Source organism: Stenotrophomonas sp. 78350_Sma (assembly GCF_056482105.1).
Map to the genome: position 1 here is coordinate 4730001 of NZ_CM151182.1, position 57671 is coordinate 4787671.

The window sequence follows — 57671 nt, forward strand, 5'->3', positions numbered from 1 at the left end:
CGTCAACACCTTTTTTCAAGGCCGTCTCACCGGAGTGGACGTTGTTGCCGATGCTGCTTCGTCGTTGGACCCGAAGGTCTTTCGTCGTTGCGAGCCGCCTATTATGCCGGACTTTTCGAGTCCGTCAACACCTTCGTTCGATCATCTCGTTCGTCGGTGATGGCGTCGCTGTTCGCGTGCCGTTTCCGAAGAAGCGATGCGCTGCAGCAAGGGAGCGAATTCTAGAGATCCTGCAGATTTCGTCAAGCGCTTTTTTGCATGCTGATGACAGAAGCACCACGACATCAGGCATGGCGTACGCTCGAAGATCGCTGCGGCGTTGCCCGCGCATTGCGCGGTCAACGCCGCAACCGCTATCAATGCATGGATGCACACAGGAGAGACGGCAATGAACACGCAGGTGCGGCAAGCATGGTGGCGCGACCTTTCGGTGCCGGCCCTCGTTGCCGGCTTCATTACCGTGCTGGTCGGCTTCGCCAGTTCCGCAGTGATCGTGTTCCAGGCCGCGCAAGCCGTCGGTGCCAGCCAGGCGCAGATCGCCTCCTGGATGTGGGCATTGGGACTGGGCATGGGCGTCACCTGCATCGGGTTGTCGCTGCGCTACCGCGTGCCGGTGGTGACTGCGTGGTCGACGCCGGGCGCGGCGATGCTGGTGGTCGGTGCCGGCGGTGCCTCGCTCTCTGAAGCGACCGGCGCCTTCCTGCTTGCTGCGGTGCTGGGCATGTTGGCCGGGTTCTCCGGCATCTTCGCCCGGTTGATGCAGCGGGTGCCGATGGCACTGGCCGCCGGCATGCTGGCCGGGGTGCTGCTGCGCTTCGGTCTGGACGTGTTCGTGGCCATGAACACCCAGCTGGTGCTGGCGCTGGCGATGTTCGCCACCTGGCTGGCTGGACGCCGCCTGTTCCCGCGCTATGCGGTCATCGCCACCCTGCTGGTCGGCATCGCGGTCGCGGCCAGCCGCGGCCTGCTGCACGCACAGCAGGTGCAGCTGCAACTGGCGGTACCGCAATGGGTGACCCCATCCCTGTCCTGGACTGCGGTGGCCGGCATCGCCCTGCCCCTGTTCGTGGTCACCATGGCCTCGCAGAACATTCCGGGCGTGGCGGTGATGCGGGCATCCGGCTACGACGCCCCGGTGTCGCCGCTGATCGGCTGGATCGGCGTGGTCAATACACTACTGGCGCCGTTCGGTGCGTACGCGCTGAACCTGGCGGCAATCACCGCCGCGATCTGCATGGGCCGTGATGCGCACGAAGATCCGGCACGGCGCTATACCGCCGCCATGGCCGCCGGGGCCTTCTACATTGTCATCGGGCTGTTCGGTGCCACCGTGGCCGCACTGTTCGCCGCCTTCCCGAAGGAGCTGGTGGCCTGCGTGGCCGGTATCGCGCTGTTCGGCACCATCGCCAACAGCCTGGCCAGTGCGCTGGCAGTAGAAGGGGACCGCGAGGCGGCACTGGTCACCTTCCTGGTCACCGCCTCCGGTGTCACGCTGGCCGGCATCGGCTCGGCGTTCTGGGGCCTGGTGGCCGGTGCGGTGTGCCTGCTGGTGCTGCGGCCCCGTCAGAGCCGCTGACCTGCCCTACCCCGCCAGTGTGGCGCCAACGGTACTCAGCACCACCGCGATGACGATGGCGATCAGTGTGGCAACCACGCTGGTGCCGCCACGCGCGGCCAGCTCGCTGCGCAGCCGTGCATCATCGTCGCCGGTGACGGCACGGGCCTGGGCAATCAGGCGCTGGCAGTGTGCCAGGTACCAGCTGTTGCCAAAGATGCCGGTGGTGATGCCGAGCGCGAAGGTGATGACCAGCGACAGGCCATCCGGCACATCCAGCAAGGTCTCCACCACGCTGATCAGCAGCAGCAGGCCGGCCCACATCGCCGCCAGGCGGTACATCTTGCGGTACATCATCCAGATCAGGCCGAGCAGGAATGCCGGCCAATGCCAGGTGCCACTGCCCGTGGCAATGCCCTGATCCAGCCGCCAGCGCTGGCGATAGATCGGGAAGTTGCCGCCGACCACGCTGGCGTACAAGGCCATCTCACCCTCCAGCCCGGCAGCCGCAGCCATCTCCGGTGCAGCGGCAGGCGCACGATACGGATCGGACGGGTCGCCGGCACTTGGCGCGATGCTCTCAACCGCCGGGACCGCGTCGATATCCGGGAGCGGAGCCACCTCGATGGGGGGTGGAAGCCTGTTCCAGTTCCGCCAACGGCCGCCACGAGGGCATGCCTTCGCACCACAGCAGCGTGCGTGCAGTCACCGTCCCGTCCTGCTGCAGGCGACGCAAACCGGCCAGGTCCACCGGTCCTTCGCTCTGCCTGCCGTTGGCATACCACCACTGTGCTTCCTGCATGTTTTCCATCCTTGCTATCCACATCGACAAACTGGAACTGCTGCCAGCGCTTACAGCATGGAACTGGCCAGGGTCTGCACCAGCTGATGGCGCGCGCCTGGCACAAGGGTAATCTGCTCTGGCCCGGCGTTGGCCACTTCCAGGCACACATAGTCACGCCAGCCTTCACCCACATCGGCCATTTCCGCCGCGGCTTCGGCGCCCGGATTCCAGACAACCAGGGTCTGGCTGCCTTCACTACGGATCTCGATGCGTCGCTGCAGGACAGGATCACGCAGCACGTAATGGCCGCCGGCACCGGTATAGATTCGATCGCTGCGACCGGGATCACGTGGATCGCGCAATGACCACGGTCCCTGTTGCAGGCGCAGCTGCGCAGGGTCCTCGTACTTGTCCAGGTACTGCAGGCCATCAAGGCCCTCGACCTCGACCCGCTTGGCATCGCCCACCCGGAAATAGCTGTGCAGGGCCTGGGTGAAGGTCACCGGCGAGGTTCCGGTGTTCTCGGTGACCAGCTGCTGGCACAGCTGGCGGCCGATGCGCAGCTGCATCTGCAGGCGCAGGCCGGGATCGGCGCTGGGCGCAGGCGCCAACTGCAGCTCGACCTCGCCATCATCGCGCTGGCTGGCCTGCAGAAGCTCCCAGCGCGCGGTACGCACCAGGCCATGCGCCGGTACATCGGCGCTCTGGCCCTGCCGACCGAACCACGGCCAGCACACCGGGACGCCACCGCGGATGGGCGTGGGCAGCTCGGCGCGCGTGGGCGAAAGCCACAGCAGATCGGGCTGCCCATCGGGAATGAACGACAGCAGCTGGCCACCAAACACACTGACGACCGCCGTGGCGTTGGCGGTTCGCACCTGCCAGGCCTCCAGGCCGTGATACAGGCCGGTGCTGATGTCCGGATTCGACTGCATGCGATGACGCTCCTTCAAGACCGCGGCGATGATGTCGCGGTCAACGTGCCGCCGGCAAGGCCTTCTGCCCAGCGGGTGCGATAGCGGCCGCCTCTTCCTGCAGCGCGCGCAGGATGCGTTGTCCGGCGCGCCCATCCGTATTGGCCCATCCAAGGCGTTGCTGCTCGGCCTGGATCGCGCGACGCGTGGCGGTGCCGATCATGCCGTCGGCGGCACCGATGTCGTGACCACGGGCCAGCAGCAGGGTCTGCAGCTGGCGGCGCTCATCGCGGCCCAGGCCCGGGTCATCGGTCGGCCAGGCGGTGGCCAACCCGTTGCCGCCACGCAGCTGGTCGGCCAGCGTCGCGATCGCCAGCGCATAGCTTTCGGCGGCGTTGTAGCTGTAGATCGCGTCGTAGTTGCGGAACACCAGCAATGCCGGGCCCTTGTTGCCGGCCGGCAGCAGCAGGGCGGCGCGCGCATCCGCCGGCAGGTTGGCCGGAGCCAACACGCTGCCATCCAGCGCGGTCACGCCCTGCGCACGCCAGTCGGCCAGGGAGCGACGCTGGGTACGCCCCGCCTGGCTGGCATTGAAACCCGCCGGGATCCGCACTTCCATGCCCCACGGCTCGCCGCTGCGCCAGCCGGCGCGCTTGAGGTAGTTGGCGGTGGACGCCAGCGCATCGGGAATGCTGCCGACCAGATCGCGGCGGCCATCGCCATCACCGTCCACGGCGATGCGTGCATAGGTGCTGGGCATGAACTGCGTATGCCCGAAGGCACCGGCCCAGGAACCGGTGAGCCCCTGGGCCTGCAGGTCCCCGCGGTCGATCAGCTTGAGCAGGGCCAGCAGTTCACCGCGGAAGAAGGGTTGGCGACGGCCGGCGCAGGACAGCGTGGCCAGTGACTGCAACAACGGGCGCTTGCCGAACACGCGGCCGTAGTCGCTCTCCACGCCCCAGACCGAGACGATGGTGGCCGGATCGACGCCGTACTGCGCCGACACCCGATCGAGCAGGGCGCGGTGCAGCAGCAGCAGGGCGCGCCCATCGTCAACGCGCTGGCGATCGACCAGCGCGGCGAGGTAGTCCCAGATCGGCGTAGTGAATTCGGGCTGTGCATCAAGCAGGCCGAGCACGCTGGGGTCGGGTGTGAGGCCGACGGTGATCTCGTTGAAACGGTCGGGACTGATGCCTTGTGTCGCAGCGGTGGCCTGCAGGCCCGACAGGCAGCGGCTGAAGGCCGGATCGATGCCGGCGGCAGGAACGGCAGGCGCTGTCGGTGCCGAGGCAAGAGCGGCCGCCAGGCCGAGCGTGGTCAGAATGGGCATGGCGTCCTCCGTGTTGCCGTTGCAGGGTCATCTTAGGCGCAGCGTCGCCGTCGAACCTGAAGCGGCGCCGGCTGCCGGCGGCTATATGCCGCGCAACAGGCGCAGGCCATAGGCCGGGCCTTCAGCATCCCAGCGCTGCATGACCTGCAGGCCAGCCGGCTGCAGCAGTGCTTCGAAGCTGTCGTCGGTGTACTTGTGGCTGTATTCGACGCGGATCGGTTCGTCGGCCTCGAAATGGAAGGTGCGGCCATCCAGATGGACGTCCTGTGCCCGCTGGCTGACCAGATCGGTCTCGATGCGCAGCCGCGCGACGCTGTAGCGGGCACGATGGCGGAAGCCATCCAGATCGAAATCGCTGCCGATCTCGCGGTTGAGGCGGGCCAGCAGATTGAGGGTAAAGGCGGCGGTGACACCCTGTGCATCGTTGTAGGCCGCCTCGATCAACGCTGGCTCCTTGTGCAGGTCGATGCCGACCAGGGCCAGGCCATCACGGCCCATGGTCTGGCGCATCGCGCGCAGCAGGGCGACCGCGTCCTCGCCTTCAAAGTTGCCCAACGTAGACCCGGGGAAGAACAGCAACCGCCGCGCGGGTTCGCGTTCGGGCATGGGCACGGCAACGGGACGGGTGAAGTCTGCACAGACCGGCAGCATCTCGACCTCCGGCAGCGCCGGGGCGAGATGGTCGATGCTGGACAGCAGCGCGGCGCGCGAGATCTCGATGGGTGTATAGGCCACCGGTTCACGCAGCGCGGCCAGCAGCAGCGCGGTCTTGCGGCCGCTGCCACTCCCCAGTTCCACCACGTGCAGGTGCGGGCCGACGCTGCGGGCGATGTCTGGCAGTACCCGCGAAAGCAGGGCCAGCTCGGTACGCGTGGGGTAGTACTCGCGGGTCTGGGTGATCTGTTCGAACAGGCGCGAGCCACGTGCATCGTAGAAGTACTTGGACGGCAGCTGGCGCGGTGTGCGCGACAACCCGGCCACCACGTCGGTGAGGATCTGCTGGCGGCCGGGGGTGAGATCGGTCAATGCCTGCAGCGCGTCGTGCACCGTACTCATGCGAGGTCCCTGGCCAGGCGCAGGCCGGAGAACTGCCAACGCGCCGGTGGCATGAAGAAGTTGCGGTAGCTGGCGCGCACATGGCCACGGGGCGTGGCGCAGCTACCGCCGCGCAGCACCCATTGGCCACACATGAATTTGCCGTTGTATTCGCCGAGGTTGCCGGCAAAGGGCTGGAAGCCCGGATAGGCGCCATAGGCGCTGTGGGTCCATTCCCATACATCGCCGAACAGCTGGCGCAGTCCACCGCCCTGCCCGGCCTGTGGGTGCAGGTGATCGTCATCGGCGAAGTGGCCCCGCACCGGCTGAGACGCGGCCGCAGCCTCCCACTCGAACTCGCTGGGCAGGCGCGCCCCGGCCCAGCGGGCACAGGCGTCGGCCTCGAAGTAGCTGAGATGGCAGACCGGCGCATGCGGGTCCAGCTCGCGCCAACCGCCCAGGGTGTATTCGCGCTGCAGGCTGTCGTCCCAGTACAGCGGGTGCTGCCAGTCTTCGGTTTCACGCAGTGCCCAGCCTTCGCTGAGCCACCAGCGTGGCTCGCGGTAGCCTCCGGCCTCGATGAAGGCGCGGTACTCGGCGTTGCTGAGCGGGCGCTCGGCCAGGGCATGGGAGGGCAGCAGCACGCGATGCGGCGGCGATTCGTTGTCATAGGCGAACGCGGCATGCCGTGGCCAGGCTGCGGCACCGATGGTGATGATGCGTTCGGGCGATTCGATCCAGCCCTGTGCACTGGCAGTGCCGGGGACGGTTGGCAGGTCGTCGCGGTAGGCCGGCTGCAATGGATTGCACCAGAACGCGTGCTTGATGTCGGTGAGCAGCAGCTCCTGGTGCTGCTGTTCGTGCTGCAGGCCCAGCTGCAGGTGCTGCAGCGCCTGATCGTCGAGATCACCCGCGTCCAGCCGTGACTGTACCTGCGCATCGATCTGGCGGCGGTAGTCCTGCACCTGCTGCAGCGAGGGCCGTGACAGCAGCCCGCGCTGCGGCCGCGCATGGGCCGGGCCGAGGCTCTTGTAGTAGCTGTTGAACAGGTAGTCCCAGGCAGGGTCATGCGCCGGTGCAGGTGGGAAGCCGGCCAGCACGAAGCGTTCGAAGAACCAGGTGGTGTGGGCCAGGTGCCATTTACTCGGGCTGGCATCGGCCATGCTCTGCAGCATGGCGTCTTCGGCGCTGAGGGGGGCCGCCAACTGCATGCTGCGGTCCCGCACACGTGCGTACTGGCGGGCGAGATCGCGCTGCGGGGCAGCGACGGCGGTGGCTGCGCTGTCCATCCGGGCAGCATCTGCGCAACAGGGTGAGTGCGATGTCATGGTTCGACGTCAACCCGTTCACATGCGTGACCATCCCGCATTCAAGAAGCCGGTGCAGAGGCCGCTAACGGCAATGCTGCGGCCGCGTCGTCACCGCGCTGGAATTCCTGCTTGCCCCTGCATCCGCTCCGCCAGCCTGCGCATTACCTGTTCGTGCTGCCCGCCGTGCTGGTTGCCGTGGTGCTGTGGGCGGCACTGGGCAACGAAGACGTGGCCAATCCGGCCCAACGCATCCTGCCCTGGCTGCTGGCCTGCCTCGGCGCCGGCCTTGCGCTGCTCTACCACCAGGTGCGTACGCTCTGCCTGATGCTGGTGGTGGCCGTGATGTTCGCCCTGCTGCACCTGGACGTGGGTGGCTATTTGCGCAACGGCCATGTCACGACGCTGACACCGCTGCGCTTCCATGCCATTTCGGCCTGGCTGCCCTTGCTGTTCGCGGGCCTGGCGTTGTGGCCCGAGCGCGGCCGCCGCCGCCGCGACCTGCTGCTGCGGGGTGTTGCCAGTGGCACCGCGCTGATGATCTTCCTGCTGCTGGCCACGCAGCAACCGCGGGGCATGCACGATCTGCTGTCCAACCGCCACTGGAGCTGGATTCCGGCCGACTGGAACGCGCTGGCACAGCTGCCAGCCCTGCTGTTCCTCCTGGCAACCGCCGCGCTGGGCTGGCAGGCCTGGCGGCATCCGCGGCCGCTGCACACGGCAATGCTGCTGGCCCTGCTGTGCCTGTGGTGGATGCTGCCGCGGGTGTTCCTGCAGCCGGTGCTGCTGCCGGCGCTGGCCAGCGCGGCCTTGCTGCTGATGCTGGGCGCGATGCTGCAGGAGTCCTTCCATATGGCCTTCCGCGATGAACTGACCGGCCTGCCGGGGCGCCGCGCCTTCAATGAGACCCTGCAACGGGCGCGCGGCACCTACAGCATCGCGATGGTGGACGTGGACCACTTCAAATCGTTCAACGACACCCACGGCCACGACACCGGCGACGATGTGCTGCGCCTGGTGGCCTCGCGGCTGGCGAGGGTGGGAGATGGTGGCCGTGCGTTCCGCTATGGCGGCGAGGAGTTCGCGGTGGTGTTCCTGGATCGTCCCGCAGCGGCCTGCGTGGATGCGGTCGAGGCGCTGCGGCAGACCATCGAGGACACCCGCATGCAGCTGCGCGACCGCAGCACCCGCAGCCGCGACGATGAAACGGGACGCCAGCAACGCGGACGCGGCGGGAGCGGGCAGACGGTGCAGGTGACGGTGAGCATCGGCCTGGCGGACAGCCGCGTGGATGAGCGGCCAGCAGCGGTGATCAAGGCTGCCGACCAGGCGCTGTATGCAGCCAAGGACGGCGGCCGCAACCAGGTCCGCGCGCATGCCGGCCAGCGCGTGCTGGCGGTGCGCGGCGGCTGAGGCTCACACGGCGTCGAGGTAGTACCAGCGGCCGTCGACACGCAGGAAGCGGCTGTGCTCTGTCATCTTCACCGCGCTGCCGCCACCCACGCGGTAGCGGGCGGTGAAGCGCACTTCGGCGCTGTCGGCACCGGTGGCCGTGTGTTCGTGCACGGTCAGGCCCAGCCAGTGCGTACGCTGGCCCGGCGCATCATCCAACGCCAGCTCGGCCGGACGGGTGTCCGGGTGCCAGCTCTGGCGCAGGTAGTCCGCCAGCCCCCGCACATAGGCGCTGTAGCGCGATCGCATCAGGCGCTCGGCATCGGGTGCTGCCTCACCGGCATGGAAACGGCCACAGCAGGCGGCGTAATCGGCGGGAAGGCCGCAGGGGCAGGGGTCGGTGGATTTTCGGCTCATGCAGGCATTGTCGCCGGGTTGTGCGGATTGATCCACGCGGGGCACGGGTCAGCCGGTGCAGGACAGGCGTATGCTGTCGCGCCCCCACATCGATTGATCGCCGTGCTGGAACTGGTTCCCCCTGAGTTGTGGTGGCTGGTGGTGATCGCCTTCATCGCCGGCCTGGTCGATGCCGCCGTCGGTGGCGGTGGGCTGGTGCAGTTACCCGGCCTGTTCACCGTGCTGCCGCAGCAGACGCCGGCAATGCTGTTCGGTACCAACAAATTCAGCTCGATGTTCGGCACCGGAGCAGCCGCCTGGCGCTATGCGCGCAACGTGCGCTTCCCGTGGAAGCCGGTGCTGTTCGCGGCAGGCACGGCCTTCATCTTCTCCTTCGCCGGCGCCACCGCGGTAAGCCTGCTGCCCAAGGACGCGGTACGCCCACTGGTGCTGGTGCTGCTGATCGCGATGCTGGCCTACACGCTGTGGAAGAAGGATTTCGGCGCGCTGCACCGGCCGCAGGACATCGGCCGGCGTGAGCTGGCGATCGCGCTGGCCATCGGTGCGGCGATCGGCTTCTACGACGGCTTCTTCGGGCCGGGCACCGGCAGCTTCCTGATCTTCCTGTTCGTGCGCTTCTTCGGCCTGGATTTCCTGCGCGCCTCGGCGGCATCGAAGGTGGTGAACCTGGCCACCAACGTAGCGGCGATCTCGTTCTTCGTGCCGACCGGCAACCTCCTGTGGCTGTTCGCGCTGCCGATGGCGGCGGCCAACATCATCGGCTCGGTGGTGGGCACGCGGTTGGCGCTGAAGGGCGGTACGCCGTTCATCCGCAAGCTGTTCGTGGGGCTGGTGGTGGTGCTGATCGCGCGGATGGCGTGGGATACGTTCCGCGGTGCGTGAATGAGCTTGATGACCAGGTAGGTGCCAACCTTGGTTGGCACGCTGAGTCCGGCCGCGAAGAGCAGCCGAGCATGGCTCGGCTCTACAGGTAGATGGACCGAGGCGCTCAGGCCTCGGCTTCTTCCGGTTCGTTGGCCTGCTGACGGCTGCGCTCCGGCAGCTTCAGGCGCTTGCCCTCTTCGTCGTACTCGATCAGCAGCACGCCCGAGTCGTGGCGGCCGCTGATCTCGACGAAGCAGGCGCCGCCGATGAACGGTTCCAGCGTCATCACCGACTTCAGCGGGGTGGCAACCACCATCTGGAAGCCGAAGTTGTCGAAGATGTTCATCGCCAGTGCGGTGAACTCGTTGTCGGCCTTGTCGAAGGCTTCGTCGAGCACAACCGCGGCGTAGCTGGGCAGCTGGCTGTCGGCACCGCCGAGCTGGTAGCGCAGCGCGGCCGCCAGGCAGGTGGTGGCCAGCTTCTGGCGCTGGCCACCGGACTTGCCGGCGCCGCTGCGGTAGATCTCGACCTGCTGGCGCGTTTCCGCATCCAGCTCGACGCCGATGAACTCCACGTGCATGCGCACGTCCAGCACCAGCTCGCGCCAGCGCTTGTCCTCGCCTTCCTGCGAGCCCAGGCGGTTGACCAGCTGCCGCAGCACAGTGAATTGCGATTCAGCCAGCTCACGCTGCTCGGTCTGCTGCTGCGACAGCACTTCGCGCAGCTGCAGGTGGAACTCGCCGACTTCCGGCAGGCGTCGGTCGTTCAGTTCGATGGTCAGCAACGTGCCGCGGTTGAACGGCACCTGTTCCAGGCTGGCGTTCACTTCGTCCAGGCGCTGGCCGATCGACTTGCGGGCCTCGGCGCTGTGGCGCTGCAGGGCCAGCAGGTTGTTCTTGCTCTGGTTCTGCAGCAGATCGAAGAAGCGCTCTTCGTGCTGCGGCAGGCCATCGCGCTCCAGGCGTTCGAGGCGAGCGAGGAAGTCCTCGGCCGAGGCCACCGAGACGGTGAAGTCGCCCGATTCCTCTGGCCACTGCTGGATGAAGCGACGGAAGCAACCGATCAGCTGGTTTTCGATGCGGTTGAGGTCCTGCTGCGAGGACGACAGCTGCTCGTTCAACGCGTTGCTGACCTGGCGCATGTGCGCTTCCAGCGTTTCCAGGCTGAGCGGGCCCTGCTCCTGCAGGCGCTCGGCAAGACCGGCTTCCTGCTCCTGGGCCAGGCTCGGCAGCACCAGCGCACGGCTCTGCTGGCGTGCGCGGTCGAGGCGATCACGTTCCTTGACCAGCTGGCCACGCTCGACGCGGACGTCTTCATAGGTGCGGCGCGACTGCTCGATGTCGGCGCGCACGGCGTCGATCTGCTTGGCCAGCTTGGCCAGGTCGGCATTGCCTTCGCGCAGATCGCGCAGGGTGGCCTCGATATCGCCCAGGCGCTGCTGCGGGGCGGCGATGTCGATCTCGTTCCAGCTGATGCTGACCAGCTCATGGCAGGCCAGGCGGCGTTCGTTGTCGCGATCACGCTGGCCGCGTAGGCGCGCGATATCGGTCTCGCAGCCGGCGATGCGCTTGGCCAGCTCCTGTGCTTCACGCTCGAAGGCGCCCACCTTGTCGTGGTTGTTGAAGCCGAGGATCCAGCGACGGCGGTCGCCCACCGCACTGCGGTCGTCCTTCTCGAAACGGTCGCCCGGATGCTTGACCTGGCCTTCGCGGGTGATGCCACGGTCGACGTTGCGCAGCTGCTTGGCGTCCACGCACTCGTAGTCGAAGCGCTTGCCGAGCTCGCGCCGCAGCCAGCTTTCGAACACATGCTCGCGAAGTTCCAGCTTGTGCAGCAGCGACTTCGCCGACGGCTCACGGGCGAATGCATCATCGTTGCGGCGCACGCGGTAGTAGGTGAAGCGCATGCCCAGGTGGGTACGGTTCACCCACTCGGCGACGTCGTTGTAATGCTTGTCGTCGACCAGCAGTGACAGCGCGAAGCCACCCAGCACACGCTCGATGGCGCCTTGCCAGCCCTGCTCTTCCGAGCGGACCTGGATCAGCTCGCCGACGAACGGCAGCGCCGCTTCGGCGATGCCGGTTTCCTCGGCCAGGCGCGCGCGCAGCTTCTGCATCGGCGCCGGGATGTTGGAGGGCGTGCGCTGCATCGCTTCGAGTTCCGCACGGACTTCGCCGAAGCGGCGCTCGTCATCGCGCTTGCCACCCAGGCGATCGCTGATCGCATCGTCCAGCGCCGAAGAGGCGCGCTGGCGGTCCTGCAGCTCGTTCTGTGCGCGCTCAACCAGTTCGGCGAAGCCGTGTGCGTCGTCCGGCAGTTCGGCCCCCAGCTGCTGCGCGGCCAGGCTTGCCTGCTCGCGCTTGGCCTGGCGCCGGTCGCGCTCGGCTTCGGCGCGGCCCTGCTCGCGTTCCAGTTCCTCGATGCGCTCACCGCCCTGCTGGCGGCGCTGCAGTTCCAGTTCGGCCAGGCGCTCGGTGTGATTGTCCAGTGCGGCACGGCGCTGGGCTTCTTCGCCAAGCAGGCCACGGTCACGCACGTCCATCTCGCGCAGGCGCGCTTCGATCAGCGCCTGGCGGCGGCTTTCGCGGAAGCTGTCGACGCCGAGCTTCAGTGCTTCGTCGTCACCGCGCTGGCGGTGCATTTCCTTCAGGTCGTTGTAGTAGGCGCGTGCCGGCAGCAGGGTTTCCACCTGGCGGCGGGCAGTGACCACCGCCTGGTGCGCGCCATCAAGCTCGGCGAAGTCGCTGACCAGGCGCTCGGCGGCGTCGAAGGTCTTCGGCGTGTCGAGCATGAAGTCGCGCAGGAAGACGTTGAGGTCGCCCAGGTTCTTCGCCGACTGCGTCTTGTGCAGCAGGCGCAGCGCCATCTCGTTGTCGATGCCGAGCAGGTCGCGGAAGCGCTCGGCGTAGCCGGAGAAAGCGTCGAAGTGGTGCAGATCGGACAGCTTCTGCTTGAGCTTGCGCAGGTCCAGGTCGAAGCCGCCGAGATCCTTGGCGATGTCGAACGGACGCTCGGCGATCATGTAGTGCTTGCGCACGTCACCGGCCGAAGTGCCGTTGCCGGAGATCCACAGCAGGCGCACCAGGCTGACCACGCGGCCGTCGCCGGCGCGGTATTCCAGCACCAGTGCGGTCCAGGTCGCGCCCTTGCGCAGGTACTGGGTGGCGATTTCGCCAGTGCCGCTGTCCTGCTGGTCAGCCCAGGCGCCACGCACATAGGACACCAGGTTGCGGTCGCGGCCACTGCGCTCGGCTTCACGCGCGGCGGCGTTGAAGTCGACGATGGCCGGCGGCGTCAGCAGCGCGGACATGGCATCGAGCAGGGTCGACTTGCCCGAGCCGGAACGGCCGACGAACAGGAAACCGCGCTCGGCGATCGGCACTTCGGTCAGGCCGTTGAAGGTGCCCCAGTTGTGCACCTGCAGGCGGCGCATGCGGAACTGCTGCAGGCGCGGGTCCGGCAGGCCTTCGTTGAACAGGGCGGGGGTGTGCTTGGAGATAGCCATGCGATGGTCGGGTCTCTCAGGCCTCGGCGGCCGGGGTTTCGCGCAGCTGGCGGTAGACCGCCGAAAGCTGGGACACGTCTTCGGCGGAGAACAGCAGCTTCAGCGCCGGCGAGACTTCGTGGCGGTCTTCCTGGCCGCTGAGGCGGGTCAGGATGTGGTTGTCCTTCATCTTCTGCACCGCCGAGGCGACACGGCGGTTGAAGCCGGCGCGGTCGGTGGACAGGTTCTTTTCGTAGATGGCCAGCGCTTCGGCCATCTCGGCGTCAGCCACCACCGCGCGGTTGCCGCGCGCATCGGCCTCGGCCAGCTGCTGGCGCAGGTACAGCAACAGCACCGAATCGATGAAGGTCAGCGGCGAGGTGCGCAGCAGCACCGGCGCATCGACGTCTTCGGTATCGGCCTGGCGGGTGAAGGCCACGCCGCTGTCACGGTCGAGCACCAGTTCCAGGAACAGGTCCGCCAGCGACGAGCGGATGGCCGCTTCGCTGCGGATCAGCGCCGGCCACAGCTTGGCGTGGCGCAGCTGGTCGATGCTGGGGCCGATCAGCAGCTGGCACAGCGCACGGCGCGCATCCAGCGGCAGGCGACCGGTATCGCCGAGGTAGTACACGTCGTTGCCACGGCGGGGCTGCGCCACGGTCGCCACCGGCTCGGCCTCGTAGGCGTCTTCCGCCACGTCGGCCTGCGGTGCGTCGATGGGATCTTCATGCCAGCTCATGGCGTCTCTCCTGGGTGAACCAAACCAGCGGGATGCGGGCGCGACGGATCTGGCCGTCGCCACCACGCCATTGCGCAAGCTCCTGCTCGCCGGCGACCACGTTGCCGAAGCGCGTGCCCAGCGACAGGTAGCCGATGACGCTGCCAAGACCCTGCGGCGCCTCGCGCTGCGACAGGGCCTGGGCGATGCTGAGCCGCGGCTGTGCATCAAGCAGGTCGTGCAGGTCGCGGCGCAGGGTGCGGAAGTCGATTTCGGACGAAGCGACCAGATCGCCGACGCTTTCCAGGCTGATCGCGGCCGCATCGTTGTACTCGACGTTGCCATCGACCTGGGCGCTGCGCGGATCGTGCAGCCTCCACTGCGACCACGAGCGCAGGCGGCTGGTGGTCAGCTGCAGGTCACGGCCGATGCCACGCTGTGCGGGGAACTCGTCGCGCAGGGCCAGCGCTTCGGACTGTGCCTGCTTCAGCAGCTGGTTGAGGCGGCGCTGTTCAAGATAGCCACGGCTCTGCACGAAGCCGCGCAGGCTGCGTGCGAAGTTCTGCAGCACATCGTGCACCTGGCCACCGCGTTCGAGCATGGTGCTGGTGAAGCCGCGCAGGAAGTTGCGTTCGTTGCGGTCCAGGCGGCGGGCAAAGCCACGCGCCAGCACCGCTTCCAGCGCGGCATCGAGCTGGGCACTCTGCTCGGCGTCGTTGAGCAGCCGCCAGAAGGCCTGGAAGCTGCGGCCGGCATCGCTCTCGCCGATCACGTCCACGCCTTCGAACAGCTGCGACAGCACGTCGCCACGTTCGCCCTCGTCGTCAATGATGCGTTCGCGGAAATCGCGGTTGAGCTGCTCGAAGTCATCACGCACGCGGCGGAAGTCCTCGGTCAGCTCGTCGGCCAGGCCGATGATCTGGCGCGCACGTTCCAGCGCGCGCTTGCCATCCAGCGCGATCACGCGGCCGGCACCGACGCGGGCGATCTCGGCGTCGATGCGGTCACGCTCGTCGCGCAGTGCCGACAGGCGTGCGTCCGGATCGGACTCGGTCTGCGCGGCCAGCTGCGAGAGCTGCTCGATGACCAGTGCCAGCCGGCTTTCGGTGGCCGCCACGCGGGCCTGCTCGAGGCCGTCGGCGAAGCGGATGGCCTGCAGCGCCGCGGTCGACAGCTCGTACTGTTCCTGGTCGGCACCATCGGGCAGACGGCGTTCCAGCCAGCCCTGGGCCAACCAGTGCGCGATGTAGGCCTGCGCGGTACGCGGCAGGTCGCGCGACAGTTCGTCGCCGTTGAGCTGGTCCAGCGCACGCTGCAGGCGCTCGTTGAGCACCGACGAAGGCAACGTGCGCTCGCCGTCCATCAGCAGGCCCTGCAGCAGGCCGATGATTTCCGGAGCGTGGTCGGCGGCGAGCAGCTTCCACTGGGGCTGTTCGCGCAGATGGCGGTAACGGGAGATGCGTTCGCGGTGCTTCATGCAGCGAAAGGAGTCATGAGGGCTGGCGGGGACGAGCAGCCGCCCACGGCGGCCGCGCAGGCAGCCGTGGGCATGCCGGCCACCAGGGGCCGGCGGGGTGCGGGCAAGCGGCTCAGCGCTTGCCGCCCACTTCGATGAAGCGCAGGAACTCGGCGCGGGTACGCGCGTCGTCGCGGAAGCTGCCCAGCATCTTGGAGGTGACCATGCTGACGCCGCGCTTGTGGATGCCGCGGGTGGTCATGCATTCGTGGGCGCCTTCGACGACCACGCCGACGCCGATCGGCTGCAGCACATCCTGGATGCACTGGGCGATCTGCGCGGTCATCTTCTCCTGCACCTGGAAACGGCGGGCATAGGCTTCGACGACGCGGGCCAGCTTGCTGATGCCCACCACCTTGCCGGCCGGCAGGTAGCCGACGTGCACGCGGCCGATGATCGGCGCCATGTGGTGTTCGCAGTGGCTTTCGTACTCGATGTCGCGCAGGACGATCAGTTCGTCATAGCCGGCCACTTCCTCGAAGGTCCGCTCCATGTAGGCGCGCGGGTCATCGCGGTAGCCGCTGAACCAGTCGCCATAGGCTTCGGCGACACGGCGGGGGGTATCCAGCAGGCCTTCACGGGACGGGTCCTCACCGGCCCAGCGCAGCAGGGTGCGCACGGCATCCTCGGCCTGGTCCTGGGTCACGTCGCCCTGCGGGGCGGCCTTTTCGTTGTTCTTGCTCATTGCGTACAGCGTCCCGAACGGGGGGCGAGCATCGTACCCGACCGGGGGGTGGGTCGTCCTGTTGGGACGGTTCATCGGGGGGTTCTTGCGGCGCCTCGTTGCTATCGGTTTGGAGGGGGAGAGGGGGCTGCGCAGGACACGCCGTGAACCCCCCTCCGGGGTCCGGCCCAGCCGCTGGCGGCTGTGCGTTCGGTCGCTTGCGAGGCATGCCTCGCAAGCAAAGCGCCCTCCCCCCTGAGGGCTCGATGGCGCCATCCATGGCGCCAACGGTCCTGCGCAGCCCCCTCTCCCCCTCCCTGACGGTTTCCCGCGGGCGCGGCCGGACCGCCCGAAAGCGGGGTCAAAAGCGGGGGTTCATGGCTTCGGAAGCAGCGCGCCGCTGCTGTGGTCTCTTCTGCCTTGGTGGGTGCGGACCGTTGGTCCGCACTGCTTCTGCTCTTGCTTCTAAGAGCCAACCCACCGCGCTCGGGGGATGTGGGGTGGGTGGCGGAGGGCCGGGCGGGACAGGGCCGTGAGGCGCATGGATGCGCCGATCGAGCTTACATGGACGTACTTGCAGCGTGCCCTGCCCCGTCCGGCCCTCCGCCACCCCAACCGATAGCCAACAGGCGCAACGCTTTCCTCACTACACCCCACCCATTCATAAAAACCTATTGATAGGAATGAAATTAGTAGTATCCTATCTATCTCTTATGGACCGACCCCTCGACGAGCGCACCGTGCTGCAGATGCAGCTCAGCTCCGGCCTGCTGTACGCAGGGCGGCAGTGGCAGCGCCTGGCCGACAGCCGGCTCGGCAGCTACGGCATCTCCACCGCCTGCACCATGCCGCTGCTGATGATCGGCCGCTCCGGCGGTGGCATCCGCCAGGTGGCGCTGGCCCAGCAGCTGGGCATGGAAGGCCCTTCCCTGGTGCGCCTGCTGGACAAGCTGTGCGCCAGCGACCTGGTCCGCCGCGAGAGCGACGCCAGCGACCGCCGCGCCAACCTGCTGTGGCTGACCGACGCAGGCCATGCGCTGGTCAGCGAACTTGAAGACCAGTTGATCGGCTTGCGCCAGGACGTGTTCGGCGAGCTTTCCATGGATGAACTGCACGCCGTGCTGAAGGCATGGCGCCTGCTGGCCGAGGCCGCCGACCGCATCACGTAAGACCGCTGCCCCCGAACACCGCCGCTGCCGTGCACACGCCAGCGGCTTTTGCCCGTTGCCGTTGTTCTGTTGTCCCTCCCCTCCCCCTCCTCGCCCCCGCCCCTACCGATGCCTGGTGAATTCAGTCTCCACGGAGTGTTTGTCCCGACCCTGCTCGGGTTGATGTTGTTGGCCTATCTGGTCAACAGCGGCCTGCACGCGCTGCTGCAGCGTGCCGGTGCCTATCGCCATATCTGGCACCCGCCACTGTTCAACCTGGCGCTGTACGGGATCGTGCTTGGCCTGCTGTTCCACCTCCTGCGTTGGATGCAATCGTGAACAAGATCGTGAAGAAGACCCTTCCCATACTGCTGACCAGCGCGGCGGTGATCGTCGCCCTGCTGGTGCTGCGCCAGCTGTGGGTCTATTACATGGATGAGCCGTGGACCCGCGATGCGCATGTTGGCGCCGACGTGGTGCAGGTGGCGCCGGACGTGTCCGGGCTGGTGGAAACGGTGCAGGTGGCCGACAACCAGGCGGTGAAGAAGGGCGACCTGCTGTTCGTGGTCGACCGCGCCCGCTACCGCATCGCGCTGGAGCAGGCCCGCGCCAGCCTGGGCGAGCGCCAGGCCTCGGTGGCACAGCTGCGCCGCGAGATCGGCCGTGACCGCAGCCTGCAGGACCTGGTCGCCGCCGAGGACGCCGAAGTGCGCCGCGCCAAGCTGCAGGCCGCACAGGCCGCGCTGGCCACCGCACAGGCGGCGGTCGACCTGGCCGAGCTCAACCTGGGCCGCACCGAGGTGCGCGCACCGGCCGACGGCCGGGTCAACGACCGCACCATGCGCGTAGGCGACTACGTGGTGGCCGGCAAGCCGGTGCTGGCGCTGCTGGATACCGGCTCGTTCCGCATCGATGGCTACTTCGAGGAAACCCGCCTGCGCGGCGTGGCCCCGGGGCAGAGCGTGGACATCCGCCTGATGGGCGAATCGGCCCCGCTGCGCGGCCATGTCGAGAGCATCGCCGCCGGCATCGAGGACCGCTACCGCAGCAACGGCAGCACCCTGCTGCCGAACGTGACCCCGGCCTTTGACTGGGTGCGGCTGGCGCAGCGCATTCCGGTGCGCATCGCCATCGACGAAGTACCCAAGGGCGTGGAACTGATCGCCGGTCGCACCGCCACGGTGACCGTGGACACCGGCCGCCATCCGCACAACGACAAGGCCGGCACCGCGCCGACACAGGCGGGCCTGTGAACGCCGCCCTGCCCCGTCTCGGCCTGATCGTCGCGCTGGCCAGCCTGGCCGCGTGCAGGACCGTCGGCCCGGACTATGCATTGCCGGAAGGCTCGGCGTTCAAGCGCCCGCAGGCCAATGCGGCCTTCATCGATACCCAGAACCCGCAGATCGCCGCCAACCAGGCGCTGCCCGACCGCTGGTGGTCGCTGTACAACGACCCGGTGCTGGATGGCCTGATCACCCAGGCGCTGCGCGACAACGTGGAACTGAAGGCCGCCGATGCGCACCTGCGCCGTGCCGCAGCGGTGTACGAACAGGCGCTGGACGCCGGTGGCTTCGAGTACGAGGCCGAGGCCGGCGTCAGCCGCGCGCAGCTGTCGGCCGAATCGTTCCTGCAGGAGCACGAGCTGCCGGTGATCAACCTGGCCGATGGCAAGTTCGCGGTCAGCTACCAGTTCGACCTGTTCGGCAAGCTCAAGCGCGGCGCCGAAGCAGCGCGTGCCGACGAGCAGTCGGTCGCTGCGGCGCGCGACCTGGCCCAGGTCAGCGTGGTGGCACAGGTGGCCGACAGCTACCTGGAGATCTGCCATGCCAACCACGAACTGCACGTGGCCGAGCATTCGCTGCAACTGCAGCAGCGCAGCCGCACGGTCACCGAGCGCCTGATCGCGGCCGGTCGCGGCACGCCACCGGAACTGGCCCGCGCCAATGCCCAGGTGGCGCTGCTGGAAGCTGCACTGCCGCCGCTGCACGCGCAGCGTTCTGCAGCGGCGTATTCGCTGGCCGCACTGCTGGGCCAGACACCGGGCCAGCTGCCGGTCGGCGTGATCGACTGTGCACATGCCCCCCACCTGGCGCAGCCGTTGCCGGTCGGTGATGGCCGCGCACTGCTGCAGCGCCGCCCGGACGTGCGCCAGGCCGAGCGCAAGCTGGCCTCGGCCACGGCGCGGATTGGTGTGGCCACCGCCGAGCTGTACCCGGACATCCGCCTGGGGGCCTCGCTCGGTGCCGCCGGCCTGCTGGAGGACTTCGGCACGCCAATGACCCAGCAGTGGTCGATCGGCCCGCTGATCTCGTGGACGCTGCCGTCGTCCGGCACCCACGCACGCATCCACGCCGCCGAAGCCGGTGCCGACGCCGCCTTGGCCGAGTTCGACCACACCGTGCTGCAGGCGCTGCGTGAGACCCAGACCGCGCTGGACCGCTATGCGCAGGACCTGCGCCGGCTGCAGTCGCTGCGCATCGCGCAGGAGCAGGCCGCGCTGGCCGCCGAGCAGAACCGCCGGCTGTATCAGGGCGGCCGCACGCCGTACCTGTCGAGCCTGGATGCCGACCGCAGCCTGGCCACCAGCGACGCCACCCTGGCCGCCGCCGAAGCGCAGGTCTCGCGCGACCAGATCCACCTGTTCCTGGTGCTGGGTGGCGGCTGGCAGACCAGCGCCGCCGCGACCGGCACCCCGACCGCAGCGAAGTAAGCCATGAACGCGCTGACCGACCGCCAGGCCTGGCTGTTCTCGATCAAGACCTACCTGGCCGCGGTGGCCGCGCTGTACATCGCCATGGCCGGCAACCTGTCGCGCCCGTACTGGGCGATGGGCACGGTGTACATCGTCAGCCAGCCGCTGCTGGGCCCAACCCGGGCCAAGGGCGTGTACCGCATCGTTGGCACCCTGGTGGCCGGCCTGGCCACCCTGCTGGTGCTGCCGGCGCTGGTGGAAACGCCGCTGGTGCTGAGCGCGGCGATGTCGATCTGGCTGGCCGGCTGCCTGTTCATGGCCCTGCTCAACCGCGGGCCGCGCGGCTACGCGTTCCTGCTGGCCGGCTACACCACCGCCTTCATCGGCTTCCCGGCGGTAACCTCGCCGGAAACCATCTTCGACACGGTGGTGGCACGCAGCGAGGAGATCATCCTCGGCACGGTGGTGGCCGTGCTGTTTGCTTCGCTGCTGTTCCCGGCCTCGGTACGCCCGATGCTGCGCGCCCGCATCGGCAACTGGATGGAGGACGCCGCGCAGTGGTGCCGGCAGATCCTTGAACGTGGCCGCGCGCATGCGCCGCGCAACCGGCTCGCCGCCGACCTGGTGCAGTTCGAGGCGCTGATCGAGTTCCTGCGCCGCGATGATCCGCGCCATGCCGGTTCGGCGGTGTCGATGGAGCGCCTGCGCGAGCGCATGCTGCTGCTGTTGCCGGTGCTGTCCTCGATTGCCGATCGCCTGAGTGCGCTGCGCAGCGACGGCCAGGCCCTGCCCGAAGGGCTGCCGGCACTGGTCGACGATATCCATGACTGGCTGGATGGCCCGACCAACGCCAGCGAGTACGCCCGCCTGCGCGCGCGCATCAGCGCACTGAAGCCGCAGGTGGATCGCGACCTGCAGCACCTGCAGCTGGCCAGCCTGCTGCTGCGCCTGGAGGAACTGGTCGACCTGTGGCAGGACTGCCGCACCCTGCAGCACGCGATCGACCATGGCACCGCGCCGCTGGACCGCGCGCACTACCGCATCCGCACCGAGCGCGTGGCTGCCGACAAGCACGTCGACTACGGCATGGCGCTGTTCTCCGCGCTCAGTGCCGGCGTGGCACTGATGAGCTACTGCGTGCTGTGGATCGCGCTGGGTTGGGAAGGCGGTGGCAACGGCGCGATGATGGCCGCGGTGACCGCCGCGTTCTTCGCCGCACAGGACGATCCGGCACCGAGCATGGTGTCGTTCCTGGTGTGGGCGATGGTCGCCTCGGTGGTGGCCGGCGTGTACCTGTTCGGCGTGTTCCCGGCGGTGCACGACTTCGGCCTGCTGGCACTGGTGTTGGCGGTGGCGTTCCTGCCGCTGGGGCTGATGCTGCACCACCCCAAGAGCGCGCTGTTCGCGCTGCCGCTGACGGTGAACCTGGCCGCACTGTTGAGCCTGCAGAACACCTACAGCGCCAATATCCAGACCTTCCTCAATTCGTCGATCGCGATGTTCATCGGCATTGGCTTTGCGGTGGTGATGACGCGCCTGTTCCGTTCGGTGGGTGCCGAGTGGACCGCGCGCCGGCTGGTGCGGCAGGGCTGGACCACGCTGGCCGAAGCCGCCGAAGGTCGTGGCCAGCAGGACCGGCAGCGCTTCGCCGCACGCATGCTCGACCTGCTGGGCCTGCTCGCACCGCGCCTGGCGGCGACGCCGGAGGGCAGCGACATCGCTTCGGTGGACATGCTCAATGAAGCGCGCATTGGCCTGAACATCCTGCAGCTGCGCCGCGCCCGGCTGGAACTGCCCGAGCGCAGCCGCGAGGCGGTCGAGCACATCCTGGAGGAAATCGCGGCGCACTACCGCCGGCAGATCACCGCACGCAAGCCGATTGTGGCGGCCGAGGCGCTGCGCGAGCGGCTGGATACCTCGCTGGGACGGGTCGGCAGCGTTGCGGCCTGCAAGGCCCGCGATGAAGCCCTGATGGGCCTGATCGGCCTGCGCTTCGCGCTGTTCCCGGAGGCGAAGGCGCTGGCGCCGGGCCTGGCCATGAGTGCAGCCGAACAGCTCTAGCGCGATACCCTGTGCGTCCACAGGACCCATTGCCGGGGTCGGACCCTTCGCCGCGGGCGAAGGCTCTGCCCCCCCCCCCGCTCTGCACAGGAAGCTCCAATGAGTTACGACATGATGGTGTTCGAGGCCAGCGCCGCCCCACGTGAGGCGGCGGCTTTCATCGCCTGGTTCGAGAAGCAGACGCAGTGGAACGAGCGCCACGAGTACGACGACCCGGCGGTCAGCAGCCCGGCGCTGCAGGCGTGGTTCGCGGAGATGGCGCAGGAATTCCCGCCGTTGAACGGGCCGTTGAGCAACGATGATGACGACCGTGCCGAGGTGACCGAGTACAGCATCGGCCAGCAAGTGATCTACGGCGCGTTTTCCTATTCGGTAGCCGAACGTGCGCATGGCCTCGTGCAGGACCTGGCCGAGAAGCACGGCGTGGGCTTCTTCGACGTGAGTGCTGATGAAGCGGCGATCGTGTTCCCGGATGGGCTGGTACTGATCGCTGAATGACGGGGGCGGCAGGGCTGCGCCCTGCACCTGCCGAGGCAACGTCAAATTCAAAAGCAGGCTATCCGTGGGATGGCGGGGTGGGTCCGGTTGAGGGGGACGCTGCAAGTACGTCCATGTAAGCTCGGTCGCCGCATCCATGCGGCTCACGCCCCCTCAACCGGACCCACCCCGCCTTCGACAGTTTCCTGCGATCTGTCGGCACGGCGTTCTGCTCTGGTGGGTGTCGACCTTGGTCGACACGGTAGATCCACGGCATGCGTGGATGAACGTCGGAATGATCGAAGTACGCTGTTGTAGAGTCGAGCCATGCTCGACTGGTTCTGCCTGGCGATCAGGTGAAGGGGCCAGAGCCCGTTCCCGATGGGAACGGGATCCGACCCCGATTCAGAACAACTGGCCCTGCACCGTGGGCTGTTCGATGCGCACTGGTTGTTCGGCCACCGCTTCCGCACCCAGCCGCCAGGCCAGGCCACCCAACCGGCTGGCGTGGCGTTTCAACGCGGCCTGCAGCACCTCTGCGCTGCCCGCCACATGCAGCACCTGGCGGGCGCGGGTCAGGCCGGTATAGACCAGTTCGCGCGACAGCACGCGGCTGTCCTGGCGTGGCAGCTGCAGCCACACTTCATCGAACTCCGAGCCCTGTGCCTTGTGCACGGTCATCGCAAAGGCGCTTTCATGCGCAGGTAGCGCGGCCGGGTGGAAGGCGCGCGGCTGGTCGACGGTGTCGCCGGGGAACCAGGCCACCATCGCGCCGCTGCCATCGCGCAGGCAGATGCCGATATCGCCGTTGAACAGGCGGTGCCGGTAGCTGTTCTCGGTGACCAGCAGCAGGCGGCCCTGGAAGTAGCCCGGGGTGTTGCCGGCCAGCAGCTGTTCGATGCGGCTGTTGAGCCCGCGCGCACCCTGCGGGCCTTCGCGCAACGCGGTCAGCACGCGCAGGCGCCCAGCCTGCTGCAGGGCAAGCACTGGATCGACCGCGCCGGCCAGCGCGCGCCAGTGGCCCAGCAGGTGCTCGCGCTCGCCACGCAGTGGATCGGCTTCGCCTTCGTGGAAATGCACGCCAGCCAGCGACCCACCGCGCAGCAGCTGCAATGCGGTACTGCCGTCGCCTTCGCGCACGGCATGCGCCAGCGGTGCCAGGTCCAGCGCATCGCTCTGCCGGTAACCCCGCTGCAACTGCACCCGGCGGCCAGCGAAGGCGCGTGGTGCCGCCTGTGGCTGCAGCGTGGCCGGTGCCAACAGGCCATGCAGCGCCTGCGCGTCGTCGGCGCGGGTACCGATGCCATCGCCGCTGGCACGCAGGATCGCGCTGAGCACATCACCAGCCTCGACCGACGGCAGCTGATCGGGATCGCCGAGCAGGATCAGCCGGGTACCGCTGGCGATCGCATCGACCAGCTTGGCCATCAGCGGCAGATCGATCATCGACGCTTCGTCCACCACCACCACATCCACCGGCAGCGGGTTGTCGGCGTGGTGGCGGAAGCGCGGCGAATCGGGAATCACGCCAAGCAGGCGATGCAGGGTGGTGCCGGTACTGGGCAATGCCGCGCACAGCGTCGGGTCCAGTCCTTGTTCCTGCAGGCGTTGCACGGCGACGCGAAGGCTCTCGGCCATGCGCTCGGCGGCGCGCCCGGTAGGCGCGGCCAGCGCCACCTCGGGCAGCGGCTGGCCAGCGTGCCGGGCCTGTGCGGCCAGCAGCAGCAACAGGCGCGCGATGGTGGTGGTCTTGCCGGTGCCTGGGCCGCCGGTGACCAGTGCCAGCGGATGGCGCAGGGTCACGCCGGCGGCGCGTGCCTGGTGATCTTCAGTGCCCGATGCCTGCGGGAACAGCTGCGCGAACAACGGTGCCAGCGCGGCCATGTCCGGTGCCGGCAGCGGATACCGGCCGATGCGCTGCAGCCCGGCGGCCAACTGCCGTTCGTACTCGCGATAGCGGCGCAGGTAGAGCAGGCCGTTCTCCAGCACCAGCGGCGCGTCCTCGGCGATTGCTTCGGCCTGCTCCGGCGTCGCCACCCACGGTGATGCACGCAACTGTGCCAACCAGTCCTGCGCGGCAGGCCACTCGGGCACGCCTTCCAGCAACCGCTGCGGTTGTGCCGGATCGAACGCGGCGTGGCCCTGCGACACCGCCAGCGAGGCCAACGCGGCCCCCAGCGCCACGCTGTCCGGGGTGTCGTCGCGCAGCCGCTGCAGGCTGGTCGCCAACGCGTGATCGAGGGTACGCAGCTGGCCCTTCTGGTGCAGTTCCTTCAGCAGGCTCATGCGCTGGCTCCACGCGCACGTGCGGCCAGCTCGGCCTGGGCCTGTTCGCCACCAGCGAACAGCGCATCGAGTGCATCCACCAGCGCCAGCGGGAAGCGGTCCACATGCACGCCGTTGCCGGCAGCATCCAGGCCGCGGCAGAACAGGTAGCGGATACCACCCATGTCGCGCTCGTAGTCGTAGGCCACACCCAGGCGGAAGCGCAGCCAGCGATGCAGCGCCACGGTGTAGATCAGCGCCTGCAGGTCGTACTCGCTATGGCGCATGGCAATGGCCAGCAGGTCCGGGCTGTAACCGGGCAGGCGGTTGGATTTGTAGTCGAGCACGTACCAGCGGCCATCACGCACGTAGGTCAGGTCGATCATGCCGGTCATCAGCCCTTCCAGGCGGCGGCGCTGGCCGAAGCCCCGGCGCGCGCTGGAAACGCCGTGCGCGTGCAGCACCTGCAGCAGCGCCGGCACCGTGGTCGGTTCGATGGCGAAGTGGAAGTCGATTTCCGCGCGGCGCTCGCCTTCGGCCAGGCTGTACAGGGCGCCGCCTTCGGGCAGCGGTACGGTAAGCGTGTGGCCAACCAATGGCACCAGCACCGCCACGCCATCGTCCAGATCGACATCGGCATAGCCTTCGTCGTGCAGCGCCTTGCGCAGCACCTCGGCCTGCCCCTCGGGCGCTTCCCGGCCCGGCTGCCAATCCGCCCATGCGGCGAAGTCGACGTTCTCCATCGCCTCATGCAGCACATTGCCGAAACGGCTGCCCATGAAACGCGGATCGATCGGCACGCTGTCTTCGACGGCTGCGGCGGGTTCCGGCAGCGCCGGTTCCAGCGGCAGCTCCGGGCCGGCCGGTTCGTCGGCGGCCGGTGCCGGCAGCTCGGTGGCCGCCGCTTCGATATCGCTGCCCGCACCGGCATCGGCGTGGGCCAACTGGGTGAAGCTGTACACCCACCAGTCGTGCGGCACGCGCCGGGTCAGAGCACGCACTGCCGGAAGGTCACCTTCCACTTCAGCCGCCAGCTGCGGCAGCGCGGCTGGTGCCTCACTGTCATCGATGTGCACATCGGCGTGCGCGCGCAGCGCCTGCAGGTCACCCAGCAGCGGCGCCAGACGCGTCCTGCCGAGCCCGGCCAGATCACCCACTGCGATCCACAGCGCATGCTCGGCACGGGTCAGTCCTACATAAAGCAGGCGAGCATCCTCGGCGCGCTGCTCGCGCTCACGCTGCGTGCTGGCCGCTTCCCAGGCCTCGTCCTTGTCCAGCTTCCAGTGCAGCTGGCGCTGGCCGCCGACGTGCACGATGCAGTGCGAGGCGGTGTTCGGTGCGCCGCCGTCGATGCCGACAAACGGCAGGAACACCAGTGGATACTCCAGGCCCTTGCTCTTGTGCAGGGTGATGATCTGCACGCGGCGCGCATCCGATTCCAGGCGCAGCAGCTGCTGCTCGTCATCCTGGTCGGCGCTGGCCATCTGCCCCTGCAGCCAGTCCAGCAGCCCGTGCATGCCCAGCGCCTGCGCCGAAGCTTCCTGCAGCAGTTCGCCCAGCTGCAGGTAGTTGGTCAGGCGGCGCTCGCCATCGATCAGCGCCAGCAAGCGTTCACCCTGTGCGGCACAGACATCGGCAATCACTGCGAACGGTCCGCCGCGCTGCCAGCGCTCCCGCCAGTGCAGCAGCTGCGCCTGGAACCCGCGTTGCAGGTCGCCCTCGCGCTCCATCGCCGCGATCGCGCTTGCGCGCTGGCCAAGCAGCACGGTGGCCAGCACCGCACGCAGGCGGCCTTCGTCGGCCGGTTGCAGCAGCGCCAGCATCAGCGCGCGAAGATCGCGCGCTTCAGCAGTGGCGAACAGGCTCTGCTTGCCGGCCGCCACCGCCGGGATACCGACCGCAGCCAACGCGCGCTGTACCAGGGTGGCCTCGCGATGCGAGCGCACCAGCACCGCGATATCACCGGGCTGCACCGGTCGCCCACGCAACATGGCATTGCCCGCACGCGCCTCGACCAGGATCTGGTGAATCGCGGCCACGCAGGCCTGGGTCGCCGCATCACGCGAGGCATCGGCGCTCATCGCCTTGTCGCCGCCACTGCGCAGCACGCGCAGGGTGAGCGCCGCGGCGGCATGGCCGTCGCGCTGGTAGTCCTCGTCGGTACGCACGCCACCGGAACGCACCGGCTCGAACCGGATGTCGCGTTCGAGGAAGGCGTCTTCGCCACCGTTGTCGTACAGCGCCTGCAACGCGCGCAGCACAGACGGTCGCGAGCGGAAGTTCTGGTCCAGCACCGGCGCCTGCTGCGCCACCTGCTTGGCCTTCAGGTAGGTGTGGATATCACCGCCGCGGAAACCGTAGATCGCCTGCTTGGGGTCGCCGATCAGGAACAGCGCCGGCGCCAGGCCCAGCTCGCGCACCTCCGGCGAATCGCCGAACACGGTGTGGAAGATGCCCCACTGGCGGTCGTCGGTATCCTGGAACTCATCGACCAGCGCGATTCGGTACTGCGCGCGCAGCTGCTTGACCAGCGTCAGCCGCTGCGGGCCTTCCAGGGCGAGCGCTACGCCATCGATCAGATCGTCGTAGGTCTGCACCCGGCGCGTGCGCTTCAGCGCCTGCAGGCGCTGCGCGGCTTCGGCGCGAAGCGCGTGCAGGAAATTCAGCGCTGTGGCACGCAACCAAGCATCGCGTTCAGCCAGCAGCGCGACATAGCGCGCCAACGGCGCCTGTAGCGGCGACGACGGCGTGCGATCCGGGAACTTCTTGTTGGTCTTGTCGGCCAGCACCTCCGGCAGCAGTGCCGGCAGGCGATCGCTGGCCAGCAGCTCGCGCGGGTCGCCGCGCCCGGCCCAACCCAGCAGCTGCCGGCCCAGTGGGTGCAGCCAGCCAAGCTTGTACGACACGCCGTTGAGCCACTTGTTGTCGACTGCATCGCAGAGGTCGATGAAGAACTGCTCGCCATGCTCGCGCACGCTTGCGGACAGGGCTTCCGCCGCGCTCTGCAATGCCGGGTGTGGATCGGCCAGCGCCACCGGCCGTGGCAACGGGTGCAGCGGCGGCGTGCCCAGCAGCGCGCGCAGATCGGCGGCCAGCGCGTCCGGGTTGGACCACAGCCAGGTCAGCGGCTCCAGCGTGGCCGGGTCGTTGGCATGCACGCGCCACAGATCGGCCGCGAGCTCCTCCAGCAGTTCACGATCGCTACCCAGCAGTTCCGGCGGATCAAAGGTGTGGCCGCTTTCCAGCGCATGCTCGCGCAGCACGCGGGTGCAGAAGCCGTGGATGGTGAAGATGGACGCCAGGTCGATCTCGTCGGCGGCCACCTGCAGGCGGCGCTTCAGTGCGGTGGAGTTCTCGGAGCCGCCGTGCAGATGGCGCTGCAGCACGTCGCGGGTCAATCGCACGTCCGGTGCTTCGCCCTCGGCCGGTTCCAGATCGACCAGGCGCGCGGCCAGCGCCAGCCGCTCGCGGATGCGCTTGCGCAGTTCCTGGGTGGCGGCATCGGTGAAGGTCACCGCCAGGATCTGGCCGATGCGCAGGCCCTGCTCCACCACCAGGCGGGTGAACAACGTGGCCAGGGTGAAGGTCTTGCCGGTGCCGGCGCTGGCTTCGATCAGCCGGATGCCCTCCAGCGGCAGCGCCAGATAGGGATCGCGGCTGAGGGATTCGATGCCGTCTTCGGCGATGGCGGTGTTCATGCGTTGCCCTCCTGGCGCGCTTCGGTGCCAAGAGTGCGGCCTTCGCGCACCGCACTGAAGACCACCTGGCTGTTGCGCAGCAGGTCGGCATAGCTGGCATCGGTAGCGAACGGGTCGGCACCGCGCAGCAGCAGTTGCCAGGCGTCGCTGCTGGATTCACCCCAGGTGCGGTCGCTGCCGTGCCACTGCTTCCAGCCTTCGCTTCGCTGTTTTTCTGTCGGTGCGTTGTATAGCACCCAACCGGTATACGGGGCGAAGCGCAGCGGCTCGCGCAGGCCGCGTTGGCGCAGCTGCAGCAGCGCACGCAGTGCCGCGCGCGCAGCGGGAACACTCAGCGCCGGCAGCACATGCGGGCCGGGACCGGCGTCACCGCCATCGTGGAACTGCACCAGCGGCAATGCGTCGCCGGCGGCGTTGGCCAGCAGCCAGTCCAGGCCCTGGCGGATCACTGCATTGCCATTGAGCGTGCCGGCACGCAGGCGCACCAGCCCTTCGGGATGCCGATCGGCCACGCGGCCATGCAGGCGCACACCGTCGATGTCCACTTCGTAGCGACGGCTCTCCAGCGGTTCGCCCTGCACCCAGCCCAGCAGCGCACTGGCATACGGACGCGTCTTCAACTGCTCCACCTCGAACTGACGCTCGCCCAATGGACCCGAGGGCAGCAGGCCGCGCGCGCGCAGCCGCGGGTACAACGGCTCGGTATCGCCGCTGAGCGTGGCGCGCACCACCGCGGCCTGCACGCTGCGCTTTTCCGGCCCCCGCGAAGACAGCACCAGCGGTTCCAGGTCATCCACCTCCTCGACCTCGTCGGCCAGGCGCAGGCCCAGCGACTGTGCGAGAAACTGCCCGGCCGGGTCGCACAGGAAGCGGCGCAGGGTATCGAGCGCGACCTCGTCTTCCACCGCATCGTCGGCCGGCGGCGGCAACGGTGCGTCGAACCACGGCTGCAGGCCACCGCGGCGGCCGGTGAGGCGACCGGCGGCCGGATGCCACTGGCGGCGATAGCTGAAGCGACGCGGGTCGCCATCACCAAACGCGGCTGGCGAGAACGGCTGCAAGGCATGACGGACGATGAAGTCACGGACCGCCGCAGCCGGATCGAGGTGATACGCGGCAGCAGCATCGATCAGTTCGCTGACCAGCACTGACGGCTCACGCACGCTGCCATCGCGCGGATCAGCGCCGAGATAGCTGAGATAGAACACCTCCTGCGCGGCGGCGAACAGCTGCAGGAACAGGAAGCGATCGTCCTCGCGGGTGGAGCGGTCGCCCGGGCGGCGGCGCGGCGTATCCAGCTCGGCGGTCAGCTGGTTCAGGCCAGCGGCCGGGTCACGGCGCGGGAAGTCACCATCATTCAGGCCCAGCACGCAGATCACCCGGAATGGCAGCAGGCGCATCGGTACCATGCGGCCGAAGCTGATGCCACCGGTCAGCAACGGCGCACGCGTATCGGCCTCGCCCAGCGCGCCAGCGAAGTGCGCGCGCACCACCTCCGGGGGCACGCCGTCCACGAAACCGGCCTTGGCCGCGTCTTCAGCGAACTGGTTGAGCAGCTTGCGCAGGCGCTCAAGGGCACGCTGGCTGTTTGGCGAGCTGGGAGCGGTTGGCAGCAGTGCATCCAGCAGCGACAGCAGGCGCTGCCGCCACTGCGCGGGGGTCAGCAGCTCGCCGAGGCGCCGCTGATACACCGCCAGCACGCGCAGCAGGCGCAGCAGCCGGTCCAAGGCGTCCAACGCGCCACCTTCCAGTTCGATCCACGGCGCCACGCCGGCCAGGTCGGCCTCGCTGCCGGTGGCATGGCCGAGTACCAAGCGATCCAGTGCGAACTGCCAGGTATAGGCATCGTCGGCTGGCGCCTGATGCTGGTCGCGATGCTTCGCATCCAGCCCCCAGCGCGCGCCGGCCTGTTGCAGCCAGCCGTGCAGGCGGTCGAAGTCCACCGCTTCCAGGCCGGCCGCTTCGGCCAGCGGCGCGCTGGCCAGCAGGTCCAGCACTTCGTTCAGGCCGAAACGCGAGACCGGCAGGCCCAGCAGGTGCACGAACACATCGGCCAACGGCTCGCCGGCCAGAGGGCTGCTGTCGGCCAGCGCATACGGAATGTGCTCCTCGTCGCCTCCCCGGCCACCGAATACCGCCTCCAGGTAGGGCACATAGGGATCGATATCCGGCGCCAGCACCGCGACCTCGCGCGCCTGCAACGGCGGGTCGAAGCGCGGGTCCTGCAGCAGGCTGCGCAGCTGGTCGTGCAGCACCTGCAGCTCGCGCAGGCGGGTATGGCAGGCATGCACCTGCAGGCTGGGATCGTCGCTGCGCAGAGCCCCGCGCAGCTCGCCCGAGGGCAGCGCGCGGCGGTGGAACAGATCGCGCTGCAGGCGATGCAGCAGGCTGTCGGACAGGCCACCTTCGTCCAGGGTCGGCCGGGTGTCCTCCTCCGGATCGGAATAGGCGGCGATCTCGCCGGCCGGGTGCACCACCTCATAGCTGCCCAGCACCGCCATGAAATCGCGCCCGGCCGCGCCCCAGGCTTCCAGCAGGCGGTTCTCGCCGGCCGCTTCACCGAAGGGATCGGGCGCGCCGCTGCGCAGGCGCTCGGCCAGCGTCTGCAGGTCGCCCCAGTACGACTGCACCGGGGTGGGCATGTAGAAGTGCAGTTCGCCCACCCGCGCCTGGGTGGCCATCACCCGCAGCACATCGGGCGAAATGTTGAGCGTCGCGAACGCAGACATGCGCGGCGGCAGCCCCCGCGGCAGCGGCTGGCCGGCGCCTTCAAAACGGTCCAGATACTCCTGGATGCGACGCGCGCGGTAGTCGTGGCCGCGGGTGATGGTGCGCCACAGGATCGCCTGCGGATCGGCCGGATCGGCACCGGCTGCCCAGCGCAGCAGCCAGTCACGGCGCCATGCCTGGTACTTCTCGAATACCGAGGCCAGCTCGCCGGCCAGCGCCCACGGCTTCAATGCGTCACCGCCGGCAAGATAGGACTGCAGCGCGCGCATCGGTGGCTGCGCCAGCAACGCCGGGTCGCGCAGTGCCTGGTACAGCTTCCAGTGCAGGCCAGCCGCGTCCAGATCGTCCTGCTCACCGCTGACATTGGCCTTCAGCGCGCGCGCCACGAACTCGCCCGGGGTGAGGAATTCGAGGTTGGCAGCGACGCCGAATTCGGCGGCCAGTGTCGCTTGCAGCCAGCGGCGCATCGCCACCTGCGGGATCAGCACCACTTCCGGCGCCAGCAGCGGCTGGCCCGTTACCGGCGCACGCACGTTGCGCGCCAGCAGCGCGGCCAGCACGTCCAGGGAGTTGGAATGGTAGAGGCGGAAATCGCTGCCTGGGTCACTCATCATGCACAGTGTGCAGGACGGCAGGCAGTATTCAATGGTCGGCCCATCGACGGTACGGATTGTTCCGGGCTGCCGGCCGATTGTCCCGGCCTGCGCCAAGCCCTGCCGTGCAACAATACTGGACCGTCCAGTCTGCTTATGTTCAGCCGGCTGGCCCGATCCTTCGATGTCTAAAAAACGTTAATGGTGCCCATGTCGGCTTCCACCTCCAGTCTGGTGCAGTTGTCCAACGTCCGCATCGACCGGAGCGGGCGCACGATCCTGCGCGACGTGTCGCTGCAGGTGCCGCAGGGCAGCATCACCGCCGTGCTCGGCCCGTCCGGCAGCGGCAAGTCGACCCTGCTGGCGGCACTGACCGGCGAGCTGCGACCGGTCGCCGGCGACGTCACCCTGTTCGGCAAGCCGATCCCGCACGACAGCAGCGCGCTGCTGGAGATGCGCAAGAGCGTGGGCGTGCTGCTGCAGGGCAATGGCCTGCTGACCGACCTCACCGTGGCCGAAAACGTCGCACTGCCGCTGCGTACGCATACCCGCCTGCCGGCCGCCGTGCTGCGCCGGCTGGTGGAGATGAAGCTGCATGCGGTGGGCCTGCTGGCCGCCGCCGATGCCTGGCCGCGCGAACTGTCCGGCGGCATGGCGCGCCGCGTGGCGCTGGCCCGTGCGCTGGCGCTGGATCCGCCGCTGATGATCTACGACGAGCCGCTGACCGGGCTGGACCCGATCGCCTCCGGGGTGATCATGAGCCTGATCCAGCGCCTCAACCACAGCCTGGGCCTGACCAGCATCATCGTCAGCCACCACGTGCACGAGACCCTGCCGATCTGCGACCAGGTCATCGCCATCGCCAATGGTGGCATCGTGTTCCAGGGCACGCCCGAGGCACTGCAGTCCAGCCAGGATCCGCTGCTGCGGCAGTTCCTGCATGGCCAGCCCGATGGTCCGATTCCGTTCGATGCCGCGCCACGCGCGAGGGTTGCCTGATGCCGTTCGTCCAAGCCACCCGCTCGCTGGGCCGCGCCGGCCTGTTCTCGCTGACCGTGCTGCGCGGTTCGCTGCCGACCCGTGATTTCCTGGCCGAACTGACCCGCGAGATCTACAAGATCGGCGCGCGCTCGCTGCCGATCATCGCCGTCGGTGGCGCCTTCGTCGGCCTGGTGCTGACCCTGCAGGGCTACCGCACGCTGACCACCTTCGGTGCCGCCGACGCGCTGTCGACCCTGCTCGGCCTGTCGCTGTACCGCGAGCTGGCGCCGGTGCTGACCGCACTGCTGTTCATCGGTCGCGCCGGCAGTTCGATCGCCGCCGAGCTGGGCCTGATGCGCGCCACCGACCAGATCAAGGCGCTGGAGCTGATGGCCATCGACCCGGTGGCCAAAGCCGTGGCACCGCGCTTCTGGGCGGCGGTGCTGACCGTGCCGCTGCTGACCGGCATCTTCTGCTCGCTGGCGATCAGTGCCAGCTACTTCGAGGCCGTGCACGTGCTGGGCCTGGACAATGGCGTGTTCTGGTCGGCGCTGCGCAACAGCGTCGATTTCTGGGATGACTTCGGCGTGGCGATGCTGAAGTCGGCGATCTTCGGCGGCACCGCCGCGCTGGTTGCCGCCTACGTTGGCTTCCATGCCGAGCCGACCATCGAGGGCACCTCGGTGGCGACCACCCGTGCGGTGGTCAACGCCTCGCTGCTGGTGCTGATGTTCAACTTCGTTCTGTCGGCAATGTTGTTCACCTAACCCCTCCACCGGCGGTGCGCAGGCGCGCGCGGCCACCACGACTCGATCAGGTAATCCACATGGCCATCCGCGGTCCCAGACTCGAATTCTCCGTCGGCGCTTTTCTGCTGCTGGCCCTGGCCTCGCTGATGGTGCTGGCCGTGGCCTCGACCAACCAGCGCTGGAGCTGGGGCAGCCAGGGCTACGAGCTGAAGGCGCGCTTCTCCCAGGTCGGCCAGCTGCGCAAGCAGGCGCCAGTGAAGATCGGCGGCGTCACCGTCGGCCAGGTCGCCTCGATCGACCTGGACCCGGTGAAGTTCGAATCGATCGTGACCCTGCGCATGGACAGCAAGGTCAAGGACCTGCCGGCGGACACCTCGGCCGGCATCTTCACCAGTGGTTTGCTCGGCGAGAGCTATATCGGTCTGCAGCCGGGCGGTGATCCGGACGTGCTGAAGGCCGGCGACGAAATTGTCTTCACCCAGCCGGCGGTTGACCTGATCCAGCTGGTCGGCAAGTACATGTTCAGTGGTGGCGCCGGTGGTGGCGCTGCTCAGAAGCCCAACGATGGCGCGCAGGCGCCTGCAACGGAACCGCAACCATGAAGATGAAACTGATCCCGGCCCTGCTCGCCTCGGCGCTGCTGGCAGCTACTCCGTTCCTCGCCCAGGCCCAGGCCGCCGCTCCCGCCGCTGCCGCGACGCAGGGCCAGGCCGGCAAGGTGGTGATCGATGCCAGCACGCGCATCCTCACCACCCTGCAGCAGCGCAGGAGCGAGTTCGGCAGCAACCCGGCCAGCCTGCGCAGCTACATCGACAGCGAACTGAACCGCACCTTCGACCGCGACTATGCGGCACGCCTGGTGCTGGGCCCGCATGCCCGCGGCGCCTCGGATGCCGACATCAAGCTGTTCGCCGATGCCATGGCCGACAGCCTGATGCAGCGCTACGGTTCGACCCTGCTCAACATCCAGGGCAAGCCGAGCTTCCGCCTGAAGGGTGAAAGCCCGCTGCCGGGCAACCGCGGCGTGCGCGTGAGCACCGAGCTGGTACGTGCCGGCAGCGAGCCGACCCCGGTCGAGTACTGGATGCGCAACGTGAACGGCCAGTGGAAGATCTTCGACGTCAACATCGAAGGCATCTCCTACGTGCAGACCTTCCGCAACCAGTTCGATACCCCGCTGCGCCAGAAGGGCATCAAGCAGGTGGCCAGCGAACTGCACAGCGGCAGCATGCAGGCCGGGCCCGCGGGCAATGGCAAGTAACGCACTGGCGCTGCTGGAAGGCGACACCCTGCGCCTGCGCGGGGTGCTCGACCGCGCCGCGGTGATCGCGCTGTGGCCGCAGCTGCAGGCCCTGCCGGCAAAGCTGGCACGGCTGGAGCTGGGTGAGGTCGAGCGCGTGGACAGCGCCGGCCTGGCCCTGCTGGCCGAGCTGGCAGCACGTGCCCGCAAGGCCGGCCATCCGCTGGTGATCACCGGCGCGCCGGCTGGCTACAACGAACTGAGCGCAGCCTATCGGCTGTCGCCCAACCTGGATTTCAACGCTACTTCTGCTGCGAGCTGACATGAACGTCGTGCGCACCCTCCCCCTGATCGTCCTGGCCACCGCCCTCACTGCCTGTGCCGGCAAGCCCGCGCGCAGCGATGCACCCGCGGCCAGCACCCTGGTTCCGGCCAGTACCACCACCTCGCCCGCTGCCGCGGCCACCGATGCCAGCACGGCTGACACTGCACCGGTCGCATCCGTGGTCAATCCGCCGGCGGCTGCCGCATCGTCGCCGGCTACGCCGACCGACAGCGGCGACAGCAGTGCAGCGAAGACCGCAGCGGCCACCGCACCCGGTGGCGATGACGACTTCGATGCCCTCTATGGCGGTGCCGGCAACACCACCAACGCGGCGGCCTACGACCCGTGGGAACCGTTCAACCGCAAGGTGCACAAGTTCAACAATGCGGTCGACCGCGGCGTCGCACGTCCGCTGGCCACCGCCTACACCCACGTGGTGCCGCGCTTCGCCCGCACCGGCGTCAGCAACTTCTTCAGCAACCTGCGCGCGCCGGTGACCATCACCAACCAGCTGCTGCAGGGCCGCGGTGCCGATGCATGGGACAGCCTCGGCCGCTTCCTGATGAACAGCACGCTGGGCATCGGCGGCCTGTTCGATCCGGCCAGCAAGGCGATGGTGCCGCGCCGCAATGAAGACTTCGGCCAGACCCTGGGTGCCTGGGGCTGGCGTCGTTCGCGCTACGTGGAACTGCCGTTCTTCGGCCCGCGTACCGTACGCGACGTGTTCGGCCTGGCCGGCGACATCCCGCTGTCGCCGATCCGCCGCATCGAAGAGGACAAGATCCGCATCGGCCTGCAGGGCCTGCAGCTGGTCGATACCCGCGCGCAGCTGCTGGCGATCGACGACCTGCGCGACACTGCGGTGGACGAGTACTCGCTGGTGCGCGATGCGTGGATGCAGCGTCGCAACTACCAGATCGAGAACGATCTGCGCAGCAAGCGCGAGCGTGGCCACGACGATGCCAACTCGCCGATTCCGGTCGATGCGATGCCGATGCCGCAGTGGACCCACTGAGCCCTTTCAGCGACGCATGAAAAACCCCGCCTCGGCGGGGTTTTTCTTTTCCGGTAGGTGCCAACCTCGGTTGGCACGCTTTCCTCAGGCCGCCAGTGCGGCCTCGATGGCCTCGCGCAGGCGCGCATCATCAGCCGCCACGTCCGGGGCGAAGCGGGCGATGACCTTGCCGTCGCGGCCGACCAGGAACTTCTCGAAGTTCCACAGCACTGCCGGCGCGGCATGGATCGGAATGTCCTTGCTGGCCAGGCGCTCGCGCAGCGGGCCTTCGCCGATCGACTGCGGCTGGGCCGCGGTCAGCTGCTGGTACAGCGGGTGGGTGTCGTCGCCGGCCACGCTGATCTTGGAGAACATCGGGAAGCTGACATCGTAGGTGAGCTGGCAGAACTGCTGGATCTCCGCTTCGCTGCCCGGCTCCTGGCCGAGGAAGTTGTTGGCGGGGAAGCCCAGCACTTCCAGGCCTTGCGCGTGCTTTTCCGCATACAGCGCCTGCAGGCCTTCGTACTGCGGGGTCAGGCCGCACTTGGAGGCGACGTTGACCAGCAGCAGTACCTTGCCCTGGTAATCGGCAAGCGAGGACGGCTGGCCGTCGATGGTGGTGAGGGAAATGTCCTGGATCGGGGTGCTCACGCGGGGGCTCCGGCTACGGCGGGGAATGGCCCACCAGCATAGCGCCGCGCGATGTCGGCACGACGATCAATCCACGCAGATCGTGCCCTGTGCCTTGCCGTCATCAATGCGCTGGCGGCAGCCGAAATTCTGGCGCACGTCGCGCTGGCAGGTACCGGTGGCGGCACTGCCAGCCGCCACTTCGCCGCTGGCAAGGCACTGGCCCGTGCAGTCGCTTTTGCGGCTGCAGGTCTTGCCGGCGTCGGCATACGGAATCACGCACTGCACGCGCTGCAGCCGGCCCAGCCGCTGCAGGGTGCCGCCCGCGGCCTGGCAGTCGACGTCACGTGCTTCGCGGTAGGCTTCGGCCGCTTCGGGGCTGGTGGCTGCGGCCGGCGCCGTGTCGGCAGCCGGGGGTGCGCTGCTGCAGGCGGCAAGCAGCACGGTCAGGATGAGACTGGTGCAGAGGCGCAGGCGCATGGTGGTACCTGATCCAGGAGGACAGGCCGCCAGCATACGCATCGGCGATGCAGGCGGCGTGTCAGCGTGGCTCAGGCCTCGTCGCCGTCACTGCCTTCCTCTGCTGGCAGCGCGTCCGGCAGCAACTGGCGGCTCTGCTCAACCGGCAGCGACTCGACATCCCTCAGCTTGCGGGCGATCGCGCGGGTGCGCACCCCGGTCTGGTCGATCTGCTTGCTGGCCTGGTCCAGCTTGGCCTTCACGTTGTCCAGCACATCGCCAAACTTGCCGAACTCGGTCTTCACCGCACCCAGCAGGCTCCACACCTCGCTGGACCGCTTCTCGATGGCCAGTGTGCGGAAACCCATCTGCAGGCTGTTGAGCAGTGCGGTGATCGTGGTTGGCCCAGCGACCACCACGCGGTGGTCACGCTGCAGCAGATCGACCAGGCCGGGGCGCCGGATCACCTCGGCATACAGGCCTTCGGTGGGCAGGAACATCACCGCGAAGTCGGTGGTGTGCGGCGGCACGATGTACTTCTCGCAGATCGACTTGGCCTGCACCTTCACCGCACGTTCCAGCTGCGTACCCTGCACGCGTACCAGTTCGGCGTCGCCCTGTTCCTGCGCGTCCAGCAGGCGCTCGTAGTCTTCGCGTGGGAACTTGGAGTCGATCGGCAGCCACACCGGCGTGTCATCGCTGCTGCGGCCCGGCAGGCGCACGGCGATATCGACCATCTCGCCACTATCCGGGCGTACCTTCACCCCGCGCGCGTACTGCTCCTGGATCAGGGTCTGCTCGAGGATGTTCTCCAGCTGTACTTCACCCCAGCTGCCGCGCGTCTTGACGTTGGTCAGCACGCGCTTGAGGTCACCCACGCCGGTGGCCAGCTGCTGCATCTCGCCGAGGCCACGCTGCACCTGTTCCAGACGCTCCGAGACCAACTTGAAGGACTGGCCCAGGCGTGTTTCCAGAGTGGACTGCAGCTTTTCATCCACCGTCACGCGCATCTGTTCCAGCTTCTGCGCATTGTCGCTCTGCAGCGCGCGCAGCTGTTCTTCCAGCGTCGTGCGCATCTCGGCGATGCGCTGCTCGTTGCGCTGCGTCAGTTCCTGCAGGCGCAGGCCAAGGCTTTCGGTCAGCCGCTGCTGCGACTGCGCGCCCTCCTCGCGGCCCTTGCGTGCATCGTCCACCAGGGTCTGGCGCAGCGCGCCGAGCTGGGTATCGGTACGCCCGGTGAGCTCCTGCAGCTGCTGGCCAAACGCATGGATGCGCGCTTCCTGCTGCTGGCCGAAGGTCTCCAGCTGGCTGCGCAGTTCCTGCAGCCGCTGTCCCATCAACGCCGCGCCCCGCTGCTGGCTCTCGGCCGCTTCGGCGCGCGCCTTGCGGGCATCTTCGCCCAGTGCTTCGCGCAGCAGGTCCAGGCGCTGGTCGGTGCGGGTGGACAGATCGGTCAGCGCGCGGGCGAAGCCATCGAGCTGTTCGCGCAGCTCACTGCGCCCGGCGCGCGCCTCCTCACGCACCGCCTGTTCCAGGCGGTCGTGCGGCGGGCGGCGCAGCAGGGCCACAAGCTGCAGGATGAGCACGGCCAATAGAAGGCCGCCAATGAGCAGATATTCGGTTTGCATGGGGCAAGTGTAGGCTGGCAGAGTCTCAGCTGCTGCGCCGGAACCATGCTCTCTCTTTACGGAAAGCCCACCTCCATCAATGTGCGCAAGGTGCTGTGGCTGTGCGCAGGGCTGGATCTGTCCCTGCACCATGAGCCTGCGCCACCGGCGGACCTGCTGGCCGCACTGAACCCCAACCGGCAGGTGCCGGTGCTGCGTGATGGCGACTTCGTGCTGTGGGAGTCCAACAGCATCTGCCGCTACCTGGCCGTACGCGCTGGCCGTGATGACCTGCTGCCCGGTACGGCGCAAGGCCGCGCCCCGGTCGAGCAGTGGATGGACTGGCAGGCCAGCGACCTCAACAGCGCCTGGCGGCACGTGTTCATGGCGCGCGTGCGCCAGCATCCGGACTACCCGGACGATGCCCGCGCCGAGGCCAGCCTGGCGCAGTGGAACCGGCTGATGGGTGTGCTTGATGCACAGCTTTCCGCCACCGATGCCTACGCGGCGGGCAGCACCTTCACCCTCGCCGACATCGTGCTTGGCCTGTCGACCCAACGCTGGCGCAGCACACCGGGGCGCAGGCCCGCACTGGCACACGTAGAGGCCTGGTTCGAGCGCTTGCGCCAGCAGCCGGGTTTCGCCGACCACGTCGACAACGGCGTGGCCTGAAGCAGGGGTCAGATCCCTTTGGGAAAGGGATCTGACCCCAAGGGCGCGGGAACAACCAGCCTTACCAGCCTTCCAGCACGATCTTGCCCTTGGCGCGGTGGCTCTCCAGCAGCGCATGCGCGCGCCGCAGGTTGGCCGCGTCGATGCGCCCGAAGTGCTCGCCCAGGGTGGTCTGCAGCACGCCGGCGTCGATCAGCTCGGCCACCCGGCCCAGCAGGTCGTGCTGGCGCTGCATGTCCGCGGTCTTGTACAGCGGGCGGGTGAACATCGATTCCCAGTGCAGCGACAGCGCCTTGCGCTTGAGCGCCATCACATCCACCTGGCCCGGATCGTCGATCAGGCCGAACTGGCCCTGCGGCGCCAGCAGCTCGACGATCTGCGCGTAGTGCTGGTCGGAATGGGTCAGGCTGGCCACATGCTGCACCTCGCTGATGCCCAGCCGTGCCAGGCCTTCGGCCAGCGGCTGGCTGTGGTCGATCACGTGGTGCGCGCCCATCGCATACACCCAGTCCTGGGTGTCCGGGCGCGATGCGGTGCCGATCACCGTCAGTTTCGTCAGCTTCCGCGCCAGCTGCACCAGGATCGAGCCGACGCCACCGGCGGCCCCGATCACCAGCAGGGTCTGGCCCTCGCCACCGCCTTCGGGAATACGCAGGCGGTCGAACAGCAGCTCCCAGGCGGTGATCGCGGTCAGCGGCAGCGCGGCGGCAGCCGCATCATCAAGGCTGGCCGGCTTGCGGCCGACGCTGCGCTCGTCCACCAGCTGGTATTCGGCATTGCTGCCCGGCCGGTCGATCACGCCGGCGTAGTAGACCGCATCGCCGGGCTGGAACAGGGTCACTTCGCTACCCACGGCGTCGACGATGCCGACCGCGTCCCAGCCCAGCACGCGCGGTCCATCGGTGGCCACGCCACGACGGACCTTGGTGTCGACCGGGTTCACCGCCACCGCACGCACCGCCACCCGCAGGTCGCGTGGGCCGGGCTGCGGCAGTTCCAGTTCGATATCGATCAGGGCCCGGGTGTCGTCGATCGGCAGGCCGGCGTGGGTGTAGGCAATGGCGCGCATGGCAGCGGTCCAGTGGGGAAGGAGTGCACAGGTTGCGCCGCGCACGGTCGCTCAGAAAGGCGCAGAATCGGGCAGCACTTTCACTCCGGCAATGAAGATGATCCGCTTCGATGACCTGCAGTTGTTCGTCCGCACGGCCGCACTGGGCAGCTTCTCGCAGGCGGCCCGCGAGGCCGATCTGTTACCCGGCCAGGTCGCTGCTGCCGTGGCGCGGCTGGAACGCGAGCTGGACCTGCGCCTGTTCGTGCGTACCACCCGCAGCCTGCGCATGACCGGCGAGGGCGCGCTGTACCTGCCGTATGCGCAGGAGGTGCTGGCTACCCTGCGCGAAGGGCGGGCCCGCGTGCAGGGCGAGGACGCCGAACTGCATGGCACGCTGCAGCTGTCGGCGCCGTCGGACTTCGGTCGCAACCTGCTGCTGCCGTGGCTGACTGCGTTCCGAGCCGCCCATCCACGGCTGCGCCTGCACCTGCGGCTGTCCGATGAAGTGGCCGACGTGTTCCGCGATCCGGTCGATGTGGCGATCCGCATCGGCCACTTCGACGACGCCAACTACGTGGCCCTGCCCCTGCTCGAAGGCAACCGCCGTGTACTCGCGGCCTCGCCCGATTACCTGCAGCGACGGGGCACGCCGGTGCGCCTGGACGAACTGCGCGAGCACGATTGCCTGGTCTACCAGCTCAGTGGCCGCGCCTATGATCGCTGGTCGTTCGAGGTCGACGGGCGCCGCACCGTGATCCCGGTGCGCGGCCCGCTGGTCTGCGACGACGCCGACGTGGTGCGCCGCTGGGCGGTGGCGGGCGAGGGCATCACCTACAAATCCTGGCTGGACCTGCGCGAAGACGTGCTGGCCGGGCGCCTGCAGCTGCTGCTCGACGGCGTCGGCAGCCACATTCCACTGCAGCTGGTGTGCCCGCATCGCAAGCAGTTCTCGCCGGCGGTGCGGCAGCTGCACGCGCAGCTGCGCCAGCACCTGCAACCGCTGCTGTCTGGCATGCCCGATGGACTCGCCGGCCCCCTGTCGCCCGCCCCGGTGCTGGCCGACAATGGCGGCCCCCCGTAAGAGAGAACACCGCCATGCCGTGGATGGGCATCCAGGACCTGTGGACCTTTCTGGTCGCCGTGTTGGTGTTTCTCGCCCTGCCCGGTCCCGGCACCTTCACCCTGCTGACCGCCACCGGCCGAGGCGGCGTGCGCGGTGGCTACACGGCACTGGCCGGCCTGCTGGTCGGTGACCAGATCCTGATGTGGCTGGCGCTGGCCGGCGTGGCTGCGCTGCTGAAAGCCAACCCGCTGGTGTTCCACGCCGTGCAGTACCTGGGTGCGGCCTACCTGGTGTGGGTGGGCATCAGCCTGCTGCGTACGCCGAAGCACGAGGGCGGTGATGCTGGCCCGATCCGCATGCAGCCGGGCCGCTATTTCCAGCAGGCAATCCTGGTCAGCCTGCTCAATCCGAAGGCGATCCTGTTCTACATGGCCTTCCTGCCGCTGTTCATCGATCCCAAGGCACACCAGGGCATTGCCACCTTCGCGGCGCTGGCCGGGATCATCCTGGTGGTCAGCATTGCGTACTGCTCGATGCTGATCGGCGTGGGCAACCTGGCCCGCCGCCGGTTGATCCAGCATCCGCGCATCAGCGATGCGCTGCGCCGGGTGGCCGGCCTGTTCCTGGTGGGATTCGGCATCCGGTTGGGGTTGAACGGATGAAGGCCTGGCTGGCAGCCGCGGTCGCACTCCTGCTCGCCGGCACCGCCTCTGGCACCACCGTGCAGGACCATCGCTGCCTGAGCGGCGGTCGCAATGACAGCATCCACCTGGAATGGCGCTGGCTGGAGGACGGCCGGGCCGATGTGCGCTACGCCGGGCAGCGCGAGCGCCTGCCCCTGCACCGGATCTCGATGGAGACCACGGTGCTGGCCGAAGATCGCCCGTACCAGTTCGACAGCGTCTGGGAAGAACGCATCGACGGGCGCCTCAACGGCCGCTACCTGCTGAGCACGCAGGGCGCGCTGGTGCTGGATCTGAGCTACGAACGCGCTCGTGATGGCCGTCGCACCACCTTCCACGACGACCCCGAAGCCTGGCAGGAAGACGGCTGTCGCTGGCCCGGCAGGGTGGCTGAGTGAGCACCATCGACGACGACACCCTGCTGGAGCGCAGCTGGGAGTATCGGGAGGAGACGCTGTACCGGCGGTTGTTCGGCGATACCGGACCGGGGATCTACCCCCTCGACATGGATCTGCTGCGCAACGTCTTCAAGCAGGAGCAGATCGACCCGCGCTGGCTGCATGTCGGCGTCAATGCGTGCCCTCCGCACGGTGATCGACGGCACTGGATCTATGTCAGCACCGGCCTGTCCAACCCCTGGGAAGGGCGGCACGAAGATGGAGATTCGGGGTGGGGCATCGAACTGATGCTTGAGACGCAGGAAGAAGCGACGTGGGCGCTGACCACCTTGCGCTGGTTCACCGCGTACCACCTGCTGCTGTGCCACTCACGCATGCCCGGCAATCCGTTGACGCCATGGGACCGGCTGAAGCTGGGGGGGCCGGTGGATCACGCAGGGAGCATGCTGCAGGCGGCCGTCTTCGTGCCGTCATTGCATTTTCCGGGACCCCAGCAATTGCCATCGGGACGATTCGACTTCCTGCAGCTGCTGCCGTTGACCCTGGACGAGCACGCGTTCGGCCGCGCGCATGGCTTCGAAGTGCTGGTGGCCCAGTTGAGAACCCAAGGTGCGGCGCCGGTGGTCGATCCGCAGCGGGTCAGCATCGATCTGGCCCCTGCTCTCGTACTTCAATCGCCTCCGGGCTCGCCTTGAGGGATCGAATCATTTCGAATCCTGCCAGCGTTTGTGCCGATTCCGGCAGCCTGGCCGGGGGGCAGCGCGCGCCCCGCCATGCATGACCCCCGTCAGTGGTAATGCTGCGCTGCGTTCGGTCACACTCGGGAACTTGTCGTTCTTAGTCACCCCTTCCGAGGCCTGCATGTCCCTGTTCCGGCGCAAGTCCCTAGATTCCGTCACCGTCCACGAAGCCGGCAGGCGTCTGATCCCGACGCTCAGCTGGCCGCACCTGATCGCGCTGGGTATTGGCGCCATCGTCGGTACCGGCATCTACACACTGATCGGCGTCGGTGCCAACCTGGCCGGCCCGGCCGTACTGATCTCCTTCGCCATTGCCGGTGCGGTCTGCGCCTGCGCGGCACTGTCCTACGCCGAGCTGTCGACGATGATGCCGGCCGCCGGCAGTGCCTACACTTACAGCTACAGTGCGCTGGGCGAAGTATTCGCCTGGGTGGTGGGCTGGAGCCTGATCCTGGAGTACTCGCTGGTGGTGAGTACGGTGGCGGTGGGCTGGTCCGGCTACTTCGTCGGCTTCCTCGAATGGGTCCACACCCAGTTCGGCTGGAACGTGCACCTGCCGGCCTGGCTTGCCGCCGGCCCGCACGTGGAAGGCGGCATGATCAACCTGCCGGCGATCATCATCACCTGGCTGGTGGCAGGCATGCTGATGGCCGGCACCAAGGAAAGCGCCACCCTCAACGCCATCCTGGTGGTGTTCAAGCTGATCGCGCTGGCCATCTTCGTGGCCGTGGCCCTGCCCGCCTTCGACAGCAACAACCTGCAGCCGTTCATGCCGTATGGCTTCGCCAAGTCGATGGGCCCTGACGGCGTCGAGCACGGCGTGATGGCGGCAGCGGCGATCATCTTCTTCGCCTTCTACGGCTTCGATGCGATCTCCACCGCCGCCGAGGAAACCAAGAACCCGGGCCGCGACCTGTCGATCGGCATCATCGGTTCGATGATCGGCTGCACCATCGTCTACGTGCTGGTGGCGCTGGCCGCCGTGGGTGCGATGAGCTACGCCGTGTTCGGCCACAGCGCTGAGCCGCTGGCCCTGATCATGCGCCAGCTGGGCCATCCGACCGCGGCGATGGTGATCGGCGTGATCGCGATCATCGCCCTGCCGACGGTGCTGCTGGCCTTCCTGTACGGGCAGAGCCGCATCTTCTTCGTGATGAGCCGCGATGGCCTGCTGCCGCGTGGCCTGTCCAAGGTCAACGCACGCACCGGCACGCCGGTGGCGACCACGCTGTTCACCGCGGTGGTGGTGTCGGCGCTGGCCGGTGTGGCGCGCCTGGACGAGATCGCGGCGCTGGCCAATGCCGGTACCCTGGCCGCGTTCACTGCCGTGGGCATCTGCCTGGTGGTGCTGCGCCTGCGCGAGCCGAACCGCGAGCGCACGTTCCGCACGCCGCTGGCCTTCGTGGTCGGCCCGCTGGCCGCGCTGGGCTGCATCTACCTGTTCCTCAGCCTGCCGCACAGCACCCAGCTGTACTTCCTGCTGTGGAACGTGGTCGGCCTGGTGCTGTACTTCCTGTACAGCCGCCGCCACGCGTTGATCGCGAAATAACCGGTTCATCGGTGGTGCCGGCCGCTGGCCGGCAACTTGCATTCTGTTGATACGGGCAATGCCGGCCAGAGGCCGGCACGACCGCAGGGCGGTCAACCGCCCTGCTTTGCGGCGTAATCCTGCACCTTGCGCATCACCCGCAACAGGTTGCCGCCCCAGATGCCGGCGATCTGCTGCTCGGTGTAACCCTTGCGCAGAAGCCACGCGGTGATCTTCGGCAGCTGGCTGACATCGGGCAGGTCACTCAGGCCACCGCCGCCATCCCAGTCCAGGCCGATGCCCACATGGTCCGGGCCGACCACCTTGAGGATGTGCTCGAAGTGGGCGAAGAAGTCGTCCAGGCTGGCGTGGCGCACCGGGTGCTCGTGGTCCAGCGCCTGCTCGGCTTCCAGCAGGGCAACCCCCTGCTCGATGCCCATGCCTTCCCAGCCGCCCAGCTGCTTGCTCAGCGCTTCCTCGGCCTGCTTGCGCTCGGGCGTCTTGGCAGTGTCGATCAGGTAGCCGCCATAGGCGTTCACCTGGATCACGCCACCGGCCTTGGCCAGCTTGCGCAACCGCCCATCATCCAGGTTGCGCGGGTGGTCGTAGACGGCCTTGGCCGAGCTGTGCGAGAGCACGAAGGGCACCGGCATCATCGCCAACAGGTCGTCGAACACCGCGTCCGACGCGTGCGACTGGTCTATCACGATGCCCAGCCTCACCGCCTGCCGCACCAGGTCCTTGCCGGCCGGGCTCAGGCCCTTCCATTCCGCGCCCTTGGGGTCGGTGGCCGAATCGGCGAACTCGTTGTTCGCGAAGTGCACGGTGCTGAGCAGGCGCAGGCCGGCGCGGTGGTAGAACGACAACAGGCTCGGGTCGGCCACCAGCGGGCTGGCGTTTTCCATGCTGATGTAGACCACGCGCTTGCCGGCGGCCTTGATCCGCGCGGCATCATCGGCGGTCAGCGCCAGTGCGAAGCGCTCGGGATTGGCGGCCAGCATTTCGCGGATTTCCATCAGGCGCTGCAGGCCGTGGTCGCGTTCAGCAAGATGGGCGGCGGCGGTGCGGTCGCCCTGGTCGGTGTAGATCGCCCAGAAACCGCCGTCCAGCGCGCCTTCGACCATGCGCGGGTAATCGACCTGCGAAAGCGCGTTGCGGTCATGACGCTGTTCGATGTCGAAACCGGTGCGGCCGAAATTGGCCGGCGTATCCAGATGGCTGTCGAGGGTGACCAGGCGCTGCTGCAGTGCCTTGGCGCGGGCCAGTTCCTGCGCGCTGAACTCGATGGCATGGGCGGACAACGGCGCGCACAGCGCCAGGGTAAGCAACAGAGACAGGCGACACAGCGATGGCATGGACGCTCACCGGCAAGGAGAAGAACCCGACCATAGCGCTGTGTTGGCAACCTCCGGTAGTGCCGGGTGACCCTGCGCACTCCATTACACTCGGCGGCAGCCGCTATCGATGACGGCAACCCACCGGCTGCGTCGCCCCTGAAACGGAATTCCGATGTCCCATTCCGCCCCGCCCCCCCTTCCTACCGCTCACCCTGCACCTGAGGGTGCGCCGCTCAGCGTCGAACAGCTCAAGCGCGATGTACTGCCGGTCCTGTTCGCCGGGCGCATCGACATCGGTCGCTATGGCCCCGCCGAACTGGCCAACGCCAGCGCGGAGCCTGCCTGGCAGGATGGCAGCGCCCACGCGCTGGCCAGAGCATTGGCCGGTCTGGTCAGCCGCCTTGCCGAACACGACCCCAATGCTCTGCTGGAACGTGCCAGCTGGTGGGATCGGTTCACCGGCGCCGATATCGAGCGGCGGCTTCGCCGGCGCATCGCGCTGGGCGGCAACGGCGACGTGCTGTCCGAGGTCGAGCACCAGGCCGCAGCGGTGCGCAGCAGCGTCGACCGCTTGAATGCGCAACTCGATGAGCATGATGCGCAGGGTGCACGCCTGCAGATCTACATCGATGCGGGGGTGCAGTTCCTGCAGGAACTGCCAGCGGACAATGGCGCCGTGGACGATCCGCTGGTGCTGGACCGCCCCGTGGAACGCCTGCAGCGGCGCGTGGCCAATCTGACCGCGCTGCTGGCCAGCCACTCGATCAGCCGCATCCAGGTGCAGCTGGCACGCAACCACGCCATTGAACTGCTCGACCGCTACTGCGAGACCGTGCAGATCCTTGTGCCGATCTGGCGCCAGACCATCCAGGCGCTGCAGAACAGCGACAACGCTAGCCCGCAGATGGTCGCGCGTGCGGCACAGGCCCAGGACCAGCTGAAACAGGCCCTGCAGCAGCTGCTTCGTGCTTCCGGAGAACCCGCATGATCACGTCCCGGCCCGATCCACTGAAGGTGCCAGCAGAGCTGCAGCAGCGGGTCGAAGCGGTTTCCGGCCTGCGCGCGCTGTATCGCCGGGGTTCGTTCGCACGCACCGTGGGCCTGGCCTGTTTCGCGGTGCTGCCGGCCGCTGCGCTGTTGTCCATGATCTTCCTGCAGGGCCTGACCGGCAGCCCGCCCTCGGCGCACGTTCCGGCCGGCTACGGCAATGACCCGTCCACAATCGCCCTGCTGCTGTCTGCCAGCCTGTGCTTCGCTGGCGGCATGCTGGTCTGGATGGGGTTCGGCCTGCGCAGGGTGCTGCTCAATCGCGGTGTACGCCACTTCACCTTCTCGTTCGTGATCGGCGGCTCCATGCTGGTCGTCCTGATGGCTGGCAACGGAATCGTCAGTCCCGACTTCAGCCGGGCCGACGTCGGCGATGGCACGAAGCTCGACAGCACGCAGCTTGGCAAGCTCATCGACAGCCCCGGATTCACCGCGCTGAGCCCGCAATGGCAGGGTTACCTGCAGGCGCAGCACTCGCTTGCAAGGACCAGCACCCCCTTGAACGACACCGGCCTGGCCATCGCCCGCGGCGAGGACATCGGTATCGCGGTGCCCGATGTCATCCGTGCGCGCCTTGAAGCCAAAGCCAAGGTTCCCTATTCGGAGCGCAGCCAGGCGTGGCTGCATGCCCATTGGCTGCGCATGGACGTGTTGCACGTCATCGGCATGGCGATCGCCTGGTCACTGCTGCTGCTTGTCATCGCCGGCATCGGCCTGACCACCCTGGGCTACCACGTGCGCGGCCGGGCCCGGGTGATCAACGGCCTGCTGCAGCAACTTCAGCCACCGCCCCCGCAGGCCAGCGCACAACCGTGAGGTGCTGCCGGCCAGCGACCGGCAACACCGAAGCCTTGGATCAATCCACCACGCGGCAGAACACGGCCTTCAGGTAACGCGATTCCTGCACGTGGGCCATGAACGGATGGTCCGGACCAGCGCCGGCCACCTTCAGGATCTGGATCGTGCGGCCGGAGAAATAGGCCGCGCGGCGCAGCATGTCGAGGAACTGGTCCTCGGCCACCAGGCCGGTGCAGGAGAAGGTGGCGAACAGGCCACCGGGCTTGACCACGCCCAGCGCCAGCTTGTTCATGTCCAGGTACTTCTTCAGCGCGGTGATCACCTGGTCGCGGTCGCGGGTCATCTTCGCCGGATCCAGGATCACCACGTCGTACTGCTCGCCGCGGTTGGCGGCATCACGCAGCCACGGGAAGATGTCGGACTGGACGAACTTCGGACGCACGTTGTTCAGGCGCGAATTGCCCTTGGCGATCTGGATGACGTCTTCATCGATGTCGATGCCGACCACTTCCGAAGCACCACGCGCAGCCGCATACACGGCGAAACCGCCGGTGTTGCAGCACAGGTCCAGCACGCTCTTGCCTTCCACCTGCTGGCTCAGCCACTCGCGGTTCTCGCGCTGGTCGGCGAAGAAGCCGGTCTTGTGCGCACCGGCCGGGTCGGCGCGGAACTTGATGCCGTACTCGGTGATCACCGACGCTTCGGTGGTGGTGTTGCCGTGGAAGTCGAAACTTTCCTGCTTCTGCACGTGCTCGTCGGCGAAGCTGTGGAAGCGGCAACCCGGGAACTGCTCGCGCAGGGCGTCATAGATCCACTCGCGATGGCGGAACATGCCGGCGGCGAAGAACTCGACCACCACCAGGTCGCCGTAGCGGTCGACCACCAGCCCGGACAGGCCGTCGCCTTCGCTGTGCACCACGCGCCAGGCGTCGGACACCGCGTCCAGCTTCAGCACCTCACGGCGCAGCGACACCGCCTGGGCGATCTTGCGCGAGAACCAGCCGGCATCGACCGGTACGTTCTGGTCGGTTTCGAGGATGCGCACGGCAATGCGCGAGTGCCCGTTGTAGAACCCGCGGCCAATGAACTCGCCATCGATGCCGACCACGTCGACGATGGAACCGGGCTTGGGCCGGACGGTCGGCTTCTCGACCAGTTTCTGGAAGATCCACGGGTGGCTGGAACGCCACGCATTCTTGAGGCGGACAATCGGAAGGGGGGTATTCATCCACCTATTGTAAACCGGGCACCGGGGTCAGATCCCCGAAGGGGCTCTGACCCCGGTATGGCGACGACGAGGGGTCGGAGCCCCTGCGGGGATCCGACCCCGCCGCCGCCCATTTGACGGCGGCCCGGCCAGACGGCAGAATCGGCGCCAGAAGGGGAGTAGCTCCCAGACGTTGTCGCCGTCATTTCGAGCCCGCAGGCTCCGGTGCAACGGCAGTTCCAGCCGACTGGAACTGCGAGCGAGACCTTCGCCGTACTGGCGAAGCTCTGTCCCTGGATCCCCCTCCCGATCCTCCGTTGCAGATCCTCGCCGTCCGGCCTGGCATTCATCTTTCCAACGGACATTCCCAATGCAGACGATCGGTAACGTGTGGTTGTGGGGCGGCTTCGCAGCGGTGGTGGTCATCGCCCTGCTGGTCGACCTCGTGTTGATGCGCCATGGTGGACCGCACAAGGTCACCTTCAAGGAGGCCCTGTGGTGGTCCATCGGCTGGGTCGCGCTGGCCCTGCTGTTCAATGCGGGCCTCTGGTACTACCTGAATGAGACCGCGGGCCAGGTGGTGGCCAACAAGGTCGGCCTCGAGTTCCTGACCGGCTACCTGGTCGAGAAGGCGCTGGCGGTCGACAACATCTTTGTCTTCCTGATGATCATGAGCTACTTCGCGGTGCCCGAGGAACAGCGCCAGAAGGTGCTGATCATCGGCATCCTGGGTGCGATCGTGCTGCGTACGATCATGATCTTCGCTGGCAGCGTGCTGATCAGCCAGTTCCATTGGCTGCTCTACGTGTTCGGCGCCTTCCTGCTCTTCACCGGCTGGAAGATGTGGTTCGCCGCTGGCCAGGAGCCTGATCTGGAAACCAACCCGGCGCTGCGCTGGATGCGCAAGCACCTGCGCCTGCTGCCGGATTACGCCGGCAACGCGTTGAGCGTGAAGCGCGACGGCGTGCGCTGGTTCACCCCGCTGTTCGCGGTGCTGATCCTGATCGCGGTCACCGACGTGATCTTCGCGGTGGACAGCATCCCGGCAATCTTCGCAATCACCACCGACCCGTTCATCGTGCTCACCTCCAACGTGTTCGCGGTGCTGGGCCTGCGTGCGATGTTCTTCCTGCTGGCCGGCATGGCCGACCGCTTCCACCTGCTGCCGTACGGCCTGGCGCTGGTGCTGGGCTTCATCGGCATCAAGATGATGATCATCGACCTGTTCAAGATCCCGACCCCGGTGTCGCTGGGCGTGGTCGCAGTGATCATCGCCGCCACCGTGGTGCTGAGCCTGAAGTACCCGCCGAAGGAAGGCGAAGGCCAGGCCTGAGCCTGACCGTTGAACGGCGCGGCCGGTGGGATTGTCCCACCGGCCGATTCCACTCTCCCGCAGCGGTGGCCTTGGTTTCGTGCCAGTCACCGCCATTGCTGAGGTATGGACAACAACGCGCCCCTGCCCACCGGCGACGTGCCGGCCCCCCGCAATGACCGCTCGCGCATCCTGCGGGCGTTTAATGTCAGCCTGGCCGCCGTGCTGGCGCTGGTGGCCGTGTTCGCCCTGCAGGGCACGTTCGACTGGCGACCGTGGGCGGTCGCGCCGCTGGAAGCCAAGGGCCTGCTTGGCCTGATCGGCGGCCCGATGCTGCATGCCTCGGTCGAGCACATCGTCGCCAACAGCATCGCGATCCTGATCCTCGGCACGCTGGCCGGCAGCGTCTACCCGAAAGCCACCGTGCGCGCCCTGCCCCTGCTGTGGCTGGGCTCGGGCATCGGCGCGTGGATGCTGGGCAATCCGGGCAGCGTGCACCTGGGCGCCAGCGGCGTGACCCATGGCCTGATGTTCCTGCTGGCCAGCCTGGGCCTGCTGCGCCGCGACCGTGCAGCGATTGCCACCGGCCTGATCGGCATGCTGTTCTACGGCGGCATGCTGATGACCATCCTGCCGCACGCCGACGGCGTGTCCTGGCAGTCACACATGGGCGGCGCCTTCGCCGGCATCATCGCTGCGCTGCTGTTCCGCAACGCCGACCCGCTGCCGCCGCGCCAACGCTACAGCTGGGAAGACGAAGAGGACGAGGTCGAGCCGCTGGCCGACGACGAGCTGGAGCCGCCATCTCCGCAGCGCGTGCCGGTGCTGTGGCAGCCGCGCGAAGGCCAGGACTACGTGGTGATCCCGTTCCGCCGCCCGGACGACCCGCGCAGTTGAGGTGACGGTAGTGCCGCCCGCTGGCCGGCAACCTCATGACCCGGTAGTGGCCGACCTTGGTCGGCACTCCTGCCGTGTGCCAACCAAGGTTGGCATCTACCAGAGTCCGTCAGTCCGCCGCGTTGCCCGCCGCGCCCATTCCATCCACCGCCTGCCGGCCCAGCGCCGGGTCATCGGTGAAGAACGCATCGATGCCGGTGGCCAGATAGGCACGCATCTCGGCAATCGAGCCCTCGGCATTGCGCGCGTTGTCGGCGCCCTTGCGCAGGTTGCTGGCCTGGAAGTGGTTCTCCGGGCGGAAGGTGTACGGAATCACCATCAGGCCAGCCGCATGCGCATCGCGCACCAGCGTGGTCGGCGTGCCCAGCGCGCCCTTGTCATCCAGCGGAATGATCGAACGCAGTTCCGGGCCGATGCTGTCGGCGTAGCTGGCGATGTCCTTCAAGCTGGCCGGGGTCATCATCTGCGCGTAGGTCAGCTTGCCACCGGCTTTGGCGATGTCGGCTGGCTGGGTGTCGCCCTTCCACAGCAGCTGCAGCAAGCGGATGTTGCTGCCGCGCGGAATCTTGCCGCGCAGGTAGCGCAGATTGGCGGTCTCGAACGACTGGATGGTGACCGGGCCAACGTTGGTATAGGCATTGCCACGCAGTGCGGCCAGCAGCTTGTCTTCCATCGGCAGGCCGATGGACTGGAAGTAGGTCGGGTGCTTGATCTCCGGGACCAGGCCGATGCCACGGTTGGCGCGGCCGGCCTGCTGCACCAGGAAGGCCAGGATCTCGTCCAGGCTGGCGATACGGAACTGGCCGTCGTAGGCGGTGCTGCGCAGTTCCGGCAGGCGCTCACGGGCGTACAGGGTCTTCAGCTCTGCCAGGGTGAAGTCTTCGGTGAACCAGCCGTCGACCTTCTGACCGTCGATCACCTTGCTGGTGCGGCGGCTGGCGAACTCCGGATGCGAGGCGACGTCGGTGGTACCGCCGATCTCGTTCTCGTGGCGGGCCACCATCACCCCGTCCCTGGTCATCACCAGGTCCGGTTCGATGTAGTCGGCGCCATCGGCGATGGCCTGTGCATAGGCCGCCAGGGTGTGCTCGGGCAACAGTGCGCTTGCCCCGCGATGGCCGTAGACCGACACCTTGGGTGCGGCCGGGGTGGAGGATTCAGCACTCATGGCCACCGATGGTGCCACGGCCAGCGACAACAGCAACGCACAACCCCACGACTTCACTGCGACTTCCCCAAGCGGTATGTGATGGGCGTCAGTATGCGGCGGGAATGTGACAGGTGGGGGACCCCATGGATTCGGTAGTCGCCGACCTTGGTCGGCGCTCTGCCAGCCGGCGTCCATGGCCCCGGACGCACTGTGCCAACCAAGGTTGGCACCTACCTGAGCGAGGGTTGGCACCTACCCGAGCGTGAGCCGCGCGGTTGATCGATGACGGGGTCAGAGCCCCTTCGGAGATCTGATCCCGAGCAGCTCGTTCGGCTGGGATGCCGGCCAGCGGCCGGCACTACCAAGGCTTACTTCCCGATGCAGAAACTGGAGAAGATCCTGCCCAGCAGATCATCGGCACTCATCTGGCCGGTGATCTCGCCCAGCGCGTCATGTGCCAGCCGCAGTTCTTCGGCGGCCAGTTCCAGGTGCTCGTGCGCAAGCTCGCCATCGGCGCACTGTGCGTGTTCCTGTGCGCGTTCGATCGCATCCACGTGGCGGGTGCGCGCGGAGAACTCGCCATCCACCTGCTCCCCTGCCCCGGCCGAGGCGATGCTGCGCAGGCGCGCGTGCAGGTCGTCCAGCCCGGCGCCGGTGGCGGCCGAAACGAACACACGGTCCGGGTCATCCAGCGCGGGCAACGTATCCAGCAGGTCCGACTTGTTGTGGATGTAGACCTTGTGCGGCACCGCCGCCACGGCCTGCCCCAGCGCAGCCTCACCGGCCGCCGGATCGCACGCGTCCAGCACGATCAGCGCGAGGTCGGTGCGCTCGATTTCCACGTGGGCGCGGCGCATGCCTTCACGTTCGATGGCGTCGCCGCCGTCGCGCAGTCCCGCGGTGTCGACCAGGGTCAGTTCCAGGCCATCCAGGCGGATGGTCTCGCGCAGGGTGTCGCGGGTGGTGCCCGCGATATCGGTGACGATGGCGCGTTCGCTGCCGGCCAGCGCGTTCAGCAGTGAGCTCTTGCCTGCATTGGGCGGACCGATAAGCACCGCGTGCAGGCCATCGCGCAGGCGACGGCCACGTTCGGCGTCGCGGCGCAGCAGGGCCAGATCGCTGCGCGCCTGTTCCAGCCCGAGGCGCACCTGCGCACCACCGAGCGTATCCAGCGGTTCGTCGGCAAAGTCGATGGCCGCTTCCACATGGATGCGAAGCAGCACCAGCTGCTCGGCCACGGCGTCGATGCGCCGTGAGAACACGCCATCCAGCGAACGGCGAGCGGCGCGTGCGGCGCGGTTGTCGCCGGCGGCGATCAGGTCGGCGATGGCCTCGGCCTGGGCCAGGTCGAGCTTGCCGTTGAGGAACGCGCGTTCGCTGAACTCGCCCGGCCGTGCCTGGCGCGCGCCCAGCGCGATGCAGCGCGCAACCAGTTGCTGCAGCAGCACCGGACTGCCATGGCCCTGCAGTTCCACCACCTCTTCGCCGGTGAAGCTGTTCGGCGCCGGGAACCACAGCACGATGCCATCGTCGATCACCTCATCGTCGGCATCGCGCAGGCGTGCGTAGTGCGCATGGCGCGGGCGCAGCGCGGGCGCACCCAGCGCGTTGGCGATGGCCGCAGCGCGCGGGCCGGACAGGCGCAGCAGGCCGACGCCACCGGCACCGGGTGCGCTGGCGATGGCGACGATGGTGTCAGTGCGAAAGGTATCGTCCATCGCTCAGAGTTTCTCCAGCTGCGCGCGCGCCTGTGCAGCACCGCTGCCCTGCGGCTGCAGCGCCAGGTAGGTGGTGTAGGCCTGCTTCGCCTTGGCCCTGTCGCCCGCGTTGAAGTAGGCGTCGCCCAGGTTGAGATAGGCCACGGCACGCGAGGGGTCGATCTTCAGCGTGTTCTCCAGCCAGCGTGCGGCTTCAGCGTAACGCTGCTGGCGGTAGTAGACGAATCCGAGGTTGTTGGCAGCCTGGGCGAAGTCCGGGCGCAGCTTCAGCGCCTCGGTGAACTGCGCCACCGCCTCGTCGTACTGCTTTTCGCGGTACAGCTGCAGGCCACGGTCATTGGCCTGCTGCGCGCGCTGGCGATCCGATGCCGGGCCGGCAGTGGGCACCACAAGCTTGGCCTTGCCACCCTGCAGGTCGGCCACCGTCACCGGCGCCTGGCTGCCCTTGGCTTCGCTGGCGGCTTCGACCTTGTTGTTCAGTGCGATCGCATCGGCGGTCAGCTGGCGCGTATCGGCATTGAGGAACTCCTGGCTGTCCGGCACCTGGAACACGAACTCCCCGCCCTGCGAACCGGGCAGGCTGCCGAAGGCCGGCGTCTGGTGCGAAACGGCCGAGACGGCGGGCGCCACGTAGGCGGCCAGTTCGGTACCCGTGATCAGGCCATCGCCGTTGAGGTCGCCCTTGCCGGCCAGCGCCTGCAGCAGCACCCACGTAAACACCGAATGGCCATTGGGACCGGCGTCGGCGACCTGCTGGTCGGCGCCGCCGGCTGTCAGCATCTGGCGTGCGCTGCGGCGTGCGTTCTCGCGCAGGAACGACGACGACGCCGGGCCGCCACGGGTCAGGCCCAGGCCGCTGTAGCAGGCATCCATCACGAACATCACGTGCTTGGCCTGCATGCTCTCGGCGATGTTCTGGATGTCGGTCATCGCAATGGCGTCGGTGGCAAATTCCTTCGGGTCCGAATCGACCGGAATGATGTAGCCAAGGTCGCGTCCGGAGGCGAGCTGGCGGGTGGCACCATGGCCGGCGAAGAACACGAACACGCGGTCGTTCTTTCCGGTGCGGTCATCGGCCAGGCGGTCGTGGAAGGCGGCCAGGATGTTGTTGCGGGTGGCCTGCTCGTTCTTCAGCACGATCACCTGCGAGGACGGGAAACCAAACTGCCCGGTCAGCGTGTCGGCCACCGCCTGCGCGTCATGGCTGGCGTATTCCAGCTTCGGCCACTTGGCGTAGTTGTCGATGCCGACCACGATCGCCCACGACTTCTCGTAGCCAGTGGTGACGGTGGCGGCACCGGTGTCGCCCTTGCGCGCGCGGGCAACGGTGAAGTCGCGGCCGTTCCAGCCTGCGAACTGGTAGCCATCGGCAATCAGGCGGTCGAGGATCTGCGGCAGCGCCTTCACCGCACGATCGTGGATGTCGTGGAACAGGATGATGCCGCGCTGTTCCTTGTTCACCTGGTCGAGCACGCGCTGCACGATCGACTCCGGGACCGGGTCGGCCCAGTCCATCGAGTCGATGTTCCACATGATCGATTTCAGCCCGGCCTCGTTGAGCAGCTGCAGGCCTTCGGCGTTGCGCGCGCCATAGGGGAAGCGGAACAGCGGTGCACGCTTGCTGTCGACATCCTTCAGCAGCGTGTCGGTGTCCAGCACCTGCTGGCGCAGCGCATCACCGGTGGTGCGCGAGAGCTGGGCGTGGGTCAGGCTGTGGTTGCCCACCGCATAGCCCTCCTCCATCAGATTGCGACTGATCTTCGCCATCGGGCCGAGACTGACCTTGCCATCGGCTTCCACCTTGCCCAGGTTGCGGCCCACTTCGAAGAACACGCCCGGCACGTCGTAGCGCTTGAGGATGGCCACCACTTCATCGGTATAGGCCTTGTGCGGGCCATCGTCGAAGGTCAGCACCACGGTCTTGGCCGGCAGGTCGCGGCCGAAGATCTCGCGGTCACTGTCCTTCATCGACATCGGGTACGGCTCGATCACGCCGTAGTCGCGCAGGATCGCTTCGCGGTTGTAGTCCTTGTGCAGGTGGGCGATGTAGTCCTCCCACTTCTCGCGCTTGAGCTCGATGGCACGGGTGCGTTCGAAGCGGCTGAAGATGCGGGTCAGTTCCTGGTTGTAGTTGCGTTCGATCTCATCGAGCGCTTCCAGGTCCTCGCCGATGCGCTGGTGCAGCTTCACCGCCGGCAGCGAAGAGTCGGTGCCGACGCGCTCATGCAGATCGCGCAGCACTTCGCGGAAAGCCAGGCGGTCGGCGTCGAACAGTTCCGGCGCCGACTCGATGTAGTCCAGCACGGTGCCGAGGGTGGCGAAGCGCTGGGGGCTGGAACCACGCAGCAGCGTATCGAACTGTGCGGCGATCGCCGTGCGCTGTTCCAGCCCATCGTGGAACAGCTGCTGGCCCACGCGCGTGGAGGTACCACGGTCGGCGGCCGACTGCTGTTCCTCGTCGGCCAGCAGCACGATGATCCGGCGGTAGCCGTCGAGCTGCTTCTGCAACGCAGCCAGCAACGGTGCAGCGGCCGGATCGGCAGCAGCAGCCGCCTGCGCGCTGGGCTGGGTGACGGTGGTCGCCGGTGCCTTCGCGTCCTTGTCACCACAGCCGGCAACGACCAGGGTGAGCAGAAGCGAAGGCAGGAACAGGCGGAACGACGACGCACGCGGCATGGCGGACTCGGAAGTGGGAGGAACGGTGTCCGGGGAATTCTAACGCCGCATGCGAAAAGCCCGCCTTGCGGCGGGCTTTTGCGGGTCGGTCGGGATTATTTCTTCTTGACCGGAGCCGGGGCGGTGGTGGCCGGGACCGGCTCGCCGCCATGGCGCTTGGTCATCCACCACTGCTGCAGCAGGCCCAGGCCGCCGTTGACCACCCAGTACAGGACCAGGCCGGACGGCATGAAGGCCATCATGACGCCGAACACCAGCGGCATGAACTGCATCATCTTCTGCTGCATCGGGTCCATGCCCGGCGCCGGGGTGAGCTTCTGGGTGAACCACATCACCGCCACGTTGATCACCGGCAGGATGAAGTACGGGTCGCGTGCGGTCAGGTCCTGGATCCAGCCCAGCCACGGCGCCTGGCGCAGTTCGACCGACTCGACCAGCACCCAGTACAGGGCGAAGAAGATCGGCATCTGGATGAGGATCGGCAGGCAGCCGCCCATCGGATTGATCTTTTCCTTCTTGTACAGCTCCATCATCGCGGTCTGGAACTTCTGGCGGTCATCGCCGTAGCGTTCCTTCAACTGCGCGATGCGCGGCTGGAAGCGACGCATCTTGGCGCCGCTCTTGTACTGCACGGCCGACAGCGGGTACAGCACCAGCTTCAGCAGCACCACCAGGCCGACAATCGCCCAGCCCCAGTTGCCGACCAGCTTGTGCACCTGGTTCAGCACCCAGAACAGGCCCTGGCCGATCACCGCCATCATCGAG

Annotated in this window: 47 protein-coding genes and 1 pseudogene (1 of these 48 only partly in view); 25 read left to right on the forward strand and 23 right to left on the reverse strand. The window is 67.8% G+C overall.

Annotated features, from left to right (window positions below):
• The first annotated feature begins 388 nt into the window (after positions 1-388).
• Positions 389-1576, forward strand: a complete 1188-nt coding sequence (locus ACZK4H_RS21715; protein WP_099552827.1) for a benzoate/H(+) symporter BenE family transporter — start codon at positions 389-391, stop codon at positions 1574-1576.
• A 6-nt stretch (positions 1577-1582) separates the two neighbouring features.
• Here the strand turns inward: ACZK4H_RS21715 and ACZK4H_RS21720 are convergent.
• The 5 genes and pseudogenes from ACZK4H_RS21720 to egtB form a co-directional block, all read right to left on the reverse strand.
• Positions 1583-2357 (reverse strand): annotated as a pseudogene (locus ACZK4H_RS21720) (DUF2628 domain-containing protein).
• A 50-nt stretch (positions 2358-2407) separates the two neighbouring features.
• Positions 2408-3274 (reverse strand): D-hexose-6-phosphate mutarotase, encoded by an 867-nt coding sequence (locus ACZK4H_RS21725; RefSeq protein WP_099552826.1) that lies wholly within the window; start codon positions 3272-3274, stop codon positions 2408-2410.
• Between the two features lie 40 nt (positions 3275-3314).
• Positions 3315-4583, reverse strand: a complete 1269-nt coding sequence (locus ACZK4H_RS21730; RefSeq protein ID WP_099552825.1) for a lytic murein transglycosylase — start codon at positions 4581-4583, stop codon at positions 3315-3317.
• Between the two features lie 81 nt (positions 4584-4664).
• The gene (egtD, locus tag ACZK4H_RS21735) at positions 4665-5639 is read right to left on the reverse strand and encodes an L-histidine N(alpha)-methyltransferase (RefSeq protein WP_099552824.1); all 975 of its coding nucleotides are present in this window, start codon (positions 5637-5639) and stop codon (positions 4665-4667) included.
• Positions 5636-6907 (reverse strand): ergothioneine biosynthesis protein EgtB, encoded by a 1272-nt coding sequence (gene egtB / locus ACZK4H_RS21740; protein ID WP_099552823.1) that lies wholly within the window; start codon positions 6905-6907, stop codon positions 5636-5638. The genes egtD and egtB overlap by 4 nt, the downstream gene beginning before the upstream one ends.
• Positions 6908-7057: 150 nt before the next feature.
• On the opposite strand from egtB, the gene ACZK4H_RS21745 reads away from it, so the two are divergent.
• The gene (locus tag ACZK4H_RS21745) at positions 7058-8338 is read left to right on the forward strand and encodes a GGDEF domain-containing protein (RefSeq protein WP_099552822.1); all 1281 of its coding nucleotides are present in this window, start codon (positions 7058-7060) and stop codon (positions 8336-8338) included.
• A 3-nt stretch (positions 8339-8341) separates the two neighbouring features.
• Here ACZK4H_RS21745 and ACZK4H_RS21750 read toward each other — a convergent pair whose 3' ends face one another.
• Complete coding sequence (locus ACZK4H_RS21750) at positions 8342-8734, reverse strand: YchJ family protein (protein ID WP_099552821.1); 393 nt, start codon at positions 8732-8734, stop codon at positions 8342-8344.
• A 102-nt stretch (positions 8735-8836) separates the two neighbouring features.
• Between ACZK4H_RS21750 and ACZK4H_RS21755 the strand changes: the two genes are divergently transcribed.
• The gene (locus tag ACZK4H_RS21755) at positions 8837-9616 is read left to right on the forward strand and encodes a sulfite exporter TauE/SafE family protein (protein WP_099552828.1); all 780 of its coding nucleotides are present in this window, start codon (positions 8837-8839) and stop codon (positions 9614-9616) included.
• 106 nt (positions 9617-9722) lie between these two features.
• Here the strand turns inward: ACZK4H_RS21755 and ACZK4H_RS21760 are convergent, their stop codons facing one another.
• The 4 genes from ACZK4H_RS21760 to folE form a co-directional block, all read right to left on the reverse strand.
• Complete coding sequence (locus tag ACZK4H_RS21760) at positions 9723-13103, reverse strand: ATP-binding protein (protein WP_099552820.1); 3381 nt, start codon at positions 13101-13103, stop codon at positions 9723-9725.
• A 16-nt stretch (positions 13104-13119) separates the two neighbouring features.
• Positions 13120-13821: a DUF4194 domain-containing protein gene (locus tag ACZK4H_RS21765; RefSeq protein ID WP_099552819.1), complete on the reverse strand. Its 702-nt coding sequence runs from the start codon at positions 13819-13821 to the stop codon at positions 13120-13122.
• Complete coding sequence (locus ACZK4H_RS21770; protein WP_099552818.1) at positions 13808-15277, reverse strand: DUF3375 domain-containing protein; 1470 nt, start codon at positions 15275-15277, stop codon at positions 13808-13810. Before ACZK4H_RS21770 ends, ACZK4H_RS21765 begins: the two co-directional genes overlap by 14 nt.
• A gap of 112 nt (positions 15278-15389) precedes the next feature.
• On the reverse strand, positions 15390-16001 hold the full coding sequence (gene folE / locus ACZK4H_RS21775) for a GTP cyclohydrolase I FolE (protein WP_004141296.1): 612 nt from the start codon (positions 15999-16001) through the stop codon (positions 15390-15392).
• A gap of 692 nt (positions 16002-16693) precedes the next feature.
• Here folE and ACZK4H_RS21780 point away from each other — a divergent pair.
• The 6 genes from ACZK4H_RS21780 to ACZK4H_RS21805 all read left to right on the forward strand — a co-directional run bounded on the left by ACZK4H_RS21780 (position 16694) and on the right by ACZK4H_RS21805 (position 22379).
• Positions 16694-17149, forward strand: coding sequence for a MarR family winged helix-turn-helix transcriptional regulator (locus tag ACZK4H_RS21780; protein WP_012481667.1), 456 nt, complete (start codon positions 16694-16696; stop codon positions 17147-17149).
• A gap of 108 nt (positions 17150-17257) precedes the next feature.
• Positions 17258-17467 (forward strand): DUF1656 domain-containing protein, encoded by a 210-nt coding sequence (locus tag ACZK4H_RS21785; protein ID WP_005411696.1) that lies wholly within the window; start codon positions 17258-17260, stop codon positions 17465-17467.
• Complete coding sequence (locus tag ACZK4H_RS21790) at positions 17464-18381, forward strand: efflux RND transporter periplasmic adaptor subunit (RefSeq protein ID WP_164145954.1); 918 nt, start codon at positions 17464-17466, stop codon at positions 18379-18381. The genes ACZK4H_RS21785 and ACZK4H_RS21790 overlap by 4 nt, the downstream gene beginning before the upstream one ends.
• Complete coding sequence (locus ACZK4H_RS21795) at positions 18378-19838, forward strand: efflux transporter outer membrane subunit (protein WP_099554199.1); 1461 nt, start codon at positions 18378-18380, stop codon at positions 19836-19838. Before ACZK4H_RS21790 ends, ACZK4H_RS21795 begins: the two co-directional genes overlap by 4 nt.
• A 3-nt stretch (positions 19839-19841) precedes the next feature.
• Entirely contained in the window at positions 19842-21881 is a 2040-nt protein-coding gene (locus tag ACZK4H_RS21800) for an FUSC family protein (RefSeq protein WP_099554197.1), read from the forward strand.
• 99 nt (positions 21882-21980) lie between these two features.
• Positions 21981-22379 carry a hypothetical protein gene (locus tag ACZK4H_RS21805; protein ID WP_099554195.1) on the forward strand — a complete coding sequence of 133 codons (399 nt, stop codon included), beginning with the start codon at positions 21981-21983 and terminating at the stop codon, positions 22377-22379.
• 384 nt (positions 22380-22763) lie between these two features.
• On the opposite strand, the gene recD is transcribed toward ACZK4H_RS21805, so the two are convergent.
• From recD to recC, 3 genes are read right to left on the reverse strand one after another with little or no spacing between them, the layout of a single operon-like run.
• Positions 22764-24644: an exodeoxyribonuclease V subunit alpha gene (gene recD, locus ACZK4H_RS21810; RefSeq protein WP_099554193.1), complete on the reverse strand. Its 1881-nt coding sequence runs from the start codon at positions 24642-24644 to the stop codon at positions 22764-22766.
• The gene (gene recB, locus ACZK4H_RS21815; RefSeq protein WP_099554191.1) at positions 24641-28321 is read right to left on the reverse strand and encodes an exodeoxyribonuclease V subunit beta; all 3681 of its coding nucleotides are present in this window, start codon (positions 28319-28321) and stop codon (positions 24641-24643) included. The genes recD and recB overlap by 4 nt, the downstream gene beginning before the upstream one ends.
• Positions 28318-31665 carry an exodeoxyribonuclease V subunit gamma gene (gene recC / locus ACZK4H_RS21820; RefSeq protein WP_099554189.1) on the reverse strand — a complete coding sequence of 1116 codons (3348 nt, stop codon included), beginning with the start codon at positions 31663-31665 and terminating at the stop codon, positions 28318-28320. The genes recB and recC overlap by 4 nt, the downstream gene beginning before the upstream one ends.
• A 189-nt stretch (positions 31666-31854) precedes the next feature.
• On the opposite strand from recC, the gene ACZK4H_RS21825 reads away from it, so the two are divergent.
• Genes ACZK4H_RS21825 through ACZK4H_RS21850 form a run of 6 tightly spaced genes read left to right on the forward strand, consistent with a single transcriptional unit; the run spans position 31855 to position 35954 of the window.
• On the forward strand, positions 31855-32643 hold the full coding sequence (locus tag ACZK4H_RS21825; RefSeq protein WP_099554204.1) for an ABC transporter ATP-binding protein: 789 nt from the start codon (positions 31855-31857) through the stop codon (positions 32641-32643).
• Entirely contained in the window at positions 32643-33392 is a 750-nt protein-coding gene (locus ACZK4H_RS21830) for an MlaE family lipid ABC transporter permease subunit (protein WP_005414955.1), read from the forward strand. Before ACZK4H_RS21825 ends, ACZK4H_RS21830 begins: the two co-directional genes overlap by 1 nt.
• 59 nt (positions 33393-33451) lie before the next feature.
• The gene (gene mlaD, locus ACZK4H_RS21835; RefSeq protein WP_005411706.1) at positions 33452-33976 is read left to right on the forward strand and encodes an outer membrane lipid asymmetry maintenance protein MlaD; all 525 of its coding nucleotides are present in this window, start codon (positions 33452-33454) and stop codon (positions 33974-33976) included.
• The gene (locus tag ACZK4H_RS21840) at positions 33973-34635 is read left to right on the forward strand and encodes an MlaC/ttg2D family ABC transporter substrate-binding protein (RefSeq protein WP_099554187.1); all 663 of its coding nucleotides are present in this window, start codon (positions 33973-33975) and stop codon (positions 34633-34635) included. The genes mlaD and ACZK4H_RS21840 overlap by 4 nt, the downstream gene beginning before the upstream one ends.
• Positions 34625-34936 (forward strand): STAS domain-containing protein, encoded by a 312-nt coding sequence (locus tag ACZK4H_RS21845; RefSeq protein WP_099554185.1) that lies wholly within the window; start codon positions 34625-34627, stop codon positions 34934-34936. Before ACZK4H_RS21840 ends, ACZK4H_RS21845 begins: the two co-directional genes overlap by 11 nt.
• A gap of 1 nt (position 34937) precedes the next feature.
• Positions 34938-35954 (forward strand): MlaA family lipoprotein, encoded by a 1017-nt coding sequence (locus ACZK4H_RS21850; protein ID WP_099554183.1) that lies wholly within the window; start codon positions 34938-34940, stop codon positions 35952-35954.
• A gap of 84 nt (positions 35955-36038) precedes the next feature.
• On the opposite strand, the gene ACZK4H_RS21855 is transcribed toward ACZK4H_RS21850, so the two are convergent.
• The 3 genes from ACZK4H_RS21855 to ACZK4H_RS21865 form a co-directional block, all read right to left on the reverse strand.
• The gene (locus ACZK4H_RS21855; RefSeq protein WP_099554181.1) at positions 36039-36584 is read right to left on the reverse strand and encodes a glutathione peroxidase; all 546 of its coding nucleotides are present in this window, start codon (positions 36582-36584) and stop codon (positions 36039-36041) included.
• Between the two features lie 66 nt (positions 36585-36650).
• Positions 36651-37043, reverse strand: coding sequence for a hypothetical protein (locus ACZK4H_RS21860; protein ID WP_099554178.1), 393 nt, complete (start codon positions 37041-37043; stop codon positions 36651-36653).
• 71 nt (positions 37044-37114) lie between these two features.
• The gene (locus ACZK4H_RS21865; RefSeq protein ID WP_099554177.1) at positions 37115-38650 is read right to left on the reverse strand and encodes a DNA recombination protein RmuC; all 1536 of its coding nucleotides are present in this window, start codon (positions 38648-38650) and stop codon (positions 37115-37117) included.
• Positions 38651-38695: 45 nt separating this feature from the next.
• Here ACZK4H_RS21865 and ACZK4H_RS21870 point away from each other — a divergent pair, with 45 nt between their 5' ends.
• Positions 38696-39301 (forward strand): glutathione S-transferase family protein, encoded by a 606-nt coding sequence (locus ACZK4H_RS21870; protein WP_099554175.1) that lies wholly within the window; start codon positions 38696-38698, stop codon positions 39299-39301.
• A 61-nt stretch (positions 39302-39362) separates the two neighbouring features.
• On the opposite strand, the gene ACZK4H_RS21875 is transcribed toward ACZK4H_RS21870, so the two are convergent.
• Positions 39363-40370, reverse strand: a complete 1008-nt coding sequence (locus ACZK4H_RS21875; RefSeq protein ID WP_099554173.1) for a zinc-binding alcohol dehydrogenase family protein — start codon at positions 40368-40370, stop codon at positions 39363-39365.
• A 91-nt stretch (positions 40371-40461) separates the two neighbouring features.
• On the opposite strand from ACZK4H_RS21875, the gene ACZK4H_RS21880 reads away from it, so the two are divergent.
• The 5 genes from ACZK4H_RS21880 (at position 40462) to ACZK4H_RS21900 (ending at position 44785) form a co-directional block, all read left to right on the forward strand.
• Positions 40462-41433, forward strand: a complete 972-nt coding sequence (locus tag ACZK4H_RS21880) for a LysR family transcriptional regulator (protein WP_099554171.1) — start codon at positions 40462-40464, stop codon at positions 41431-41433.
• A 14-nt stretch (positions 41434-41447) separates the two neighbouring features.
• Complete coding sequence (leuE, locus tag ACZK4H_RS21885; RefSeq protein ID WP_005411716.1) at positions 41448-42077, forward strand: leucine efflux protein LeuE; 630 nt, start codon at positions 41448-41450, stop codon at positions 42075-42077.
• Positions 42074-42496, forward strand: coding sequence for a hypothetical protein (locus ACZK4H_RS21890; RefSeq protein ID WP_099554169.1), 423 nt, complete (start codon positions 42074-42076; stop codon positions 42494-42496). The genes leuE and ACZK4H_RS21890 overlap by 4 nt, the downstream gene beginning before the upstream one ends.
• Positions 42493-43191 carry a suppressor of fused domain protein gene (locus tag ACZK4H_RS21895; protein ID WP_099554167.1) on the forward strand — a complete coding sequence of 233 codons (699 nt, stop codon included), beginning with the start codon at positions 42493-42495 and terminating at the stop codon, positions 43189-43191. Before ACZK4H_RS21890 ends, ACZK4H_RS21895 begins: the two co-directional genes overlap by 4 nt.
• A gap of 166 nt (positions 43192-43357) precedes the next feature.
• Positions 43358-44785 (forward strand): amino acid permease, encoded by a 1428-nt coding sequence (locus ACZK4H_RS21900; RefSeq protein WP_099554166.1) that lies wholly within the window; start codon positions 43358-43360, stop codon positions 44783-44785.
• Positions 44786-44877: 92 nt separating this feature from the next.
• Here ACZK4H_RS21900 and ACZK4H_RS21905 read toward each other — a convergent pair whose 3' ends face one another.
• Entirely contained in the window at positions 44878-46119 is a 1242-nt protein-coding gene (locus tag ACZK4H_RS21905) for a dipeptidase (RefSeq protein ID WP_099554164.1), read from the reverse strand.
• A 154-nt stretch (positions 46120-46273) separates the two neighbouring features.
• Between ACZK4H_RS21905 and ACZK4H_RS21910 the strand changes: the two genes are divergently transcribed.
• Both ACZK4H_RS21910 and ACZK4H_RS21915 read left to right on the forward strand, forming a co-directional pair.
• On the forward strand, positions 46274-47089 hold the full coding sequence (locus tag ACZK4H_RS21910) for a protein klaA (RefSeq protein WP_099554162.1): 816 nt from the start codon (positions 46274-46276) through the stop codon (positions 47087-47089).
• Positions 47086-47964, forward strand: coding sequence for a hypothetical protein (locus tag ACZK4H_RS21915; protein WP_099554160.1), 879 nt, complete (start codon positions 47086-47088; stop codon positions 47962-47964). The genes ACZK4H_RS21910 and ACZK4H_RS21915 overlap by 4 nt, the downstream gene beginning before the upstream one ends.
• Before the next feature lie 40 nt (positions 47965-48004).
• On the opposite strand, the gene ACZK4H_RS21920 is transcribed toward ACZK4H_RS21915, so the two are convergent.
• On the reverse strand, positions 48005-49174 hold the full coding sequence (locus tag ACZK4H_RS21920; protein WP_010487449.1) for a class I SAM-dependent rRNA methyltransferase: 1170 nt from the start codon (positions 49172-49174) through the stop codon (positions 48005-48007).
• Positions 49175-49523: 349 nt separating this feature from the next.
• On the opposite strand from ACZK4H_RS21920, the gene ACZK4H_RS21925 reads away from it, so the two are divergent.
• Both ACZK4H_RS21925 and ACZK4H_RS21930 read left to right on the forward strand, forming a co-directional pair.
• The gene (locus ACZK4H_RS21925) at positions 49524-50486 is read left to right on the forward strand and encodes a TerC family protein (RefSeq protein ID WP_010487446.1); all 963 of its coding nucleotides are present in this window, start codon (positions 49524-49526) and stop codon (positions 50484-50486) included.
• A gap of 105 nt (positions 50487-50591) precedes the next feature.
• Positions 50592-51362, forward strand: a complete 771-nt coding sequence (locus tag ACZK4H_RS21930; protein WP_099554158.1) for a rhomboid family intramembrane serine protease — start codon at positions 50592-50594, stop codon at positions 51360-51362.
• Between the two features lie 109 nt (positions 51363-51471).
• On the opposite strand, the gene ACZK4H_RS21935 is transcribed toward ACZK4H_RS21930, so the two are convergent.
• The 4 genes from ACZK4H_RS21935 to yidC form a co-directional block, all read right to left on the reverse strand.
• Complete coding sequence (locus ACZK4H_RS21935) at positions 51472-52587, reverse strand: glycerophosphodiester phosphodiesterase (RefSeq protein ID WP_099554156.1); 1116 nt, start codon at positions 52585-52587, stop codon at positions 51472-51474.
• 293 nt (positions 52588-52880) lie between these two features.
• Entirely contained in the window at positions 52881-54230 is a 1350-nt protein-coding gene (gene mnmE / locus ACZK4H_RS21940; protein ID WP_099554154.1) for a tRNA uridine-5-carboxymethylaminomethyl(34) synthesis GTPase MnmE, read from the reverse strand.
• Positions 54231-54233: 3 nt separating this feature from the next.
• A complete protein-coding gene (locus ACZK4H_RS21945; RefSeq protein ID WP_099554152.1) occupies positions 54234-56906 on the reverse strand; it encodes a polysaccharide deacetylase family protein in 2673 nt (890 codons plus the stop codon).
• A 95-nt stretch (positions 56907-57001) separates the two neighbouring features.
• On the reverse strand, positions 57002-57671 hold the final stretch of the coding sequence (yidC, locus tag ACZK4H_RS21950) for a membrane protein insertase YidC (protein ID WP_099554150.1). The gene runs 1046 nt beyond the window's last position; only the last 670 of its 1716 coding nucleotides appear in the window; its start codon lies beyond the right edge, outside the window; its stop codon occupies positions 57002-57004.

Coding starts and splice junctions, on each gene's coding strand:
- ACZK4H_RS21715 (WP_099552827.1), top strand. CDS start 389: ATGAACACGCAGGTGCGGCAAGCATGGTGGCGCGACCTTTCGGTGCCG.
- ACZK4H_RS21725 (WP_099552826.1), bottom strand. CDS start 3,274: ATGCAGTCGAATCCGGACATCAGCACCGGCCTGTATCACGGCCTGGAG.
- ACZK4H_RS21730 (WP_099552825.1), bottom strand. CDS start 4,583: ATGCCCATTCTGACCACGCTCGGCCTGGCGGCCGCTCTTGCCTCGGCA.
- egtD (WP_099552824.1), bottom strand. CDS start 5,639: ATGAGTACGGTGCACGACGCGCTGCAGGCATTGACCGATCTCACCCCC.
- egtB (WP_099552823.1), bottom strand. CDS start 6,907: ATGGACAGCGCAGCCACCGCCGTCGCTGCCCCGCAGCGCGATCTCGCC.
- ACZK4H_RS21750 (WP_099552821.1), bottom strand. CDS start 8,734: ATGAGCCGAAAATCCACCGACCCCTGCCCCTGCGGCCTTCCCGCCGAT.
- ACZK4H_RS21760 (WP_099552820.1), bottom strand. CDS start 13,103: ATGGCTATCTCCAAGCACACCCCCGCCCTGTTCAACGAAGGCCTGCCG.
- ACZK4H_RS21765 (WP_099552819.1), bottom strand. CDS start 13,821: ATGAGCTGGCATGAAGATCCCATCGACGCACCGCAGGCCGACGTGGCG.
- ACZK4H_RS21770 (WP_099552818.1), bottom strand. CDS start 15,277: ATGAAGCACCGCGAACGCATCTCCCGTTACCGCCATCTGCGCGAACAG.
- folE (WP_004141296.1), bottom strand. CDS start 16,001: ATGAGCAAGAACAACGAAAAGGCCGCCCCGCAGGGCGACGTGACCCAG.
- ACZK4H_RS21780 (WP_012481667.1), top strand. CDS start 16,694: ATGGACCGACCCCTCGACGAGCGCACCGTGCTGCAGATGCAGCTCAGC.
- ACZK4H_RS21785 (WP_005411696.1), top strand. CDS start 17,258: ATGCCTGGTGAATTCAGTCTCCACGGAGTGTTTGTCCCGACCCTGCTC.
- ACZK4H_RS21800 (WP_099554197.1), top strand. CDS start 19,842: ATGAACGCGCTGACCGACCGCCAGGCCTGGCTGTTCTCGATCAAGACC.
- ACZK4H_RS21805 (WP_099554195.1), top strand. CDS start 21,981: ATGAGTTACGACATGATGGTGTTCGAGGCCAGCGCCGCCCCACGTGAG.
- recD (WP_099554193.1), bottom strand. CDS start 24,644: ATGAGCCTGCTGAAGGAACTGCACCAGAAGGGCCAGCTGCGTACCCTC.
- recB (WP_099554191.1), bottom strand. CDS start 28,321: ATGAACACCGCCATCGCCGAAGACGGCATCGAATCCCTCAGCCGCGAT.
- recC (WP_099554189.1), bottom strand. CDS start 31,665: ATGATGAGTGACCCAGGCAGCGATTTCCGCCTCTACCATTCCAACTCC.
- ACZK4H_RS21825 (WP_099554204.1), top strand. CDS start 31,855: ATGTCGGCTTCCACCTCCAGTCTGGTGCAGTTGTCCAACGTCCGCATC.
- ACZK4H_RS21830 (WP_005414955.1), top strand. CDS start 32,643: ATGCCGTTCGTCCAAGCCACCCGCTCGCTGGGCCGCGCCGGCCTGTTC.
- mlaD (WP_005411706.1), top strand. CDS start 33,452: ATGGCCATCCGCGGTCCCAGACTCGAATTCTCCGTCGGCGCTTTTCTG.
- ACZK4H_RS21840 (WP_099554187.1), top strand. CDS start 33,973: ATGAAGATGAAACTGATCCCGGCCCTGCTCGCCTCGGCGCTGCTGGCA.
- ACZK4H_RS21845 (WP_099554185.1), top strand. CDS start 34,625: ATGGCAAGTAACGCACTGGCGCTGCTGGAAGGCGACACCCTGCGCCTG.
- ACZK4H_RS21850 (WP_099554183.1), top strand. CDS start 34,938: ATGAACGTCGTGCGCACCCTCCCCCTGATCGTCCTGGCCACCGCCCTC.
- ACZK4H_RS21860 (WP_099554178.1), bottom strand. CDS start 37,043: ATGCGCCTGCGCCTCTGCACCAGTCTCATCCTGACCGTGCTGCTTGCC.
- ACZK4H_RS21865 (WP_099554177.1), bottom strand. CDS start 38,650: ATGCAAACCGAATATCTGCTCATTGGCGGCCTTCTATTGGCCGTGCTC.
- ACZK4H_RS21870 (WP_099554175.1), top strand. CDS start 38,696: ATGCTCTCTCTTTACGGAAAGCCCACCTCCATCAATGTGCGCAAGGTG.
- ACZK4H_RS21875 (WP_099554173.1), bottom strand. CDS start 40,370: ATGCGCGCCATTGCCTACACCCACGCCGGCCTGCCGATCGACGACACC.
- ACZK4H_RS21880 (WP_099554171.1), top strand. CDS start 40,462: ATGAAGATGATCCGCTTCGATGACCTGCAGTTGTTCGTCCGCACGGCC.
- leuE (WP_005411716.1), top strand. CDS start 41,448: ATGCCGTGGATGGGCATCCAGGACCTGTGGACCTTTCTGGTCGCCGTG.
- ACZK4H_RS21890 (WP_099554169.1), top strand. CDS start 42,074: ATGAAGGCCTGGCTGGCAGCCGCGGTCGCACTCCTGCTCGCCGGCACC.
- ACZK4H_RS21900 (WP_099554166.1), top strand. CDS start 43,358: ATGTCCCTGTTCCGGCGCAAGTCCCTAGATTCCGTCACCGTCCACGAA.
- ACZK4H_RS21905 (WP_099554164.1), bottom strand. CDS start 46,119: ATGCCATCGCTGTGTCGCCTGTCTCTGTTGCTTACCCTGGCGCTGTGC.
- ACZK4H_RS21910 (WP_099554162.1), top strand. CDS start 46,274: ATGTCCCATTCCGCCCCGCCCCCCCTTCCTACCGCTCACCCTGCACCT.
- ACZK4H_RS21915 (WP_099554160.1), top strand. CDS start 47,086: ATGATCACGTCCCGGCCCGATCCACTGAAGGTGCCAGCAGAGCTGCAG.
- ACZK4H_RS21920 (WP_010487449.1), bottom strand. CDS start 49,174: ATGAATACCCCCCTTCCGATTGTCCGCCTCAAGAATGCGTGGCGTTCC.
- ACZK4H_RS21925 (WP_010487446.1), top strand. CDS start 49,524: ATGCAGACGATCGGTAACGTGTGGTTGTGGGGCGGCTTCGCAGCGGTG.
- ACZK4H_RS21930 (WP_099554158.1), top strand. CDS start 50,592: ATGGACAACAACGCGCCCCTGCCCACCGGCGACGTGCCGGCCCCCCGC.
- mnmE (WP_099554154.1), bottom strand. CDS start 54,230: ATGGACGATACCTTTCGCACTGACACCATCGTCGCCATCGCCAGCGCA.
- ACZK4H_RS21945 (WP_099554152.1), bottom strand. CDS start 56,906: ATGCCGCGTGCGTCGTCGTTCCGCCTGTTCCTGCCTTCGCTTCTGCTC.